We start from the raw sequence: 57,671 nt of genomic DNA, 5'->3' as shown, positions 1-57,671 counted from the left end.
TTAGAGCCATGGTTAGCCAGAGATAGCCTGCCACTGTGCTGCCGGCCACACCGTAGAAAAGTAGCGCCACACCCTGGGGAATAAACTGCAGTCCGGTGGTGTCACTAACAATCAAAAGATTTTTGCCAAAGTAGCTAGAAAGGCCGGCCAACAGGAAACCGACACCACCAATGGTAGAAATTCCAGCCCAGAAAAAGTTGCTGAAGCGGCGGGCTCCCAATACTTCTTGGCGCAAAACTTGGGAAGATTCTGCGAGCGTCTGTCCACCCATGTATTTCTCTAACAATAATTACAACGAAACTAACCATTGAATTTTACCCCATCAGGGCTAGGGGCTAGGATGATAGGGCGATCACCTTAGGGGAACTGGGGTCTAACCTCTACCAAATTTTGGGAGCTAGGGGACTTTTCAAACGGTCCCAGAAGGAGGAATACGAAGGCAATAACTTTTTTCATCTCCCCAACGCCCCTGGGTTAACCAAGGGGGATAACCATCTGTCATTACTTGCACCGGCCCTAACTGGGCCAATTGTCGAGCCCGACGATAATGAAAACTACGTTGGAGGCCGTTATCCAGTTGCTGGGCCAATGTTGATTCCTCTCCGGCGATCGCCATCATTGCCCCGGAGGATAGGTACAAAACGTAATGGGGCTGGGTTCCTGGGACTGGCACTAGGAAGCAAAGACCAATGTTACCAACTAAGCCAAGATTATTAAGGGTTTCAGCCACAAATTCTTCGGTTAGTTTTTCTCCCACCAAGTCACTCACCCGATCGCCCCTACCCACCAAAGCCAGGCAAGGGGTTTTGGCATACCAATGGGATACCTGCAGGCGATCGCCAAGGCGATAACGGTATAGTCCCCCCAAAGTGGAAATAATTAATTGATAAGTTTGCCCTGTTTGCACTTTGCACAAGTCAACAATGGTGCCATCAGCGGTCATAAATTCCAACACAATTTGGTTCACTAAGGGCACAAATCCCCCAGCTTTAATTAGAGGAATGGTAATGGGAGCTTCCGTGGCCAATAAGCCTTTTCCTTGGATAAATACTCCGGGAAAATAAGTCTGTAAAGCCCTAGCTTGTTCCCCGGCAAATAGTTGATCCCAACAGGAAATTAATTTTAATTTTGGCCAGATTTTTAGCCAATCAATCGGATCTATTTCTAATGCTTTTCGTCTTGTGTCATCCAGGCGATCACCAAGGGCCGTGATCAGGGCGTGACGGTGCTGGGCCATAAACGTTAATTGCACTGTCAAAAAAGTTGGACTCCAAAGGGAAATAATTTCTAAGTCTGGATTTTGCAATAAAGCTAAGGCCAAAGCCCAACGAAAAGCGTCTCCGTCAGGAAAATGATTACCTACCCGTACCAAAAAATGACCACTAAGCCAGCGCAGAGGCCCCGTCAAATAGTCCGTGTCATCAATGCCCCCAGGGCGATCGCCAAGGGTGGGAGAAACACAAGCATAGGTTTTACCTGTGCGAAAATCTGGGCCATGGTGGAGCAGGTCATAGGCCCAAACCGCAAACATGGAGGTAAATGCAGTCAGTAAACCATGGGTGTAGGGAATTTGTTTAATCGCGCCAGAACTGCCCGAAGTTTGTTGCCAATAATGAATTTTTTCGTTGGTAATTATTGATTGTTTAGGTGAGGTTTGCTGTTGTTCTAACCAGGAAAAAAAATCATCATAGCTAACTACGGGAATAGCCGACCAAGGAGAGTCTTTAGTGATCCCCAAAGATTGGCCATAACGGGTGTGAGTTAGGCGCTGAATAATTTTGGTTTTTAACCGCTCTTGTTCAACGTCAGGCTGATGTAATGCGTTATTAAAACTATTAAAGGCTGGTTGCAATAGATACTTGCTAGCCCTTAAAAGGAAATTATGCATTAGGAACTGCTTAATTTGATCATTCCTTCCAATGAAGGGCTGGGGCAAATTAATCCCCACTTTAAGCTTTGCTAATAATTGCTAATAGCTAACAATGGGAATCCACTCAAAACTATCCACAATGCCTTGGTAATAATCGTTGATCGTTTCCCGGGGATAGGGCGCAACGCCAGTTTCTTCATCAAACCAACGCTCGTAAATTTCCACCGCTGCGGTCTGATCGCTGATTACCCCTTCCATATATTTGACTAGACTGTAGTTGACCAAATTGCGCCAGTCAGAATCATCTTTGGGTAATAAACAGGCATAGGCTTCGTACTGATAGGGAAAATTAGGCACCACTTTCCACTGTTGGGGATTATCAGAGGTTTTTTTCAATCCTGCCAAAACAATGCCATCTCCAGCAAAAGCTTCGATTTCTCCAGCTTCAAGCTTGGCCATGCCATCGGCCTGGTCTTTAACTTCAACGATGGTTGCCCCCGGTTGAAAGTCGAGAATAGCTTTTGCATTGGTGGTGTCGGGAATAACCCCGATCGCCCGTCCCGCTAGGGAATCGGCAGATTCTAGATCACTATCCACCCCGGTGATAATTTTGGTACCATCGGCAAAGTAACTGACTGAAAAATCCACCACTGCCGTTCTATTCCAGGTGAAGGTGGAAGAAGCACATTCCAAGTCGATGGTCTGATTGGTAATCAAGTCAAAGCGATTATCGGCGGTGGCTTCCACCATGTTTAACTTGATTGGTTTACCCAGTCTGGCTTCCGCTTCCTGGCGAATCAATTCCAGCAGATCAATGGAAAAACCCACCCATTCCCCTTGGTCGTCAACGTAGGCGAAGGGCACCGCATCCTTTCTAGTGCCGGCATTAATCACCCCCGTTTGTTCAATGCGGTCCAATACCTCCCCTGCCCAACTGGGTAAGCTCGCGGCTCCACTGAGTAATACAGACAAGGCTAAACAGGCAAATTTTTTCATTGGTCAACTCCTAGCACCAATTTCCCAAGACTACGGAGGGGGCAATGAAGTTTCAATTAATTGGGGTCACAAACCACAGCGGCCTATGGCTCTAATCAATGGCACACTAGAAAAAGAGAGTTAGGGAGGGAGTTGCGGATTCCTGTCACAGGGAATCTGAGGAAAGTCCGGGCTTCCCAAAGGCCAAACTTGCTGGGTAACGCCCAGTGCGCGCGAGCGTGAGGACAGTGCCACAGAAAAATACCGCCCTTTTTAGAAAACAGCAACCAGTAAACAGTTAACAGGGTTTTTCTGCTGACTAACTGGTAACTGACCACTGAAAAGGGTAAGGGTGCAAAGGTGCGGTAAGAGCGCACCAGCAGTATCGAGAGGTACTGGCTCGGTAAACCCCGGTTGGAAGCAAGGTCGGAGGGGCAAAGGTTGGTCTTTTTCCTGCCCCATGATTGGTGGAACCGCTTGAGGAATTTGGTAACAAATTTCCCAGATAGATAACTCCCCAAGGGTGCCTCGCATCCTGGAACAGAACCCGGCTTACGACTAACTCTCTTTTTTTGTCCATGGGTCCAGTGGCATGCTGTCAAAAACTATTCATGAAGGGCCTGGTTGGCGCTGGGGCTTTGATCCCAATGCCGAGACTTTTCCTTTTTTGCTGGGGTCAGAGAATTGGGCTTTGGAGTTGACCCAAGATGAGTTTGCCGATTTCCATCGCTTGAGTAGGGAGTTGGCCCAGACCGTCACGGCGATCGCCGACGAGTTAATGGAGGAGGAAAAAATTTGTTGCGAACTGAGTAGTGAATTGGTGTGGTTAGAAATTGAGGGCTATGCCCACGCCTATGAATTGAGGTTTATTTTGTGCCAGGGGCGTAAAGCAGAGGGCGGCTGGCCAGCGGCGATCGTACCGGCATTGTTAAACAGTTTGCAGTCCTTTGACCCAGGGGAAACCTAAACCCACGGTGAACGTCCAAAACCCAGGGGTGGAGGATGGATTTCTGACCTTAGCGACCCAAACAGATTGCCCCAATTCGCTACACTAGCTTTATTGGGTTGACAATCTTCCCCTGCTTTCTTCCCTAAGCTTGCCTGTTAGCGATTATGGTTCGTTTGCTCATGGTATTCCCTCAACGTTTTTCCCCCTCCCATTTGCTATCTCGTCACTGGGGTTGGTTGGCGGTCGCCATGGCCTCCCTAGGGAGCTTGTCTTCCCTGCCCGTCAACGTCAATTCCTCGGTGGTGGCCCAAACGGCCCCTTCTAGTCCCATGACTGTCCGCTCTGATATCCAAGAAGCTAATTCCCAAACCGGGGTGGTGACCGCTAGGGGGAATGTTCAAGTTTACTATCCTGCGCGGAATTTGCAAGCAACGGCGGCCCAGGCCCAATATTTTTCCCAGGAGAGACGTTTAGTCCTTAGTGGCAACGTCTATGTGCTCCAGGACGGCAACAGTATGCGGGCGGAAACCATGACCTATTTAGTGGACGAAGGGCGTTTTGTCGCTAACCCCCAAGCAAATCAACAGGTGGAATCCATTTATCTAGTGGAAGAGTCCCAAAGTCCAGCCGGCCCCGCCCCCACTGGTCCCAATCCTCTCCCCGGTGATACCCTGCCAGATTTGCCGCCCCTGGGTTCTTAGCTGTGGGATACTAACGGCATTCGGTGACAGGCTTTTTAGCGAGAACGGAGATCGTGACCTTAGTTTTAGAAAATATCCATAAACTCTACGGCAAGCGTTGTGTGGTCAATCGGGTCAACGCCCAGGTCGCTCCCGGGGAAATTGTCGGCTTACTCGGGCCCAACGGAGCGGGAAAAACCACCACTTTTTACATTGCCACGGGATTAGTAAAGCCGAATACAGGGCGGGTGTGGCTCCACCAGCGGGACATAACTAATTTACCCCTGAACCAACGGGCCCATCTTGGTTTAGGTTACCTAACTCAACAGGCCAGCGTCTTTCGGCAGTTGAGTGTGCGGGACAACATTCTCTTAGCTTTGGAGCAAACAGGGGTTTCGCCTCCCCTACGGAAACATCGCCTTGAGCAGCTATTGGCCGAGTTTCGCTTAGAAAAAGTGGCCCATACCCAAGGTTCGCAAATTTCTGGGGGAGAACGGCGGCGCACTGAGTTAGCCCGGGCCCTGGCGATCGGGGTGGAAGGACCACAATTTTTGCTTTTAGATGAACCCTTTGCGGGGGTTGACCCCATTGCCGTGGCGGAAATTCAAACTATCATTGCCCAGTTGCGGGAACGAAATATGGGCATTTTAATCACCGACCATAATGTGCGGGAAACCCTAGCCATTACCAACCGGGGTTACATTATGCGGGACGGGCAAATTTTGGCTTCCGGTAGTGCCGGGGAGTTATCGGAAAATCCTTTGGTGCGGCAATATTACTTGGGTGAAAAATTCCAGTTGTAAGCACTTAAATCATGGTGGATAGCCTGGCAACCGTTTGGTTAATTGGTGGAACGGTGGATAGTCGTGCCGTAGCCGAAGGGTTAATTGCCCAGGGAATAAATTGTCTGGTGACAGTCACCACATCGGAGGCCAAGCATTTATATCCGATTCATCAATGTTTGACGGTTCACGTTGGAGCTTTAACCCCACAGGAAATACCGAAATTTCTAAAACGCCATAGCATTGCAGTCATTGTCGATGCGTCCCATCCCTTTGCCGCCCAAATTACTACCACGGTCACGGCGATCGCCAAAGAACAACAAATTCCCTATATCCGATTTGAGCGGCCGCCCCTGGCTTTGGGAAAAAATACCTTAGAAGTACCTGATATTCAGAGTTTAACCAGAGGGAAATATCAGCCTTACTTGAGGGGAAAACGGGTGCTGTTGACCGTTGGAGCCCGCTGGTTAAGCCATTTCAGCCTCCTACAGGATGAAGCAGTTCTATTTGCCCGTATTCTGCCCTATCCCCAAGCCCTAGCCCAGGCGATCGCCGCTGGGTTTACTTCCGACCGTATCATTGCTTTGCGCCCCCCCGTAGCCGAACCATTGGAAAAAGCCCTGTGGCAACAATGGCAAATTCAAGGGGTGGTAACTAAAGCCTCCGGTGCCCAGGGGGGAGAATTGGTTAAGCAAAAAGTGGCGGAAGCGTTGGGGGTAAATCTGATCAGAATTGCCCGTCCCCAGACTATTCCAGGGCAAATAACTGACGATTTAAGCCAGATCAACCAATTTTGCCAAAGACATTTGCCAAGCTAAAAACGAAAATTTGTTAAGTATTGCAACGGTGGTTTCCCAGGGGCAGAGCGTCCCCGTAAGATGAGATTTTTAAAGACCCCCATTAGCGTGGGGCTATCCCTTTAAAAACCGTCTTTATTCTGGAGAATCTCAATGCATAGCTTTTTGTTGGCCACCGCCGTTCCCGCCACCCTGTCCTGGAGCCCTAAAGTTGCTGGGGTGATGATTGCTTGCAACATTTTGGCGATCGCCTTTGGTAAATTGACCATCAAACAACAAAATGTGGGCACCCCCATGCCTTCCTCTAACTTCTTTGGCGGCTTTGGTTTAGGGGCTGTGCTGGGCACCGCTAGCTTTGGCCACATCCTCGGCGCTGGAGTAATTCTGGGGCTAGCCAATATGGGAGTACTTTAAGGCTCGATTCTGAATGGACTAGCTTTTATCCTTTGGGAAAATATCAAAGGCGATCGGGCAATTGAAAGAAAAGCCTGGTCGCTTTTTTGTTAGGGATTAGGGAAAATGCCAAAACGCACCAAGGTGGTAATTATGGCTCCGATGACGGCAAGAATCAACGCCCAAATTTGAGCATTAGCCCGCCCTTTGACATCTTTAACATCATCCTTGACTGTACCTATCTCCATCCTGACCGCAGATAACTCGGTTTTCACCGTTGCCATATCGATCTTAAGAGAAGTTACATCTTTTTGGAGGTCATCGAGTTTGGTCTTAATTTCCCCCAAGATCTCCTTTAAATCGGTTTCTATAGTTACACTCATTGGCTTTTGCCTGCAAAGCAATATTTCCTGATACCCCTAGGGTAAATCATGGGAAATGGCGATCGCCGGAGTTTCTCCTGTTTGCTGGAGGGCTGTCTGCAACATCTTGGTGCTGACCACGGAATCGGTGGCGAGGTTAAAGAGGGGATTAGCCAGAATACCTGCCAGCGAGGTAGCAACCAAAGTAGCGACAATGCCCACCTGTAGGGGACGCATGCCGGGTAAATTCCATTTGATGGCCGGGTAATTTTTGATTACTTCGGACATTTCCTGGGGCTCCTTCACCACCATCATTTTCACCACCCGGATGTAGTAGTAGATGGAAACTACACTGGTAACCAGACCAAGTAGGACTAGGCCATACAATCCCGATTGCCAACCGGCCCAGAAGATGTAAATTTTGCCGAAAAAGCCCGCCAGAGGAGGAATGCCCCCCAAGGATAATAAACAAATGCTCAAGCCCAAGGTTAACAAGGGGTCTTTGTGGTACAGACCAGCGTAATCACTAATTTGGTCACTGCCAGTGCGGAGGGTGAAGAGAATAATGCAACTAAACGCCCCCAGGTTCATAAACAGATAGATGAGCATGTAGAAAACCATGCTGGCGTAACCATCTTCACTGCCGGCCACTAGGCCAATCATCACAAAGCCTGCTTGACCGATGGAAGAGTAGGCCAACATCCGTTTCATGCTGGTTTGGGCTAAAGCCACCACGTTGCCCAGCACCATGCTCAACACGGCCAGAGCGGTGAAAATAACGTGCCACTCATCGGTAATACCACCAAAGGCAGTCACTAGTAATCGGATAGCTACGGCAAAACCGGCCGCCTTAGAGCCCACCGAAAGAAAAGCCACCACCGGGGTGGGAGAACCTTCATAAACGTCGGGGGTCCATTGGTGGAAGGGTACAGCGGAAATTTTAAAGGCAATACCAGCAATGACAAACACCAAGGCGATCGCCAAACCGAGGGATTGACCCACAGTGTCAGCGTTAACTAATTTCTCGGCAATTAATACCAACTGGGTTTCGCCACCGGACAAACCATAGAGGAGGGAAAGACCGTAAAGGAAAATGGCGGAGCTAGAAGCACCAATGAGCAAATATTTCAACGCCGCTTCATTGGAACGGGGGTCCCGCTTCATGTAGCCCGTCATGAGGTAGGAGGAAATACTGAGCATTTCCAGGGAGATGAAAACCATCACCAACTCGTTGGCCGCTGAGAGGAACATGCCCCCCAAGGTAGCCGTGAGCAAAATGGCAATGAATTCCGCCAAGGAAGTCCCCGTTTGTTGCACATAACGCACCGACATTAAAATGGTGACAACGGTGGACAGGGCAATGATAGCCCGGAAAATAATGCTGAGATTATCTCCATTGAAAGCGCCGATGAAACCGATGGGATCCGCCATGGACCAGGAAGTAACTAGCAAACCCACCGATACCAATAAACCGGCGATCGCCAGGTAGGGCAGGGCCAAGGCTACCTTGCGTCCCCCAATCAAATCAACAATTAGCACAAGGAGGAGAGTGACAATAACAATGCCCTCTGGCAAAATTGTCCCCGCATTGAGTTGCGCTGCAACGTTACTAGAAAAGTCCATAGGTACAACCGAGAAATGCTCACGAATAAGCTTAGCGCAGGTTTGCCGCAAAGGAGAATTAGAATGGGTGATGGAATTTATTAGTATTTTCCTGGTTTTGGGCCATGGCAAAGGGCCCCAGTAATGGCATGATTGCCCCCTTTAATGACATAAATCCTTCCCCTGTTCATTGAATTCGTCGGTGTTGGCGGTTAGGAATTGCCAGCGGTAGCTGTTGGATTGGAGTTCCATTTTCAGCACTCCATAAACTCCCATTGCCTGAACTTCACTGTTGGGGCGCACGGTTTTGAAAGGATAAAGACTTTTGCCGCCGGTGCCAATGACAAATTGCCTCAGCCCCTTTTCCCTATCCAATTCACCCTGGGCATTTTGGGGGGCAAATCTTTCGTACAGGTGGTCGTGCCCCGATAGCACCAATTCCGCACCGCCATCGTAGAGGGTCTGCCATAGGTCCGCCATTTGCTTTTGGTTACCGTGCACACCAGAGGAATAAAGGGGGTGGTGCCAATAGGCTAGGGTACAGACTTTGTTGTTTTCGGCTAAATCTTGCCTGAGCCATTCCTGTTGGGCCGATCCCATTTCGCAACCGCCAATGTATTGGCAGTTGGAATTGAGGGCAATAAAATGCCAGTCCCCCTGGTCGTAGCTGTAATAGCCCTTTTGGCGATCGCCGGCTAGTTGGCCAAAATAATCAAAGTAGTCCGCCGCATCTTTGCCGGGGCCGTAATATTCATGGTTACCTGGCACAGGGCGGCTGATGGCATCGAATTTTCCCCAGGTGGGTTGATAGGAAGCTTGGTAATTAGCCAATTCTCCCCGTTCGTACTGGTTATCCCCTAGCGGTAAAACTAGATCAGGATTAGCGCTAGCAACCAAATTAGCTGTGGCGGCCATCTGGCAACGGTCTGCTGTACCTAAACTGTTATTAAAGCCGGGATCTTCGGGGGCACAGGCAATATCTCCCGCCGCCACAATAACCAACCCAGGAGAGGAGCTTTGGGTGGGGGCATCCTTGGCCAGATTAACCGGGACTGGATTTTGGTCAAAGTTGGCAACCAGCAAAAAAGCTATGGTGACCAGGGTAATAAATAACCCAATCACCGGTAAACGGGAAAGACCCATAAGTTATCACAGGGGTGGTGGCACAAGAGGGCAAAATTCCCCCGCGTCCGTAAACTTTTCAACTACTCAAAAAACTAGCGACCCATTTTTTTATCCCGATCCTGCCGACGGCGATCGCGCCATTCCAGGGTGGTGAGGTAGAGAATGCCACCACTAACAAGCACTAGCATCACCAGGGCCGCTAAAAAAAGGGTGTTGAGGACAGGAGTAGGAGTTGCTTCCACGGTATCAAAGACTCTTAAACAACGGGAAATCCAGGTTTAATCCTAGAAGCCGTTCCGACCCCATACCACCATGCTGATGGACCAGGTGAACAGAACTAACACGCTTACCCAACCTAATGTCAAAATGTCCATAGTCTTTTGTTAAATACGCCAATAAAAACAAGCTTTGCCAGCCTTTATCTTACGGCGATCGGGCAAAATTTTAAAGCTTGCCTCAGGGACAAAACGCCCGAGCTAATCTCCCCTGGAACCATCATTGTCTCTATCCCCTTTTTTCTCCCCCAAAGCTAGAAACCATGGCCCTGTTTAACCATTATCAGGTGGAAACCCCCGAAAGCGTAGAATTGGAATTTACTTTGGCGGGCATCGGCAATCGTCTCTATGCGGTGCTGATCGACTATGTCTGTCTGGGAAGCGTTGTTTTAATTTTGCTAATTATTTGGGCGGTGTTGGCCTATAACCTTTCCCTCTACGCCTCCGGGGAATGGCAACTCTGGCTCACCGCTATCCAAATTTTCCTCATTTTTGCGGTTTATGTGGGTTATTTTGTCTTTTTTGAAACCCTCTGGCAGGGTCAAACCCCCGGTAAACGCAGGGCTAAAATTCGGGTAATTCGGGGAGATGGCCGCCCCGTTGGCTTACAGGAAGCTAGTTTAAGAGCTCTGTTCCGCCCCATTGATGATTTTCTTTACATCGGCGCTTTATTAATCATTTTTGGCCGGCGGGAAAAACGCATTGGAGATTTACTGGCGGGGACTTTAGTGATTCGGGAAAGTCGGGATCAAAGAGGCGATCGCCTAAAACTGCAACAACCGGAGCAAGCGAAGATTCTCGCCGCTGAGTTAGCACAATGCCCTGGTTTAGAAAGAATTACAGCAGACCATTGGTTAGTGATCCGGGATTATTTACTCCGACGGGGAGATTTACTACCCAAGGCCAGGCAACAGGCGGAGAAAAGGTTAGCCAAACAGGTACAAGAACGTCTGCGTCTCACCGCTCCCTCGGCCGATAATCCCCCCGAAGTTTTGCTAGAAGCAGTTTATCTTGCCTGCCAAGACCGCCAAACAACCCTGACTAAGCCCAAGTTTGAATTGTAAAGTTTTTGAAAATGCCGTAACACTGGCAATTAGGCTTGTAATTCTGCCAACCGGGCCAAAACTTCTTCACTGTGGGTGGCGGGTCTCACTCCCAGAAATCTTTCCCGCAAAATACCCTCGGGATCGATGACGTAGGTGTGTCGTAGGGCCATGCCACTGAGCCAAGAGCCATAGGTCTTGATTACTGCCCCGTCGGAGTCCGCCAGCAGGGGAAACTTAAGCCCTTCCGCATCACAAAAAGCTTCATGGGAGTCTAAGTCGTCCACACTTACCCCAATTACCTGGGCATTGAGAGCTTGATATTTGGTCAAATCCCGCTGGAAACGCTGGGCCTCCAAGGTACAACCGGGGGTAAAGTCCTGGGGATAGAAATATAAAACCACCCATTGACCCCGGTAATCTGTCAAATTAACTTCCCCTTCTCCGGTGGTGCTGGGCAGGGTGAACAGGGGCGCAGGTTGATCCAACTCTGGTTGGATACCCCCCAGGGCATAGGTGGGTAAGTCTGCCAATCCTAGCCATAAACCTAGGGTTAAAAGTAGGGCAATGATAGTTTTTGGCCAGGAGAATTTTTTGCTTGTCATAGGGGATGTTTTAAACTTGCTACACCGAGTTACCGGCGAGAATAAATTGCTTTACCTGTTATTGTTCCACAGCTTTTTGGGGACAGCAGGCTGCTGTTATTGACCTGCAACAACCCAGGGGCCAACTACTCCACGGTGACGGACTTAGCCAAATTACGGGGTTGATCCACGTCTAACCCCCGGCGGGCGGCAATATGGTAGGACAAAAGTTGCAGGGGAATCACTGCCACAATAGGGGAAAGCATTTCCTCCACGTGGGGCACTAACAATAAATCATCGAACACAGAACGGGCCTGGCTGTCGTCCATGGGAGTAACCCCGATGAGCCTGGCATCCCTGGCTTTGGCTTCCTGGGCATTAGAAATTACCTTGTCATGCACTGAACCCGGCATGGCGATCGCCACCACTGGGACTTTGGCATCCAGGAGGGCAATGGGGCCGTGTTTCATTTCCCCGGCGGGGTAACCTTCTGCATGGATATAACTAATTTCCTTGAGTTTTAAAGCTCCCTCCAGCGCAATGGGAAAATTGATGCCCCGACCAAGGAAAATAAAGTCTTGGGTTTCGGCAAATTCATGGGCTAGGGCTTCAATAGCACTACCCTGTTGTTCCAAAATGGTTTCAATTTGGGCGGGTAATTGTCGCAGACCAACCATGATGTGTTCTATGGCTTCCAAGCTCAGGCTGTGTCGCTGAAAGGCAATGTCCAGGGCGAGAAAATAAAAGGCCAACACTTGGGCCACAAAGGTTTTGGTGGCGGCCACCCCAATTTCAATGCCAGCGTGGGTATTAATAATCTCATTAACCATGGTAGCCAAGGTACTTTCCGGACGGTTGGTAATGCCCAAAATCAGGGGTTTATAGTCGTCTTCCAAAGTTAAGCGCCGTTGTTTTTCCATTTCCAGGGCGGCCAAAGTATCCGCCGTTTCCCCCGACTGAGTCACGCCAATGGTGAGGGTGTGGGGCGTCAGGGGAGGGGCCGCATAGCGAAATTCCGAAGCGTAATGCACTGTGGTGGGAATGCCGGCCAATTGCTCTAGTAAATATTTCCCCACCAGACCCGCATGCCAACTAGTACCACAGGCCAGAACTTGAATATGTTGGAGATTTTTGGTCAACTGGGGGTCTAAACCCAGGAATACGGGACTATGGCTAGGATGGTCGGCGGCCCGCCATTGTTCATTGAGATAAGTTGCTAAACAAGTGCGGACAACGGCTGGTTGCTCGTAGATTTCCTTGAGCATAAAGTGCCGAAAGCCCTGTTTTTCAACGGTGGTGGCGCTCCAATCGAGGGTGCGGGGTAATTTTCTCACCCTTTTCAGGTTAAAGTCGTAAACTTCTACCCCCAGGGGCGTTAACCTGGCAATTTCTCCATTCTCCAAAGAAAGTACTGTGGTGGTGTGGTGCACTAAGGCTGTCACATCGGACGCACAAAAGAATTCCCCCTGGCCAAAGCCCAGAATTAAGGGTGCTTGCTGTCGGGCCACAATTAGTTGCTCTGGACAATGGGCATCTAAAACGGCGATCGCAAAGGCTCCCTCTAGCTGATGTACGGCCTTGCCAATGGCTTCCAGTAGAGCTTCGTCTGGATCATCACTGGGCAAATCCTTAAGGATGTCGGCAATCAAAATCGGAATGACCTCGGTATCCGTCTCCGAATAAAACTGGTAACCCTTTTCCTTTAACTGATCCCTCAGGGTTTGATAATTTTCGATGATGCCATTCTGCACAACGGCGATGCGTTGCTGGTTATCCAAGTGGGGGTGGGCGTTATGCTCCTCCGGTTTACCGTGGGTGGCCCAACGGGTATGTCCAATGCCCAGGCGGGAAAAGTTGCTGTGGTTTTCTAGCTTTTCCTTGAGGTTAAATAGTTTGCCCTTAGCCCGCACCGACTCAATTTTTCCTTCGGTGACCGTAGCAATGCCGGCGGAGTCATAACCTCTGTATTCTAAGCGTTCTAGCCCTTCAATGAGGATATTTACTGCCGTTTGGGTGCCGATGTAACCAACGATGCCACACATGGAGATTCCCCAATGATAGTGAAGATGATCAAATTGCCCTCCAGTTTAGCTTTTTCCTTCTGCCCAATGACAAATCTATCGCCCCCCATGGCAATTAGCTGGGTATGGTAATGGGCTTTCGGGAGGAACTTGGCACAGGGGCGGACTATATCCCCAAAACTGACGTCAGCATGGCATTGGGGGATTTAGGAATTGCTAACCTATGACCATAAACAGAAACACCGTTTTGCTCAGTTTAAAGCTGTTCTCACTTCCCACCCTGATGTCTGCCATAGCCAAGACGGCGATCGCCATCATTAGAAGCGTAAAGAAGTCCGAGATGGAAACTCAAGGTTAGAAACTGCTAGCGAGTTGATCACAACCATGACAGCGCCTAATATTGTCCCCCCGATTTGCGGTGTCGTATGGCAGTGATGCCGTTGGGTTGTAACACTTGTCCGGCCTGAACTGTTGCATAAACCAGGACATGATCGCCTATATTCGACCAAGATTGGACGAGGCATTCAAGATAAGCCAGCGCCTCCGCTAGAATCAGACAGCCATTCTGGGTTGAATAATGTTCCAATCTGCTGAAGGGATTATCCCCATCTTTCGGCAGGGGCTGGTGATCAAAATGACGCCGTACACTCCTACCTTCCTGCAGAAGATTGAGCACAAAAGCCTTATTTTGTCCGGCCAAACCGTAGGCATCAAATTCGCCCGGAATTGCGAGCATAATGCCAGGGGGAGTGAAGCTGGCTTGGGAAACCCAGGAGGTCAAAATCCCTTGATGGCGGCCAGTTGTTTGGGTTGTAACCACACCAATGGAGCCGATAATACGTCCCACTGCCTGCTGAGTGCGGTCAGCCTGGGTTTCGGTAGTGGCTTGACGGGCAATCCTCTGACGCTTGTGGGTACGGAGTTGCCGCGCGAAATTTGCGCCAGAGGTTGTGCAAACATCTAGGGCATCGAGATTGGGACTGAATTGGATGCGGATGGCCTCAAAGCCGAAGCGATAGCCGCCATCTTTTAGCTTATTTTCAATCAAATCAATAGCTTCACCGCTCCAGCCATAGGAACCAAAGACTCCGGCCAATTTAGTTTTGGTTGCGGAAGATAAAACAATCCCTAATGCCGTTTGGATTTGAACGGGGGCATGGCTCCCCAGGGTAGGAGAACCGACAATAAAACCATCACAGGCCTGAATTGCTTCGACAATTTCGTTTGGTTCTGCGATTTCACAGTTAATTGTTTCGACGGCAACACCGGCCTTGACTAATCCTTGGGCGATCGCCCGGGCCATGGTTGCTGTATTGCCATAGGCGGAAGCATAGATCAATGCTACTTTGAGGGTCTGGCTAGGTTGTTGTTGACACCATTGGCGATAATCACTGTACAGACGACTAAGGCTAAAACGAACCAAGGGGCCATGGCCAGGGGCAATCATTTTCAGCGTTAACGGATCAAACTGATCCAGTGCTGTTTCGACCTGTCTAGTTTGGGGAGCATGCAAACAATCAAAGTAAAAACGGCGATCGCCGCCTAATTGTCGCCAGTCCTCATCAAAAATGGCATCGCCACAAACATGCGTGCCAAACAACTTGTCACTAAAAAGAATCTGGCTACCTGCATCGTAGGCACATAAACCGTCAGGCCAGCGGGGGGTAGGCAAGGTCATCAACTGGAGCTTATGGCCCCGGCCCAAATCCAGCATGTCCTGGGACCGCACGGTCTGGAATCTTTCTTCCCAATGGGGAAAGGTGGCTTTAAGCACCTTCGCCGCAGGACGAGAACAAATAAGCTTGGCCTTGGTTGCCCGACGCAGTAATTGCTCCAGGGTAACCATGCGATTGGGATTAACATGGCTTGCAACAATGTAGTCAAGCTGGGCTAAATCCAAATATTTGGGTAATTCCGCTAGATACAAATCACAAAATGACTCTCCCGGAGGATCAATCAATGCCGTATGGTCGGCCTGAATCAGATAGGAATTAGAAGTAGTGCCCCGACGGCGACCATATTCCACCTCAAATTTAAGTCGATCCCAGAGGCGAGACCGTAACACTTTGGTTTGAGGGGCAATTTCCGCAACCTGAATATCCCGAGGCAGGGAAGCAACGAAAATTGAATCTGACGGACTATGCAAAGCTTGGGAAAGACCACCAATTGGAGAAATCATGGATTTAACCTCGAATAAAGACAAGAGGGAGCGGGGATGGTCAAGATAATCAAATTGATGGGGACTCCTTACCAGACTGACGAATTTGATGGCGGCGGGAGATTTCCCGTTCAGGATCGACCCCTTCAAACGTGGGGGGTAACCAAACCCGCACTACGAGCAAAACACCCAGAATGAGCAGAAATGAACAAGCTGCCAGCACTTGCTCCCAAGGCACTTCCAGAACGCCCCGGACAATAATTTCTCTTAGAACCGAAACAATTGAGACTTCCACTGCAACTCCGATGGAAACCCGGTGTTCCTGCAGATAAATAATCAGCAATCGAAACAGTTCCACTAAAATCAGCAGAAATAAAATGTCGGCGGTGACCCGGGGAAAATCCAGGGGAGGAAAAAGGGAGACAAACATTTCCCGCAACTGCATCACCATAAAACTGAACAGGCCGACGCAAAGGGAAATCACAATAAAGTCCTGCACCGTTTCCAGTAGACGCACCACCACGGCACGACTGAAATATAGGAGAGTAGGCTTTGCGTCCGAATCCACATTGGTTGAGAGGAGTTGCATGAGAAAATCCCAGGTAGAAGGTGAACTTAGTAGTGGTTGCCCAGTTTGCGGTGGTGAGTGGCGGTTAGGGCATTCAATTTGGCGACTCGTCCAGTTTGTATGGTGCTGTAGACCAACCAATGGTCATTGCCATCAAGACGGGAGGTAACCTCACATTCCAGATAAGCTAGGGTTTCCAACAGGATCGGAGAACCGTTCTGGGCAGGATAGGTGTTAACTCCGGCAAAGCGGTCTGCCCCTGGGGGAAAACGGAGGAGGAAATGGCGCATGAGGCTTTGATAGTTGTCCTCTTCCAGCACATTGAGCACGAAAGTATCGCCGGGATGGAGTAATGATTCGATCGCCCGGTCTTTGGCCACTGCAATGACAATGCCCAGGGGTTCAAAGCTGCCTTGAATCACCCAGGAAGCTAACATGGCACTCCGCACATCTCCCTTTTGAGCGGTTAAAATATACAGTCCAGTGCTGAGGCGACCGATCGCCTGATTGAGTTCTGGATCAAGGTCTGTATTTGCCTGCTGGGATTGTTTCTGGGTGAGGTACTGGCCCAGATCGGTACCCGCTTCACGGCAAAGCTGATCCGTGGCGGCCGTTGGTTCGGTCTTGAGCAAAATTGGCTCAAAGGCTTCTTGCAAACCCAATTCCTGGAAGCGATTGCGGAGGGGGTAAATGGGCTCATCCTGTCCTCCCCCGCTTTCAAACAGGCCGATAACTTGTTTGGGATGTACCGCCGCTAAAATGGTGCCCAACAAAGGGTCTAGGGTGGTTGAAGTGGAAGATTGGGGAGGCATACCAACCACCAGGCCTGCCGCACATTGGGCCAGGGTACGAACCTCGTGGGTATCCGCCACACTTAGATCGACTAGTTCAATGGCCACACCGGTTTTACTGATGCCATCGGCAATGGTCTGCACCAGGCGATCGCTCACCCCATACCCATCTACATAAAATAGGGCCACAAAGGTTTCAGCTTTGACCTGGTTTTGACTCCAGGCATCGTACTGTCCAAGCCAATGGGAAATGTGATGTTGCAATAGCGGCCCATGGCCCGTTGCCACTAGAACAACCTGCAGCGGTGCAATGCGTTTTAATGCCATCAACACCGAGCGGGCATTGGAGCCCATCAAGCAATTGTAATAGTATTGGAAATCAGGTTCGAGTCGTTCTGGCGTTTCATCGAAAAGGGAATCATCGCAATAGTGCATGCCAAAAACATCGCAGGTATAGAGTACCTGGGTACCCGAGTCATAGGTCAAAATTGTGTCGGGCCAATGCAAATTGGGCGCTGAAATAAATTGCAACTCATGGCCCTGGCCCAAATCCAGGCTGTGGCCACTTTTGACAATCTGTGACTCAAAAGGTCGGTGTACGAGCTTTTCCAAGAATTGGATGGCCACCTTGGAGCCCACCACCGTCACCTGGGGGGCCAGTTCTAAGAGGTCTGGAATCAGTCCACTGTGGTCTGGTTCTGTATGATTGACGATCAAATAGTCGAGACTTCTGAGATCAACTAGATCCTGCAACAGTTGCAAGTAGACGGCCTCAAACTTGCGATGGGACGTGTCGATGAGGGCCGTTTTTTCCCCTCGGATTAAAAATGAGTTGTAGGTTGTGCCATGGCGTAACTCAAACTCAATATCAAAGCGATCCCGATCCCAGTCAAGGCAACGAATCGCTGTGGTGTGGGCTGCAATGTCCGCGGTTTGGAGTGTTAAGCGGGGCTGGACAGCAGCAGAGGTTGGAGAATCAATTAGGGTAACCATAGAAAACTTTGTGGTTTTTCAAGCAAGTTCGCTGCTGACTTCTATGGTGCTGTGGATACTGGATTCTGTAAAATGTCAATATCTAAATAAAAAAATTAGTTTTTCTTATAACTAAAGTTTTAATTAATCAGTCAACTTAATCTATCGAGAGGGCTCTATGGCTTGGGTTAATATCGGCGGAGCCCATTGAGGCCAGTGAATGGAAGATGCCTTTTTTGGTGGCTCCATCTTGCCCACGAACTAGATTTTTCTTGCTAGGATTGGGCTTAAATGGTTTAGTCCCCCGTTTTTGGGAAGGAATTTTGCCCTCCGCCATGCCAGTGGCCCATTGCATCGGACTTGACTATTTGTCTGCCTCCCTTTGACCTACCCTGCCTTCCATGAGTCCCCATTTGCTTTGTCTTCGTCCTTTGGTTGCCGCTTTAGTCTTCGGTTTGGGTTTGGGCACTGCCCTCAGGCCCGCCCTCAGCGCTCCCAACGTGATCAACCCCGATAGTCCTACGTTGGCGACTCCCAAGGACAAAGATAGTGGTGTATCCGATAACGTTACCCTCCTGGAAAATAGTCCCAAGGCAGTGGTGGATGAGGTATGGCAGTTAGTCAATCAGCAATTTGTTGATAAGGACTTTAACCATTCCAACTGGTTGTCCAAACGCCAGGAATTATTAGGGCGCAATTACCAGGATAATGCTGAGGCTTACCGACAAATTGGGCGCATATTGAAGGATTTGAATGACCCCTATACCCGTTTTCTGTCTCCGGAGGAATTTGCCATCCTCAGCAGTCAAACATCAGGGGAAGCTTCCGGGGTAGGAATCCGGGTGTTGATGGATAAACGTAGTAGTGATTTGGTGGTGGTGGATGTGATGCGGGGCACCCCGGCTTTGAAAGCAGGCATTCGCCCTGGCGATCGCATTGTGCGCATCAATGGCCAACCGGCGGCTTTGATGTCCTTGGAGCAAGCCACAGAGGCAATTCAAGGGGAGATTGGCACCGAATTGAGCCTGCAACTTTCCCGCCCCAAAAGCGGTGTTTTCAGTGTCACCCTCAAACGAGAAAATATCGAAATTGATTCTGTGACCTATAACGTCAAGGAAGAAGGGGAATTACGGGTGGGCTACATCCGCCTGGATGAATTTAGCTCCCATTCCGCTGAGCAGATGGAAAAGGCCATTACGGAACTCAATAAAAGTCGCATTAGCGGCTATGTGCTAGACCTACGGGGTAACCCAGGGGGCTTGTTACTTTCCAGCATTGACATTGCCCGTCTGTGGCTCAACCGGGGGGAAATCGTCAGTACTATTGACCGGCGGGGAGGCGATCGCCATTTTTCAGCCAACGGCAGAAGTCTCACGGATTTACCCTTAGTGGTGTTGGTTAATGAGCGGTCCGCCAGTGCCAGTGAAATTTTGGCCGGGGCATTGAAAGAACAGGGAAGGGCCACGGTGGTGGGTACTGCTACCTATGGGAAAGGTACGGTGCAATCGGTTAACACTTTGTCCGACGGCTCCGGTTTGGCGGTTACCATTGCTCGTTACTATCCCCCCAGTGGCACCGACATTAATCGAAAAGGCATCAGTCCCGACATTCATTTGGATATTTCCAACGATACCAAGCTACAGTTTCGTAACGACCCAGAATTAATGGCCACGGAGATTGATCCGCAGTATCAGCGGGCTATTAGTGTGTTGCGCCAACATCGCCATAGCCTGGGGCTGCCGCCGGCCAAAGACCTGGGCATAGGGTTATTGGAGCCCAGTCAACTTTAATCAAATTCCGCACTAAAACAAATCTCGCAGGGTTTCCCAACCCAGCCCTTCCCGCACCACTTTGGGTTCTTTGTCGGTGAAATCAATAATGCTGGAAGTTTGATAGCCCGGCTCCCGGTCATCGTCAATGATGATGTCCACCAATTTGTCAAATAGGTCAAACAGTTTCGCCTTTTCCGCCATAACAAACTCATCTTGATCCGGCAAATGGGCAGAGGTGGAGATGATCGGATTGCCCAGGCTTTGCAGAATTTCTTGGCAAATAGGGCGATCGGGCACCCTTATGCCGGTGGTTTTTCGCTTCGGCTCCACCACTAGCTTGGGCACTTGCTTGGTGGCCGGAAGAAGAAAAGTATAGGGTCCAGGTATTAACTTACGCATGAGTCGATAGGCATCGTCCGCCACCACTGCATATTCCGCAATGTTAGACAGGGACGAACACAAAAACGTTAACGGTTTATTATTGGAGAGTTGCTTCAGTTGTCTAACCCGTTGAACGGCATTTTTATCGTTGAGGTCACAACCGATGGCATAGACCGTGTCGGTGGGGTAAAGCATAATTGCCCCCTGGCGGAGACTTTTGCAAATCATTTCCACAGTGCGTTGTTGGGGGGTTTCGGGGTGAAGATTATAAAAGGTGGCCATTTTTTATGGGTTTGATTGCCTATTTTGACTGTCCCACAGGGATTTCTGGTGATATGTGCCTGGGGGCTTTGGTGTCGGCGGGGGTTCCCCTAGAATACCTGATGGAGAAACTGGCTCCGTTGGGTTTAACAGATGAATATCGCTTGACGGCGGGTCTGGTGCAAAAACAAGGTCAGGCCGCCACCAAGGTAGAAGTAAAACTCCTTAATGACCACCACTCCCACGGCCCTGGTCACCATGGAATGCGTCATCTACCAGAAATAGAACAGTTAATCAAACAGGCTAATTTACCTGCTCGGGTCAGTCGCTGGAGTTTGGCCATTTTCCATCAACTGGCGATCGCCGAAGGGGAAGTCCACGGCATTGAGCCAGAGGCAGTACATTTCCATGAAGTAGGGGCCACCGATGCCATTGTGGACATTGTGGGTACCTGTTTGGGGCTGGATTATCTAGGGATCGATCAATGTTACTGGTCTGCTTTGCCCACGGGCAGTGGTACGGTGCGGGCCGCCCATGGGGATTTACCGGTTCCAGTCCCGGCGGTATTAAAACTTTGGCAAACTCGCCAAGTACCAGTTTACGACAATGGTTTGACGGGGGAATTGGTTACTCCCACCGGAGCGGCGATCGCCGTTACCCTAGCTAGCCAATTTGGCCCTAAACCCCCATTGAATCTGCACAAAGTCGGGCTGGGCGCAGGGAGTAAAGACTTCCCATTGGCCAATATTCTCCGGCTCTGGATCGGAACAGAAATTACGCCCCACAATCACCCCCTATCTTCGGAAGCTCCCTTTGGTCAACTGGAAACCATCACTGTACTAGAAACCCAATTGGATGACATCCAACCCCAGGCAGTGGGTTATCTGCTGGAAAGTTTGCTACACCAAGGGGCGATCGATGTTTTTACCCAGGCGATCGCCATGAAAAAATCCCGCCCTGGCATTTTACTCACTGTCCTCTGTGCGCCAGAAAATCAAAATCACTGCCTCAATTTACTGTTCCGGGAAACCACTAGCCTTGGTGTGCGGGTGCGCCAACAACAACGCTACGCCCTAGAGCGGGAATGGCAAACCGTAGTTATTCCCCATGGTCCCATCCGCATAAAAGTAGCCTACGGTTATCAAGCCGGTAAAAAAATTATTCTCAATGCCCACCCAGAATTTGCCGACTGTGCCGCCCTTGCTAAAGCCACCGGCCAACCCTGGCAGTTGATTCACCAACAGGCGATCGGCGCTTGGTCAAATCTCAACAAAGAATTGTCACCTGAATCTTAATATCAGTATGTCCGAAGCGTTAGAGAGGCATGAAGGCCCTGAAGTAAAAAACTCCCGCTAGTTCAAGCAGGAGTGCAACGAAAAGATCACTAAATGGGTTAGAGGGAATTAGCCCCTGCTACCACTTCCAACAATTCTTGGGTAATGGCCGCCTGCCGGGCTTTGTTATAGGACAGGGTCAAAGTCCCGATCAACTGTCCAGCGTTGTCACTGGCATTACTCATGGCTGTCATTCGAGCCGCCAACTCACTGGCGGCGGATTCCTGCAAAGCCCGCAATAACTGGTTGGTGTTGTACAGGGGCAACAGCGCTTCCAGAATTTGCACTGGATCCTGTTCAAAAATCATATCTTGAGGAAAACTTTCCACCGGAGCTTCCACTTTTTCCCGTTCCACTTGGAATTTGCCACCCCTGGTAATCAGGCGAAAAATCTCGTCATCAGGGGCTTCCAATCCTTGGGGAGAGAGGGGGAACAGGGTTTGTACAACAGGTTGGGAGCTAATTAGGGAGACAAACCGAGTGTAAATTAATTCCACCCGATCCACCGTTTCAGATACGAATAGAGCCACTAGGGAATCGGCAATCTGAGCCGCTTCGGATGCATTGGGAATTTGCTCCAAATTGGCATAGCTGGCGGCTACATCATAGTCCCGCCGGCCAAAATATTGCTTGGCTTTACTGCCCACCAGTACCAGCTTGACGGCAATGCCTTGGTTTTTTAATTCCTTGGCCCGTTGCTCAGCCCGCTTAATTGCGTTGACGTTATAACCACCGCACAAACCCCGATCGCCGGTGACCACCAGAAGGGCTACCGCTTTAGGTTCCCGCTGTTCAAACAAAGGTAATTCGGTTTCCGCAAAGGAAAGACGATTTTGTAGGTTATAAAGGACCTGGGCTAAAGCATCGGCAAACGGACGGGTAGAAAGCACCTGTTCCTGGGCACGGCGCACCTTAGCGGCCGCCACCAGACGCATCGCTTCAGTAATTTTTTTTGTATTTTTGACCGACTGAATCCGGTCACGAATCGCTTTAAGGTTAGGCATAGGACGTTACACCCGTTAAATTTATCTTTTTTAATGTTCTGGAGCCTAAATATGAGTCCCTAAAACCAGGGGCGGGGAAAAGTAGAGCTTAGCCCTAGCCCTTTCCCCAACTCACCGACTTGGGCATTGATTAGGCGGCAAAACCTTGGGTGAATTCTTTGATCCCTTCTTTCAACAAAGTTTCTGCTTCGTCGGTCAAAGCTTTGGAGCTATTGATAATTTCTACGTACTTGGCTTTGTTGGCCTTGAGGTAATCCCGCAGACCCTGGGCAAATTCAGTCACTTTGTCCACAGGAATGGTGTCGATGTAACCATTTAAACCGGCATAGCTAATGGCCACCTGTTCCCACACGGACAAGGGGGAATTTTCTGGTTGCTTCAACAATTGACGCAACCGTTGACCCCGGGCCAATTGGGCTTGGGTGGCGGCATCCAAATCAGAGGCAAACTGGGAGAAGGCTTCCAACTCAGCAAACTGAGCTAGTTCCAGTTTCAATTTACCAGCCACTTTTTTCATGGCTTTGGTTTGGGCGGCGGAACCAACCCGGCTCACTGAAATACCAGCGTTAATAGCAGGACGGAAGCCAGCGTTGAAAAGGTCAGTGGAAAGGAAAATTTGACCATCGGTAATGGAAATTACGTTGGTGGGAATGTAGGCAGATACGTCTCCAGCCTGGGTTTCAATCACCGGTAGGGCGGTCATGCTACCACCGCCGAGGGCATCACTCAATTTGGCGGCCCGCTCCAACAAACGGGAGTGGATGTAGAACACATCACCGGGGTAAGCTTCCCGACCGGGGGGACGACGCATCAACAGGGACATCTGACGGTAAGCCTGGGCTTGCTTGGACAAATCGTCATAGATTACCAAGGTGCTCTTGCCTTGATACATAAAGTGTTCCGCCAAGGTGGCACCGGTGTAGGGGGCCAAATATTGCAGAGTGGCGGGGTCGTTGGCGTTGGCGGCCACCACAATGGTATAGGCCATGGCACCTTTTTCCGTCAGGGTGTCAATGATTTGAGCGACGGTGGAAGCTTTTTGACCGATCGCCACGTAAACACAAATTACGTCTTCGGACTTCTGGTTAATGATGGTGTCAATGGCGATTGCCGTTTTACCGGTCTTACGGTCCCCAATGATCAACTCCCGCTGACCCCGACCAATGGGAATCATGGCATCAATGGCGGTGATGCCGGTTTGCATAGGTTCACAAACGGACTTCCGTTCAATAATTCCAGGGGCCGGGGATTCCAACAAACGGGTAGCGGTGGAACTGATGGGGCCTTTACCGTCGATGGGACGACCGAGGGAATCCACCACCCGGCCCACCATGGCATCCCCAATGGGAATTTGGGCAATCTGACCAGTGGTTTTAACGGTACTGCCCTCTTGGATACCAAAACCATCCCCCATCAATACCGCCCCAACATTGTCCTCCTCTAGGTTTAGGGCAATGCCGATGGTGCCATCTTCAAATTCCAGTAACTCCTGGGACATTACCTGTTCCAGCCCATAGATCCGAGCCGTACCGTCCCCCACCTGGAGCACCGTTCCCACATTGGAAACCTGGACGCTTTGGTCGTAGGACTCAATCTGTTGGCGGATAATACTGCTAATTTCGTCGGGTCTAATGCTTACCATAGTCTTAATTTTCCGTTGAAAAAGTGAATATAAAGGGTCGCTAGGCGACTAAATTAACTGCTAGAGGGCGGTCCCAAGACTTAAACCCACCCGGCGGAGTTGACCCCGTAAACTGGAATCAAACACCTGGGAACCCACTTTGATGACAATGCCACCGAGGATGTCGCCGTCTACTTTGGTTTCTAGTTCCACCGCCTGGGCCCCGGTGAGTTGCTTAACTCTTTCCTTCACCTGATCCTTTTGGGCATCGGTGAGTTTGAGGGCGGAGGTGACCTCTGCCAAGACCGTATTGGTGAACTGCCGCAACAGGGCGAGGTACTGCTCACAAATGGCTTCGAGGAAAACAATCCGGCGTTTATCCACCAACAACATTAAGAAGTTGAGAAGATAGCCATTGCCCCCGTCCCCCAGCACGGAGCGGAGCACGGATTTTTTATCTTCGTCCTTGACTACGGGGCTAGAAAGCACCGCCGACAGATCGGGAGAATCTTGGAGCAGGGTCAACAGAGAGCGCAAGTTGTCCCCGAAAACTTCAGTTAAATTCTGCTGTTGGGCCAATCCTATCAACGCCTGGGCGTAGGGTTCAGCAATCTTACTACTGTATAAGGAACCTTTCATTAGCGACCTCCCAATTGGGCAATACTGCGTTCGATTAACCGATCCTGGGTGTCTTCATTCAGGCGATCGCGCAGGTCAGCTTCAGCCTTGGCCACAGCCTGTTCGGCAATACGACGCTTGAGTTCAGCAATCACCCGTTCCTGCTCAGCTCCCAAATCCTGGGCCGCTGCTTCCTGCATCCGCCGCAGATCCGCTTCCGTCTGGGTCGCAATTTCTTGTTTAGCCACCTCTGCCCGTTGCCCAGCTTCTTGGACAATGCGGGCCGCTTCGGCTTTGGCTTGGGCTAGCTTTTTCTCTTCCTCCGCTAAAATCTGAGCAGATTTACGTTGGCGAGTTTCCGCTTCTTCAATGGCATCAGCAATTTTTTGGCGGCGATCGCCAAGGATTTTACCCAAGGTTTTCGGCGCATAGTAAATAATAATTCCCAGCAAAATGGCCAGGTTAAAGAGGTTGGCTTCCAGAAAATCTAAATTGATTCCAAACCCCCCTTCCCCCGCCTCATGGGCTTCGGCCGCTAGGATGAACAAGGTATTAAGCATAATGGCAACTAGATCTATAGGGCACTTATTTAATCAATTCAGGGCCTAACAATTTGTGCAAAATCTGATTACTCAGGGCCGCCACCTCCTGTTCTAAAGAACTCAGAGCCGACTGCCGTTGGGCCTCAATTTCTTGCGCCGCCGTTTCCTTTTGCCGTTGGGATTCCCGTTGGGCCTCCGCAATCTTTTCCGCCGCCAAGCGCCTAGCTTCAGCTTGGGCATCAGCGATCACAGCTTGGGACTGCCGACGGGCATCGGTAATCTGTTGCTCATACTCCTGGGTAATCGCCTTGGCCTTGGCTAACCGCTCCCGGGCATCCTCTTCATTGGTGCGAATGTAATCAGCCCGCTCATCCAAAACCTTATTCATTGGCTTGTAGAAAATAGCATTGAGCAGGAACGCGAGAACCACGAACTGCAATGCCATCAGGGGCAGGGTGGCATCAAAATCAAACATTGTTTTACAAAAACTAGGTCAGGGATTAGCGGAATAATCCCCACAAACCCAACGCATAGCGGATTGGCGGGGGGAGGAGACGCGATCAACTCACGTCTCGGGCTACGAATCCTTCCTTACGCAAAGGGGTTGGCGAACAACAATACGAGGGCAATAACCAGACCGTAAATTGTTAAGGATTCCATAAAAGCCAGGGTCAACAGCAAGGTACCCCGAATTTTTCCTTCAGCTTCAGGCTGGCGAGCAATACCAGAAACGGCTTGACCAGAGGCGTTACCTTGACCAATACCAGGGCCGATCGCCCCTAAACCAACAGCAAGGGCAGCGGCAATGACAGAAGCAGCAGCAACGGTAGAATCCATAATTTTTTCCTTTTAGCTAACAAAACGACAGTAAAGTTTAGGATTTTTGGAGTGAACTTTCGCCAGATTCAAAACATCTCTGGGAAAAGGGCAACTCCTGGGGTGAGCATTGGCCAAGGTAAGCATCGGTTAGGAGAGATCAACCGCAAGGGGTCAAACCACCATGGCCGCAGATATCTTACACCGGAGGGCTAATGCTCTTCACCTTCAGACTCGATCGCCTCATGGATATAGGCTCCGGCTAAAGTGGCAAACACCAAGGCCTGGATTGCACTGGTGAACAATCCCAATGCCATCAGGGGTAAAGGTACAAGTAAAGGGACCAGCAGTACAAGCACTGCCACCACCAACTCGTCCGCAAGGATGTTACCAAATAAACGGAAGCTCAGGGAAAGGGGCTTCGTGAAGTCTTCTAAAATCTTGATGGGTAAGAGAACGGGAATGGGTTGCACGTAGTTGGCGAAATAGCCCAACCCCTTCTTACGGAGACCTGCATAGAAGTAGGCCAAGGAGGTAAGCAACGCCAGGGCAACAGTTGTATTGATATCATTGGTGGGGGCTGCCAATTCAGCTCCGTCGGGGATGTGAATTAGCTTCCAAGGCAAGAGGGCCCCGGACCAGTTAGATACAAAAATAAACAGAAACAATGTGCCGATAAACGGTAGCCAAGGACGGTATTCCTTTTCCCCCAATTGGTTCCGTGCCAGATCCCGGAGGAACTCCAGCACGTATTCCATGAGGTTTTGGATGCCGCTGGGAACCCGTTGCACATTTCGCGTAGCCGCGAGGGAAGCAATTACCAGCAATAAAATGACAAACCAAGAGGTTGCAAATGTTTGCCCGTGTAATTTGAGGTTCCCAATTTCCCAATACCACTGCTGACCCACTTCCAGGGCAGCTAGAGGAAACAAATTTAAAACACTCAAACCAGCTAACATTGTTATTCGGTGAGATTGACGGGGTAAAGAGGAAAGCTGTTGGCCCTCAACAAACCTGAGCAACCAGGAGAGGCTCCCTTGCATAAACTAGGAGGTACTGTCCTGGGGCCAAGCCAGTCCATAGCCCAGACCTTTCTTCAACCTCTCATCGTCTAATCCGCTGCGGGCGTAAACACGCTTTGCAGCATATAGAAAATGATCGCAGCTTTATAGGTTAGGAATCCCAGAAAAATAGGCAAAACCTCGAGGTTTTCCCTTTGGGTGGCAATGATGATGAGCCCAACAAAAACTGCTAAGCCTTTCACCCCAGCCCGCCCAGACTGGGCTCCGATCCTTTCCACATCTTTTGCCAATAGCTTGAGATATACCAGCCCCACCAGTGCTCCGAGCAAATAATTTAAAGCTATATTGAGGGAATAGACCCAGACAACACAGACAAAAATTATCGCCGTAGCTACCAGGGTCCAGGTCAACAACTGCCGTTGCAACCGGTAAAAGTCAGCCATTCCGTTATCCACTACCGTTTCCGCTTCCATAAGCTTCGGGGCAGGAGCACTAGGAAAATTTTGACCCTCGGACGATGGAGTTGGCGGTGTCACACTCTGACTACTAGCAAGGTGAGAAATGGAGTTTGGGCAACGGTCTTCCTTGGTAATCAAGGACCACCTACCCTAAGCCAGAAGCGATCATATCACGCTGTCGCAACGGATTCTTAGTTTTTTGTTTTTTGCCTAGACCCCCAACAAGGACGGCAATCCCCCTGGCGATCGCCAAAGAAAATTGCCAAGATCACCTAGGTGGCTGATTCTGATCATTATCCAAGGCCTACCAGTTGCCCCTATCCCGTCCAGCGTTTTTTCCCAGCGGCTATGGTTCTTCCCCCCAATTCTCCCCAGCCCGAGGTCAACGAAGCCAAAAATCCAGACGAAATTGACCAGGAAATTATTACCCATCCCAATCCCTCCCTAGCCCCGTCCGAACAATCAGAGCAAACTTGGCCAATCCATACCTGGTGGCAAAGTACTCGTCAGCATTTCCAAAATCTCCTTCCCCTGAAATATTGGAAAAAAAAGCTTCTGGACCGCCTCTGGGTGGATGAAGCCGAAATTGCCGACATCTTGACCCAATTGCGCCGGGAATTACCCACCACGGAAGCCCTACTGATCGGTAAACCCCAATCCGGGAAAAGCTCCCTGGTGCGGGGATTAACTGGGGCCTCCGCCGCCATTGTCGGCCAGGGTTTCCAGCCCCATACCCAAAATACGGCCCGCTATGCCTATCCTTCCCCCGAACTTCCCCTATTAGTTTTCACCGACACCGTTGGCTTAGGAGATTTGGGCCACGACACCCAATCCCTAATCGAGGAGCTCAAGGTGGAGTTGGCGGCCCCGGGGGAAGTTAATCCAGCGACGAAAATTTTACTGCTCACGGTCAAAATTACCGATTTTGCCACCGACACTCTCCAGCAAATTATTCAGGATTTAAAAACTGCCTATCCGCAAATTCCCTGCCTGTTGGTGGTGACCTGTCTCCATGAAATTTATCCCCACCCAAGGGATGACCATCCGCCTTATCCCCCCGACCAACCAGAAATAGAACGGGCTTTTGCGGCCATTACCAGCAATTTTGCTCCCTGGGTTGACGGAGCCGTGATGGTGGATTTTACCAGGGAAGAAGATGGCTATAACCCTGAGTTCTATGGTCTAACGACCCTGCGCGATCGCCTGGCGGAGAGATTACCTAAAGCAGAAGCTCAAACCCTCCATCAACTTTTGGATGGGGAAACGGGTAAACGACTGGGGAACATTTACCGGGATGTGGCCCGCCGGTATATTTTGGCCTTTTCTATCATGGCGGCAACCCTGGCCGCAGTGCCTCTCCCCTTTGCAACGATGCCAGTGTTGACGGCGCTCCAAGTTTCCTTGGTGGGACTGCTGGGCAAACTGTACGGCCAAGTGTTAACCCCTTCCCAGGCAGGGGGAGTGGTCAGTGCCATTGCGGGGGGATTTTTGGCACAAGCAGTGGGGCGAGAACTGATCAAATTTGTGCCGGGATTTGGTTCCGTGGTGGCGGCATCCTGGGCGGCAGCCTATACCTGGTCTTTGGGGGAGGGAGCCTGCGTCTATTTTGGCGATTTGATGGGGGGGAAAAAACCAGATCCCCAAAAGATCCAAGCGGTGATGCGAAATGCTTTCCAAGAAGCCCAAAACCGATTTAAAAATCCCCCCAGTGGCCATAATTAGGTTAGGTTCTCCCAAGGCCATGGCCACAAAAAATTGGAGCGATCACCATCCATGTTCAGATTTGTTCAGGGGCAGGCCCCCCATGCCCTGCACACGTTGGGAACGGGGGCGGCACTTAGTTGGTTTAAAAGTATTTGTCTGATTTTGGCGGATAACCAGATTCAGTGCCGTGTTTGGGCTAAGTTTAATGGGCAATCCCCCTGGCAAAAGGCGATCGCCGACTATAGTCAAACGGGGTTATTGAGCCATTTATATTGGTGTCGTTCCGGGGGGGAACCGGGGCCGGTGGCGGGATTGGGACTGAACCTAAAAACAACTATCAGTCCATTGCTTTTAGAAGTTGATACCCATTGGCACGGGGAAAGTTTTTTTTGTTTTCTCAGTTCGGACATCAGCCTGTTAATTTTGCTGAATGAATCCCCAGAAAACCCCAAAGTGGTAAATATTTTGCAAAGCTTTTCCCCCCGGTTGATTGGACATTTTTTGAGTCAACTAAAGCAATTATTGGTGGTGGCGGACGATTTACCAGTGGATTTGTTCGCAACGGAAGAACTCCCCCCCAGCGCTGATTTAGATCTGGTTAACCAATTGGTGCAAGGGATGGGACCACCCCTTAGAAAAAGTACGGCCGATGATCCTAAGCCGTCAAATTACACGGCGATCGCCAACTCCTTTGGAATTAGTTTAATTAGAGAATTGGGTATTCCCCTGACCAATGCGAAAACAGCTTTACAATTGCTGGAATCTTTTCAACAAAAAAAGGAACTCCGCCAGCGATATTTAGACTTAATTAGGCAAAACTGCGATCGCCAAACGGATTTGATCACTGGCTTGCAGGACTTGTTGGAAATTGATGCCACTGCCCCCTCCCCGGAATCGGTGCCCATTGCCGATTGCATTAGGAGTGTAATCGGTATTTACCAACCCATTGCCGCTGAAAAATCAATCACCTTAAATTCCACTGTGGTAGAAAACTGTCCTCCAGTGGCCTGTTCTCGGGCGGATTTGCAAGCCATACTGCAAAGATTGCTGGAAAATGCCCTGCAATTCACTGACCCTGGGGGGCAGGTACAAATTAAAGCCTATCACCAGGGATTTCAGGTGGAAATTGTGGTGAATGATAATGGTTGTGGCATTGCCATGGCGGACATTCCCCATTTATTTGATTGTTTTTTCCGGGGTCAAAATACGTCCTCGGCAACCCAGGGAGCGGGGCTTGGTTTGACCATTGTCCATCGCCTAGTGGAACGTTGGAGCGGCAAAATTACTGTCCACAGTCGCCCCAAACAAGGTAGTAATTTCCACATTTTTTTGCCAGCTATGGTGGATAATTCCCTCGGCCACCGTTTTGTCCTCAGTAACTAGGTTTTACGCTCTGATGTCGTGATTTGTGGGTCTTGATCCGCCGTTGCCAATGTTGTTTAAATCCCGCCGTAATCTGGTTATTCTTCTGGCGATCGCCGTGGTGGCGGTGGCGGCGCTGCTGTGGACTGGGCCGGGCCAGGCCGACCATCTGCAAGGGTCCACCTATAGTACTACTCCAGGGGGCTATGGGGCTTGGTGGCAATGGATGGAAAAAGCTGGAACTCCGGTGCAACGATGGCGCAAACCCGGAGACAAGTTAACGACCCTCTCTAGTCCGGCAACTTTGCTGAAAATTAACCCTAGGTCCATCCTCAACTTTTCTCCCTATGATGACGGTGGCAGTATTAACCCCAGCGAATCTGAATGGGTAGCCCAGGGTAATCGTTTGGTTTACCTGGGACGATGGGCGGAATTAACCGATGCTCCCTTTACCCAAACCGTAGTAACAGACCAGGGCCCCATAAGTATTCAGGGAAGACGGAGATCGCCACAGCAGGAAGGCAAAATATTAGCGGACAAATACGGCACCTTAATTTGGCGGCAACGGCAAGGCAAAGGAGAAATTATCTGGGTAGTACCTCCCTTTTTGGCGGCTAATGCTTTTCAGGATGAACCGGCTAACTTTGCCCTGCTCCAATCTTTGCTAACTGAAGGCCATAATCCCCTGTGGGTGGATGAATATTTACACGGCTATAAGGACGCAGAAACTCTCCAGCAGGAAGGGGTGGAATCGGTGTGGGCCTATCTGCAAAACACTCCCCTACTACTCATTTTTCTGCAATCCTTAGTGGTGGTGACACTCCTAGCTATTTTTGGGAATCGGCGTTTTGGCCAACCCCAAACTCCCCCTAGCCTGGCCAGTAACAATAACCAAGCCTATATCAATGCCCTCGCCCAGGTCTTGGAAAAAGGCGATCGCCCCCAATTTGTGGTGCAACAGTTGCTCCAGGCAGAAAGTCCTTCCCTAGAGAGACGATTGGGTAACTTGCCCACAGCCCAGGCCAGGGAAGCAATGGCGGCCTTGCTGACCAACCTTAGCCAGCCAGACAAATTGCCCAAACAGGAAGCTGACTTAAGGGTATGGTTAAAACAATGGCAACAACTACAAGCCCAACTGCCCCCCTCCAGCTCAAATCCATCGGGTAAGGTCCTCAAATCCAGTGCGGCAGAGTAACCGATTAAGTTTAAGTTAATATTTTGTGCTCGGTTCGGTGTTTTTAGGTGTTAATTTATGGCCTTTGCCAATAAATTTTGCTAGAAGTACCATTGCCATCAATTTCTTGATTTTTTCCCTTGACCAAACCCTATGACCCGTCCCCTGTTTAACGAACTCCGTGGCCATTTGGAAGCATTTTTGGTGGGTCAACCCCATCTCATCCAAGAATTATTGGTGGCCCTGTTGGCAGGGGGCCATGTGATCATTGAGGGGGTGCCGGGGACAGGCAAAACCCTGTTGGTGAAACTTCTAGCCCAATCAATTCAATCCCAATTTAGGCGGGTACAACTGACTCCAGATATGTTGCCCTCCGATATGGTGGGGGTAAACGTGTTTGACTTCAACCAGCAAGCCTTTAGCCTCAAACAGGGCCCTGTATTTACGGAAATTTTGCTGGCAGATGAAATTAACCGCACTCCCCCCAAAACCCAGTCCGCCCTGCTTGAAGCGATGGAAGAGCAACAGGTGACCCTCGATGGTCATACCTATGCCCTGCCGCCTTTATTCTGGGTGGTGGCCACCCAAAACCCCTTGGAATTTGAAGGTACCTATCCCTTGCCAGAAGCCCAACTAGACCGCTTTTTATTTAAGCTAGTGGTGGACTATCCTCCCCCGGCCGCGGCCAAACAAATGTTGGTCAATTTTCAGCAGGGTTTCCACGCCCAACGACAAGACCTGGAACAGTTAACCGCCATTGCCACCGTAGAAGAAATTTTGGCTAGTCGGCGATCAGTAGAAGATATTGCGGTGGATGAAAAACTATTGGATTATCTCTTGGCCCTGGTGGAAAAAACCCGCTATCATCCCGATATTCTGATTGGAGCTTCCCCTAGGGCCTCCCTCCGTTGGTTGCAAGCCGCAAAGGCCGATGCTTGGCTTAATGGCCAGGAATATTTACTGCCGGATAATCTCAAAACCGTTGCTCCGCCGTTATTGCGCCACCGTTTAATTCTAAGGCCGGAAGCCCAGCTTGATGGCATTGGCATTGATGAAGTGATCACCGCCATTCTGGAGCAGACCCCGGTGCCCCGTTGACAAAGACAATGGCAAAGTTCCATGGCTAATCCCTCATTCGTTGACGACAAAAGAAGAAGTTTAGCCAAGACCCAATTGTTGCCATAGGGAATTTCCGCCCACAGCCTCCCCCGTTGTCGCTAAGATGGAAACTAAAGCTGTTGAATTTACTTTTAATTTTCCTCTAACTTTTGCATAGGAGTTCAAGCCTAACCATGAGCCAAGCCACCGCTACCCAAGCCAAAGGCATCCAACTTTCCGATGCGGCCCTCAAACACCTCCTGGCCCTGAAAGAACAACAGGGCAAAGATCTTTGTTTACGGGTGGGGGTACGTCAAGGGGGCTGTTCTGGCATGTCCTACATGATGGACTTTGAAGAACCGAACCGGGCAACGGAACATGATGAAGTGTTTGATTATGAAGGTTTTCAGATTATCTGCGACCGGAAAAGTTTGCTATATCTCTATGGTTTAATGCTGGACTACAGCAATGCCCTCATTGGTGGAGGGTTCCAGTTTACCAATCCTAATGCTAATCAAACCTGTGGTTGTGGTAAATCCTTTGGGGTTTAAATTTTCATTCTAGTTTTGGCGATCGAACGGTAAAAACACCAGAAAAAATTAGGGTAGGAGTGGTGGCTCCTGCTCTTTTTTTTTGCTATTTTAGGGAATTTTTTCCCGTACTGGGACTAACTTTTTCGTAGTTGAGCAAGGCAATGCTAAACGTAACTAGGCATACCCCGAAAATTTGGATATTGGTGAGGCTTTCTTGAATAGCTAATCCTGCTAGCACCACCGTCAAAGCGGGATTGGTTGCCCCAATAATAGCCGCTCGACTAGCACCGATTAAATGGATACCCCAGTTATTGAGCACATGGCCCGCCAAAGTAAATAAAGCGGACAACAGGGAACCAATGGTGATGGCAAGCCAGGGTAAATTACCTTCATGGGGTTGCCAAATGATTAAACAAAGAATGGACAGAATTAACGTGGTGGCAAAACTGATCCAGGTGAAGGGAACGGGATGGAGTCTTTGAAAGCTCCTTTGGGCAAATACCGTATAGCCCGCATAGACAATGCCCGAAGCAATGCCTGTGCTAACGCCCAAAACTAAAGTTTGTTGCTCGCCACCGTAGGCATAGGGAATGGTTAAAAATGTGCCGATTAAAGTTAAACCAATCACTAACCAACGCAATAAACTGGGAACATCGTTAAATAACCGCCATGCTAATAATGCAGTAAAGATTGGGTAAGTAAAAAATAGAGTGATGGCGATACCAGTGGGAATAAAGCTAATGGAAATGTAGAGTAAGACTAGGTAGAGAAACATTAAAAATCCACAACCCATGGCCTCCCAAATTACCGGACGATTAACTGGTTGTTTTAGTTGATTAATTTCCCGCCAAGTATTGCCATAAAGGCGTTGGGAAATTAAGGCCATGAGAGGCACAACCCAAAGCATTCTCAATAGTAGAAGAAGAAAGGAGTGGCTCAGGGTAGGGGTCACGAAACCGCCAACTTGCCAAATGCCCAAAATATTTTGCTGGGAATATAAAATCCGGACAATGACGTTATGAAAACAAAAGAAGATAGCGGCCAGGAGGACTATCAATAGTCCCATCAGATTAACATTAGATAAAATTCGCATAATTCTTTGGTGCCGCTACTCCGAAATGGGACCATCGTCGTCCCTAAAAATGAACTTGACCAAGGATATGGCGTAGGCGATCGTAGTCATCTTTGAGGAGCAAACTAAGGTGACGGCCGACGGTTACTAGCCAGGCCCGATCGCCTTGGCGGAGAAGATAAATTTCCCTGAGGGCGGCGGCAATCAGGGCATCCACAGGGGCATCGCTAATTTGCAAAAGAATCCGCAAAAAATCAGGGGAATTAGTAAATTCCATTACTTCTTGGCGATCGCACTGAAACACAGCTTGGTGAATTTGGGGTGGACGAGGCGGTAAATAGTGAAACACCCTACCGGAGATGGGACCGCGACCATTAATACCCGACTCTCGGCTCTGGAAACCCACGATCGCCGCTTGAAATTCCGTGGTTAACATGGCAAAAATTTGAGGCTGCTGTTCCCGCAGTTCCCCCAGGGAAAGACCTAGGGCCCTGGCCCGATGAATGGAATCGATGGGCATGGTGGTGGCATAACTAACCACCGCAAAAATGGTATTACCAGAATCTTCATCTGTGGCCTTCACCCAACTACCAAAGGCAGGCATGGTGGGAAAATTCAATTCTTCCGGTTCCAGACATTGGGCTAAAAAGCCAGTGGTGCTGGTTTCAATTACCTCTGCAATATGGTGGGGATGGCGTTCATCAAGGCTAAATTGAACTGGTGACGAGGGCATAAAACTAGCAAAATCAAAGAATAATTATGAGATTTAAGAATTAATTTAGAGTTATCGAGATTTTACTAAAGCTGATTTAAAATTAATTAGATTGAGATTAAATTAAAACTTCATTAAAACAAGTTAAAGCAATAATTAACTAATCGGGCCATCAATGCTACCGGAGAAAAATTGCTTCAATAAAGGGTGCTCAGATTTGTAGGCATCCGCTGTGGAACCATCCCACTGAATTTTGCCATCGTAAAGAAAAATAATCCGGTCGGTGGTGTTATCAATAGTACTGAATTGGTGGGTAACAATTAGGTAACAACAACAAACATGATCTTGGCTGAGCAGGTGACGAATTAAACTCTCAATTCTAGTGGATGCCACCGGGTCTAACCCAGCGGTGGGTTCATCGTAAAGCAAAATATTTTTATATTGCTGATGTTGTTCCGGATTGATGACGATCGCCCGGGCCAAACTGACCCGTTTACGCATGCCACCGGACAATTCCGCTGGGAATCGATCGCCAATGCCCGGCAAGCCCACCAACTCTAAATTTTCTTCCACAATGGCCCTAATTTCCCTCGGCCGTAGGTCTGAATCTCGGTAGAGGGTAAAGCCGACATTTTCCGCCACAGTGAGGGAATCAAACAGGGCCGATTGCTGAAACACTAAACCCACCCCTAAAGCTTTTTCCCCTTCTTCAATGGAACGTTGACGGCGATGGCCATGGACGATTACCTCGCCGCTGTCGGGGGTGAGTAAGCCCGCCACAATGCGCAAAATAGTTGATTTGCCCGTCCCCGATGGCCCAATTACCCCCACTGCTTCCCCTGGGTAAATTTTCAGGTCCACATCATCGAGGATCACTTTTCGGCCAAAGCTTTGGCTCACGCCGCGGAATTCAATAATGGGCTGGACTGGTTCACTCATGGGCTTTTGAACGAAAGGAGGTGGCCGGCATTAGTAGAGTTAGAGGCTAATTATATTCCTTGGGAAAATTTGGCCCCAAGGCGATCGCCCCGGGAGAGTGATCAGTTTTACCATTGCTATGACTACTTTTTTGACCGTGGTGATGGTACACAATCCTTTGCTGGGGGGCACCCAGGGCAATACCAGCCAGCTCAAATGCCTTTTTCATCCTGAGACGAAATTCTCGACCCACGGGCCAATGTTGCCCTGCTTGGGTTTTAATCCACACCTGGAGCCGAATGCCCTTAGAGGCAATGTCATCCACCCCCAAAATAGCGGCCGGTTCCAAAATTTTCTCTTGCCAAAGTGGATCCTCCCGCATTTGTTCAGAAACTACCCGAATTAAATTGAGGGCTTTATCCACATTGCTGGACTGGTCAATTTCCACAATAAATTCTGCCCTGGACCAGTCCTTGGTCAAATTTTGGACTACGGAAATTTTACCGTTGGGAATGGTGCTCAAACGGCCTTCGGGGCCCCGCAACTGAGTAATGTAAATATTCATATTTTCCACCAGACCAAACACATCCCCAATTTGCACCACGTCACCAATGGCATAGCGGTCTGTCCAAAGAATTAGCGTGCCATTGAGCATATCTTCTACCACGTTGCGCCCCAGAAAAGCTAGCACAAAGGCAACTCCGCCAAAACTAGCTAAGACCAAAGGATTAATGCCAAATAGCCAAATGGTGCCTAGAATACCGAGAATGGTCAATAGTACTGAAATTCCTCCCTTGATGGCCGGGGAATAGGTCATAACCCTAAGGGTGTAACGGTTAGAATGCTCATTATAAGATTGCTGTTCCTTCGCCCAATTATTGAGCAAACCATCGACGAAAATACCGCACACCTTATCAATTAAAGTTACCCCGATCCAAAGCAGGGGAAAATACATGGCTTGGCCAATAAATAGCAAAGTAAATGGCCTGGTGGAGGGAAAAACATAGACGATGAAGGCTCCCACAATAAAAATGCAGGAAATTTGGAGCCACAACAAAATCCAGCACATCAACACAGCCAAGTTGCGACGTTGTTTGAGCAGGGTTTGTCGCCGTAAATTTGAGCTAGCTAAATCACCGATGTTTTGCCAGGCATGGTTAACCCGGTCCCTGACTTGATCAGCTAGGGGCACATATAGGGGAAAATTCCGCTCCTTGGACGGCGATCCATGGCCATTTTGTCCTTCTTCTCCTTGGCGATCGGGGCCAAGTTCTGGAAACTCCGAAACTTCTTGGCTGGCTAGGCGTACTGATTCTGCACTTTCTGCCTCAATGTCTTTGGTGATGGACTGGGCTAAAACTTTTAACTCTTGACGTAGATAGCGGTCCCGACGGTAAAAGAAAGAGCGAATTAAACCCATAATCGTGACGATCGCCAGGGCCACCACCATAAAGGCGCCACTGATGTAATAGCGGTCCCAGGGATGTTGACGATCCAGTTCGTGTCCCCATAAAGCTTTATCAAAACTACTTTGTATTCTGTCACGCCATTCATGGGCTAGTAGATTGATGGGCTTGCCATTAATAATTTCGTCAGCCTGGTTGACCGTAACAATGGTTTGCTGAGCTAGGCCAAGGCTTGGCTGACTAGGCACAAAAATTACCGTCTCATTGTTCTGAATGCCCACTTCCACATTGGGAGTAAAGGGATGGATTTCGTCAGCGGCCACATTAGCCAAATTAGGGGCCGGAGAAGAAATAATCCGGATGGCACTCTGGGGAGCGTTACGAAAAGAAGTGGTAGGGGTTCGCCGCTCCACTGAACTGCTTTCCTGGTTGTTTTGGTTAATTTCGGGCGCGGTGGTGGTGGAGTCTCGGGAGTTAGGGGGAGCGGGGCTTGTTCCCGGCCAATTACTTGGGTTGGAGTGATAGCCAAGGCGAGATTCCCTCAGGTCAAACACCTTGGAGCGGAGAAACTGCACGTCCTTCTCGGGAATTTCCACCGTATTTAAGCTAATTAACCGAGAATAGATCGAATTAAAAATCGATTCCACTTGCTTAGCCCGATTTTCAATGGCCTGGGCGGCCGCTTGGGAACTTTCCTCTGGATTGGGAATTAAACCCACAGTGAAGGTGACCTGGGAACTGCCCTGCAAAAACACATCACTGCACCAGAGCCGGCCACAACGTCTTGCTTTATTGGTATCCCACCAAGGGGTGCTAGAAGTATTCTGACTGCCATTGTTTCCCCCCGAAGAAAGGGTTATTTGCGCTGTAGCAGGGGGGATGAGCACCGCTAGGGTGAAGGCCAAGAGACCCAGCAGAATCAGACGCTTGACGGTGGCAAATCGGCAACCCATAGGCATGTTGGGGTTTTTGTAACGTTTTCGTAAAAATTCACCGCCATCTTAACAGTGAGTACACTTCCGAAATAGTCAATATAAACTATTGTTGTTCTCTGGGTTGGCGATTGGGGTGAAAATCGGTTTAGACTCCGTGACAAGCCTGACAAATCCCTGGAGTGGCCAATGATGTCTGGGAGCTTGGGGTTAGAAGTTTTTGGTAGGATAGAATCGATTGTTTGTCCCTATTTCTATGGCTCCTGTCTCCCCCACAGATTTTCCGCAACAATGCCATGGGGCAGTGGTAGGCTTGGGGGGCAATATTGGCCCAGTGCTGGACAATCTCCAAGGGGCGATCGCCGAGTTGGCCTTGGTAGCGGGCATTGAAGTGGAGCGCTGTTCTAGTTGGTACCGTAGCCGAGCTTTTGGGCCGCCGCAGCCCGACTATATCAATGGCTGTGTGACGTTACGGGTCAGTTTATCCCCCCCAGAGTTGTTGCAAACTTTACTGGCGATCGAGCAAAAATTTGGCCGCATTCGTTTGGAAAAATGGGGACCCCGCACCTTAGATCTGGATTTAATTTTCTACGGCGATCGCCAATTGGAACAGGCTAGACTGACCATTCCCCACCCGCAAATGCAATACAGACCATTTGTGCTAGTTCCCCTGGCGGAAATTGCCCCGGACTGGGTTGATCCTCGGTCGGGGAAAACCATTATTCAACTAATTGAGCAGGTGGATTGCACTGCGGTTTGGCCAGTGGCTCCAGGGCTGGAACTAGGGGGGAGTCTGGAACCAGAGCAAGTTTTTGCGCCGGGTGCTGTGGCGGTTCACGGATAACATTGTGAAGAGTGCTCCACAAAAACATCCTTGACCGGACGGAAAACTTCAAAAAGCATTGAGTTACAACATTATTCAATAGTTCACTGCCAAGCCAATGGTCACCATGGGAAAAGCCTCCCCTGGAAGCTTATAATGCTTACAGAGAAGGCTTTTCAGCTGAATCGGAGCGGCGGGATTTGAACCCACGACCCCCACTACCCCAAAGTGGTGCGCTACCAAGCTGCGCTACGCCCCGAATTTCACAGACCCTAATCTTAGTCCTCCCCTGTGGCCCTTGGCAAGTTTTTTGGCAAATATTTTCGAGTGTTTATTTGATGAAATTTATTGGCATTGATTTGGGTTGGCGTTCTGGGGAGAGTGGACTATGTCGTTTGCAACTGCAATCAACCCCCACTGGCGATCGCCTAGGGATTGAAGACCTTACCTGTCGCTTGAGTTTGGAGGAAATTTTCGCCTGGCTGGACAAAGGTTTAGGTGAAGCGGAGGGAGTCATGGTGGCGGTGGATGCTCCGACCATTATTCCCAATCAGACTGGGACTCGTTTGCCCGATCGCCTGACCCATAAATATTTTGGCAAGTACCATGCGGGTTGTTATCCGGCCAATTTGGGCCGACCTTTTGCCGAAAGAACCACCGGAGTGGGCAAATTACTAGAAGAAAGGGGGTTTCTCCATGCCCCGGAGATTCAAGCCCAACGGCAAGGGCGTTACCAAATTGAAGTATTTCCCCACCCTGCCATGGTGCAACTTTTTCAGCTAGAGCGGATCATCAAATACAAGAAAGGGAGTCTAGCCAAAAAAAGACAGGGTTTGCTGGAATTACAGTCCTACATTGAAAATATTTTGCCCCAACTAACCCCGGCTCTGGACCTTACCCTCCCCCCTGGTATGGAACCTTGGCGATCGCCATTGACCTTGAACGGCAAGGAATTGAAACACCAGGAAGACCAATGGGATAGTTTAATTTGTGCTTATATTGGCGCTTATTGGTGGTACTGGGGTCGAGAACGGAACTGGGTTTTAGGCGATGAAAGTACGGGCTATATTGTGGTGCCCACCTTAGGTGCTGACCAACCCGTACCGGATGCAGAGAAAAACTAAAAACTAGCTAAGGATTGCTGTTGGGTCTGACCTTGACTTTGCACTGGCATGGGCGACAACACCGGCTCATTGACAAAGAACGTCTGGGCCATTTTAACCCCCACTTCGTTTACCCTAGCTTGAATCTCCTCCAGGAATTCGTGTAGCCCTTGGCTAATAACATCTTCGATGGTGATGTAGCCCATTTCTCCACAAAGTCGACCCAGGGCCCTCTCTGCCTCATTGCGCCAGGAACCGAGGGGCGTACCAGTAACTTCATGCAATGACCGTTGTACTTGGAGTAGACAAAAATGGATAGAACGTGGAAATTTGGGGTGCAAAATCAGAAAGCTGGCCACGTTGGCAGGGGTAATGCGCCGCTGGCTCTTGCGATACATTTCGTAAGCACTGGCGGATTTGAGTAGGGCAATCCATTCCACCTGATCCAGGGGAGTGCCGACCCATTCCACCGAAGGCAGCAGGTAGTAATATTTCACGTCCAAAATGCGGGCGGTTTTGTCAGCCCTTTCCTGCAAACGTCCCATCTGGCCAAAATGCCAAGCTTCGTTATGGGTCATGGTGGCGTCCATAATGCCGGCAAAGCGATGACTAGATAGTTTCACCCGCGCAAAAAAGTCGGCAATGTTGGCCGGAGGGCGATCGCCAGCTTCTTTGACCATAAGGTAAAAGCGATTAATTTCTTCCCACATCTCCGAAGAAATAATTTCTCGAATGGAGCGGGCATTTTCCCTGGCCATGTTCAGGCAGGAAAGGATGGAGTTGGAGTAATGCTGATCAAAGGTGAGGAATTGGATCACATTAGCCTTGGTGACTTCGCCGTAATGCTGTTTGAAAAAGCTCAAATCCCCAGTGGTCATAACCAAAGGCTCCCACTGCTGTTGGGCACCGTAGGGTAAATCCAACATTAGGTAAAGGTTCACATCCACAAAGCGAGCAATATTTTCCGCCCGTTCGATGTAGCGGTTCAGCCAGTAAACGGAGTCAGCAACACGGCTTAGCATAATTTTCGGTTTTTTCCAATTACGGATCCAGGGCCTATTGTACAAAGCCGTTGGTGGTTCAATATGTTGCCATTCTGACGAAATTGTCGAGGCTTTTCCCCTGTATAAAAACCTAGTCCGCCCTAAAGCTCCCACTTCCCCCCTGGCGATCGGGTCTTTGTGGAAACTGCCGGCTCGGCCAAGCTTGGGGAGCAATACTGCAGGTGAAGCAAAAATAACGGTTTAGACTACCAGGGAGAAGGAAAAACAGTGAAAATGCCAAACTTTGATGGGGTGTTAGAATCGGGCCACATTTGAGCGTTTGGAGCCCCAGGCCATGACCGCCGCCCTCGACCAAATCATTGTTTATCCCGATAGTGATGGACAACCAATGGCAGACAATACCCTACAGTTCCGTTGGATTGTACTGATTAAGGAAAATTTGGAATGTGTTTTTCGAGATAATCCAGATGTGTTTGTGGCGGGGGATTTGTTGTGGTATCCGGTGGAAAGACACCCAGAAATACGGGTTGCCCCTGATGTGATGGTGGTTTTTGGTCGGCCTAAGGGGGAGCGGGGTTCCTACCAACAGTGGCAAGAAGAAAATATTGGGCCCCAAGTCGTGTTTGAAATTTTATCGCCGGGTAATAGGTTAAAGGAAATGGCAAAAAAATTGGTCTTTTATGACCAGTACGGAGTAGAAGAATACTACATTTATGATCCTGAACGAGTTGATTTTACGGGATATGAGCGGCAAGGGGAAAATTTGGTTGTGATTGAAACTATTCATGATTGGGTCAGCCCCCGTTTAGGAATACGTTTTGTCCTAACCCAAGAACAGTTGGAAATTTATGATCCCCAAGGAAATCGTTTTTTGACAACAATAGAATTTTCGGAGCGGGCTAAGATTGCGGAGCAGGAAAATGAACGGTTAAGGGAGTTATTACGACAGGCCGGTATTTCTGATGGATTGGGGTCGAACTAATCGAAGACAATGGGCGATCGCCAGGACGGGGGTCAACTTTCCAGAGGTTGCCCTTAACCCCTAAACTAAAGTCTTGACAGATTGAGGTGCAAGCAACGATGAGTCAGGATTTTGATTACGATTTGGTGATTATTGGCGCTGGCGTTGGCGGCCATGGGGCTGCTCTCCACGCCGTTAAATGTGGTCTGAAAACCGCCATCATCGAAGCTAAAGATATGGGCGGCACCTGTGTGAATCGGGGTTGTATCCCTTCCAAAGCTCTCCTCGCCGCCTCCGGTCGGGTGCGGGAAATGTCCGACCAAGATCATTTGCAACAACTAGGTATCCAGATCAATGGCGTTACCTTCACCAGGGAGGCGATCGCTGCCCATGCCAACGACCTTGTGAGTAAAATCCAATCTGACCTGACCAATAGCCTCACCCGTCTCAAAGTCGATACCATCCGGGGTTGGGGTAAAGTATCCGGCCCCCAGGAAGTGACGGTGATCGGGGACAACGAAACCCGCATTCTCAAAGCAAAAGAGATCATGTTATGCCCAGGCTCGGTGCCCTTTGTGCCCCCCGGCATTGAAATTGACCATAAAACTGTCTTTACCAGTGATGAAGCAGTGAAGTTGGAAACGTTGCCCCAGTGGATTGCCATCATTGGTAGTGGTTACATTGGCTTGGAATTTTCCGACGTTTACACCGCCCTCGGTTGTGAAGTGACCATGATTGAAGCCCTGCCGGATCTGATGCCAGGGTTTGATCCGGAAATTGCCAAAATTGCCGAACGGGTGCTGATTAAATCCCGGGACATTGAAACCTATACCGGCGTATTTGCCACCAAAATCAAAGCAGGTTCCCCTGTGGAAATTGAACTCACCGACGCCAAAACAAAAGAAGTGATTGACACCCTGGAAGTGGATGCTTGTTTAGTCGCCACTGGCCGCATTCCTGCCACCAAAAATTTAGGGCTGGAAACGGTGGGAGTGGAAACCGATCGCCGGGGTTTCATTGAAGTTAACGACCAAATGCAAGTGATTAAGGATGGCAAACCGGTGCCCCATCTCTGGGCGGTGGGAGATGCCACGGGCAAAATGATGCTGGCCCATGCCGCTTCTGGCCAAGGAGTGGTGGCAGTGGAAAATATCTGCGGCCGCAAAACTGAGGTGGACTACCGAGCCATTCCGGCGGCGGCCTTCACCCATCCTGAAATTAGCTACGTGGGTTTAACGGAAGCTCAAGCCAAAGAGCTAGGGGAAAAGGAAGGATTTGTGGTTAGTACGGCCAAAACTTACTTTAAGGGGAACTCCAAAGCTCTAGCAGAAAAGGAAACCGACGGCATTGCCAAAGTGGTTTACCGCCAGGATACCGGGGAATTATTGGGTGCCCACATTATCGGTATTCATGCATCGGACCTAATCCAAGAGGCGGCCCAGGCGATCGCCGACCGCAAATCAGTGCGGGAATTGGCCTTCCATGTCCATGCCCACCCCACCCTGTCGGAAGTGTTGGACGAAGCGTATAAACGGGCGGTTTAAACCATGGTCACCATCACCGTTACCCCAGAGCAACTGAGTAGTTTGGACCTTTCCCCAGTGCAATCGTGGCTGGAGCGGGCCATTAGTCTTAACCTGAATCGCATTGACGAATCTGCCCTGGCCACCATCGAAAAACAGGTACAGTTCGACATTCAATTTGCCAGGGAAGAAGGCGATCCCAGGGAATTATCAGAGATTCCCGAAGTTCGTCTGTGGTTTATCCGTCTAGATAGCGTTTATCCCTGGTTTCCCCTGTGCTTGGATTGGCAGGCCGGGGAATTTACCAGGTATGCTGCCATGCTGGTGCCCCACGAATTCCATCGGGTGGATGGCATCCAGTTCAATCCTGAAGCTCTGGATCTGTTCATTATGGGTAGGGTATTTGTGTTAGCGGACTGGTTAAAAAAATATCAACTCCCAGCCCAGTTCCGCCTCAAGTCCTTGGCTCAACTGTTGGGCTACGATTTGGACGACAATTTTTTGGCCCAGTTGTAGAGGAGTTTGCAAATAGGACGGACTAACCCCGGCCCCTAGCCTAGGGGGGGAAATTTCGTGAGAAAATATGGAGCTATGCGTAACCAAGATGATCTGCTACTGGAGGATTCCTGGGTTGATCCCCTGGATCAATTAGATGACGACGTAGCCCCTCCACCTCCGGACCCTGATGAAATGTTGGTGCTTCTGACCAGTAGAGAAGCCCCACAGAGGATGCTGGCGGCCCGGGCTTTTTGTGAAATTGCCGATCGCCGGGCGGTGGAGCCGTTGATCAATTTATTAGGGGATAGCTGTCCCCTGGTGCGGGTGAGTGCGGCCTATGCGTTGGGGCGTAATACGGACCCGACCATAGTGGAACCGCTAATTCAAAGTTTGCAAACAGATTTCAATGGTTATGTCCGCAAGGGATTGGTCTGGGCCTTGGGAAATTGTGGCGATCGCCGGGCTCTAGCGCCCTTGATCCATGCCCTCAAAACCGACATTTCCGCCGTGCGCCTCTGGAGTGCCAGCAGTTTGCCTAACATTGCCAAATTGGCCTACGAAGATGTTATTGCCACCATTCCCCCGTTGATTGAGGGACTGAGGCGGGACAAGATGGCCGCTGTCCGCAGTAATTGTGCCTGGGCGGTGGGGCAACTATGCCGGGAATTGCCTTCCAATGTGGTCTATGCCACGGCGATCGATGCCTTGCTGGAAGCCCTAGTGGAAGATGAAGATTTTGGCGTCAAGGAAGATGCCAAATCCGCCCTACTGCGACTGGGGGACGCCCGGGGACTACAGATGATTGAAGACCTGGAAATGGACGGACTGATCTAATACGTCGATTGGTTTGTAAAGATATGTAAAGGGAAATAATTAAAAATTAACTAAAAATCAACACACCATGGCACAACCTTTGATTTTGGGGGTCAGCGGTGCCTCTGGGCTAATTTATGCCGTCAGAGCCATCAAGCATTTACTGGCGGCGGATTACACCATCGAACTGGTGGCTTCCCGAGCCAGCTACCAAGTTTGGCAAGCGGAACAAAATATTCAAATGCCAGGGGAACCCTCCGCCCAGGCAGAATTTTGGCGCTCTCAGGCTGGGGTAGAAAAGGGTGGCAAATTGATTTGTCACCGTTGGGGAGATGTGGGGGCCACCATTGCCAGTGGTTCCTACCGTTGCGCCGGCATGGTGGTGCTGCCCTGTAGCATGAGCACCGTGGCTAAATTGGCGGTGGGCATGAGTTCCGATCTATTGGAGCGGGCGGCGGATGTGCAAATCAAAGAAGGTAAACCCTTGGTGGTGGTGCCCAGGGAAACGCCCTTAAGTTTGATCCATCTGCGCAATCTCACTAGTTTGGCCGAGGCTGGAGTCCGCATTGTGCCCGCCATTCCCGCTTGGTATCATCAGCCCCAATCGGTGGAAGATTTAGTGGATTTTGTGGTGGCTAGGGCCTTGGATCAATTGGCGATCGACTGTGTGCCCCTCCAGCGTTGGCAAGGGGGTATGGAAGGGGAGTGACGGATTTACTTAGGCTCTGAGGGTAAGTCCTTCTGATGAGTCGATTATGAGGGAAGTGTAAGTCCAAATCCCCCAACCTTGCCGGAGCTTTAGTGAAAATAGTTGGGGGACAAAGGCTTTAGTGATCGCTCGGTGCGCCATGGTTGGGATTAGCCGTTAAGCTAGAGAAAAACCGCCCAGTGTCGGCGGCTGTGGGCAAAGTTTGGCATTGCCGCCAGAAAAGCTGACGGGAGGTGGTTAATTGATAAGCGGTTGTCAAGCGGTTTGTTCTACAGATTCTTACCCTCCACCCAACTGTAAACACCATGGCAAGACGTAAAAAAACTTTTCCCTGTGGCCATAAGGGTTATGGTCAAGAATGTCATCGCTGTGTGCAAAAACACATTGACCAAGAGGAAAGGAAACATTCCCGCGACGCTTGGAAAGCCACCTTTGCTGAAGATCCCATTGATCTGACCCATCTACCCAGAAATGTGGTGCTCAAAGCCAGACAAATTCTCGCAGGTTTGGCCAATCAACATGACTACCGTGAGTTTTACGGCAAACGTCTTAGGCATGATCGCCTAGTGATCAGTATTCCAGTTACTAGACATTACCGGCTTATTTGTCAGGACGATGGCGATCGCCTAGAACCAAAAGAAATCGTCTCCCACGAAGATTACAATGTATGTAAGCCAGGGCATTGAGCAAATCCCTTGGTCTGGCGGAGAAACTGCTTAAATTTGCCTCAATTATTGCCCATTGCCCCAAGCCTTGGAGGGTTACCTTGTTCAATAGAATTCTCGTTGCCTTGGATCTGTCCCCCGCAGGTCAAGAAGTTTTAGAAAAAGGTTTATCCCTCGCCAAGGTCTATGGCGCTTCCCTATTGTTGCTTCATGTCCTGTCGGCCGAAGAAGAAGGTAGTCCCCTACCCATCCCCGTCAATATGGATGAAATTTACCCCGCCGTGGGTAATGAGTTGACCATGGAGGTGTGGCAACAGCAATGGCAAACCTTTGAACAAGAAGGGTTAGATACCCTGGAAAAACGCCGTCAGCAAGCACTGGCTTTGGACATTGAATGCCAGGCGGAACAAATTTTGGGCAGTCCAGGTAAAATTATCTGCCAGCGGGCCAAACAGGATAATAGTGACATCATTGTGGTGGGGCACCGGGGCCGGTGGGGACTAAGCGAAATTCTCCTCGGTAGTGTGGGGAACTATGTCTTTCACCACGCCCACTGTTGCGTGTTTGTGGTGCCAACTCCGGACTGAGAGGCGATCGGACCCTGAAGTTAACCGGCGATCTTCCCAAAGTTAAATAAAACCATCCCCTGAGCCATGCCATCCATGAGTAACGATTCCATTGTCCGCCACGTCCTGGTCATTGAGGATCAGAAATCTCGTCGCATTGTTTCCCTAGAAGAAAACACCTACGACATCGGTCGGGACCCCAGCAGTGCCATCCCTATTTACGATCGCCAAGTTTCCCGTCACCACGCAACCCTGATCCGGGTTAACGACTATCAGAATCATCAATACACCTATAGATTAATTGACGGTAATCTCCAGGGAAAACGCAGCACCAATGGCGTGGTGGTCAACGGTCAATATTGTCTTTCCCATGAGTTGGAGCACGGGGACGTAATTCGCTTTGGCAATCAGTCCAAAGCCAGCTACCACATTATGAATCTGACCACAGAATCGGAGGAGCAACCCTACGGAGCCGAACCTGTGTCGGTGGTGGCCAACCCAATCATGGGGGAAACCTATGTGGACCCCCTAAACTTTGCCATGGCTGACCACGGCTATGGAGAAGGGGCTGGATTTGACCATGAAGCGGTAGAAGTAGAGGAAGACTCTTCCTTTTCCACAGCGGTGGTCTATAACGATGAAATACCAGATGTCAGCCGCAGTGCTCCATTACCAAGTCATCGTCCACCGGCTTCCCTCAGCGAAAATAGTACCCAGTTAATTGTTGAGTTAACCACTGCGGGGCAGGTGATTTACGCCAACGGGGCAACCAAAGCCTTATTTCCGGAACTAATGGCCATCCAGGCCCAACATCCTCTGATCCAAGGCCTCTCAAATTTATCCCTCACCAGGGAGGGCTTGCAGTTGGAACGGGATATTGCCATCGGCCAACAAATTTTTCATCAGCGGATTTTCCTTGGGCCAGACCGAAGCCGGTTACAGTGCTACAGCGAGGACGTGACCGAGTATCGCAAAATGGAGCAGGGGTTAAATGATCTCCACCATCGTTTGCAAGCCTATCGGGAATATAGCGCCACAGGTTTTCTGTTGGTGGATGCCCGCACCAAAACTGTGGTCGAAGCTAACAGTGCTTTTTGCCAGTTATTGGGCTATGAGGAATCGGAGGTTCTCGATTTCACCCTTTATCAGTTGATCGCCGCAGAACGGCCGGTGATTGAAGAACTATTAATTAACCTGGAAACCCAAAACTATCTATCGGTACCAGAACTAGAGTACCGCAATCGGGAAGGGCAAACGGTACAAGTCAAGGGGGAAGTGTATCGCCTACCGTGGGAGGACAGGGAGGTGTACTGTTTTGTCATGCGCACTCCCCGGGGTCGCCAGGGGTATTCAGAAACCTTGGCTAACCAAGCGTTGTATGACCCCATTAGTAAACTGCCCAACCGGGTAAATCTACAAAAGGAACTATCCCTCGCCATCGATGCGGCAGCCCACCACCAGCATCTCATGGGGGTGATGTTCATCCATTTAGAAATTCTCAATCGCATTAACCAGGCCTATGGCTTTGGCTTTGGGGATGAAGTATTTATGGCCTTCCACGGGGCGATCTCCGACTGTATGCGTTCCGGAGATACCGTAGGGCAATGGGATAGCAACACCCTAGTGATTATTCTGGCCAAGATAAAAAGCCCCCAGGATTCCATTCGTCTAGCGGAAAGAATTCTAGACCGCTTGAAAAATCCCATAACCGTGCGAGAAAGGGAATTTATTTTTAATATTAACATTGGCATTTCCGCCTACCCCAACGATGGTAACCGGGCCGAAGATTTACTCTCTCGAGCCAACGCCGCTCTGCAAAAATTGCGCCAAACTGGTTTTAATCATTATCAGTGCTACGATCCGAAATTTAGCACCGCCGCCCTCCATCAAGCCCGCCTAGAAAACCTTCTTCAACAGGCGATCGCCAAACGGCAACTTACCCTGCAATACCAACCCCAAATCCATCTCCAAAGTGGGGAAATCACCGCCATAGAAGCCCTACTCCGTTGGGAACATCCAGAAGTAGGGGAAATTGCCCCGGGAAAAATCATCCCCATTGCCGCCCGTAGCAATCTCATTTTTGAACTCAGCGATTGGATTTTTCGCACCGCCTGTCAACAAAATTTGGAGTGGCAAAAGGATGGTTCACCCCCTCGGGCGATCGCCATTAATCTATCAGCCCGGGAATTTTATCGCCAAGACCTAGTGATGATGGTAGGTAAAACCCTAGAGGAAACCGGCTTAGATCCCCAATGGTTGGAGCTAGAAATTACCGAAAATACTCTGAGGCAACAACCAGCCAAGGCCCTGGCCATTCTCCAAGACCTCAAAACCTTTGGGGTTAGAATTGCCCTAGACGACTTCGGCCTAGGCCAAATGGGCATTGGTTTTGTCACCCAGTTTCCCTTCACCACCATCAAAATTCATCAAGGATTCATGGCCCGCTTGCGGGGCACCCCCCAGGAAATGGCCATTCTCCAATCCATATTTGCATTAAGTCAGGGCTTCCAATATCGTCTGGTGGCCGAAGGGATAGAAACCGATGCCCAACTGAGCTTGATCAAGCAACTACAATGCCAGGAAGTACAAGGATTTTTGTTGAGTCGCCCCCTGCGGAAACGGGAAATGGGACAATTTTTACAGAAATAATTACACCAAAACTAAGTCCTATCCCCACTTTTAAAACTAACCGCAACTTGCCATCATTGATGACCCGCCCAAACCCTTAATAAAGTTTGTCTAAGAAGTACGATCCAACCGTTAGGGGTTATGTCACACTAGAGGTAGGGTCGCAATTTAGCCAGATTTTGTCTCCATCATCGGGTCAAGATACATATTTCCCTTGCCCATCCGCCCATCCTTGCTGTTATGACTAACCTGCCTGAATTTCGACATATATTTGTGATCGAAGATCAAAAAGCCCGTCGTATTATTTCCTTGGACGAACCCACCTATTCCATTGGACGGGAATCCAGCAATGATATTGTCATTTACGACCAGGTAGTATCCCGCCACCACGCCACCCTAATTCGCATCAAACCCACCTCCCAAAATGAAGGTTATTCCTACCGGATTTTAGACGGGGATTTGGAGGGCAATCGCAGTACCAATGGTCTGATTATCAATGGACAGGATAGTGAATCCCACGACCTGCAACACGGGGATGTGATTTTATTTGGTAGTCAGTCCAAGGCTAGTTACTACATCGTTTCCACTTCCTTGGAAATTGCCATGTTCAACCCCCTGGAGGCCATGTCCTTAGAAGACTTGTCTCGCCAAAGTTTGGGGGAGTACACCAGTAAGTCCACCATTATAAATGAGCAGGAACAGGAAGCATCCCGTTTGGCCCCTAGTTCTGCTGATTTGGTGCGTTTTTCTTCCTTTGCTGAGCTTAGTCCCCATCCCATTGTGGAAATTGATTTCAATGGCAAAATTGTTTATCTGAATCCGCCGGCAAGTATTAAGTTTCGGGATATCAATGACCTAGGCGTCAGCCATCCTATTTTAGAAGGTCTGCTCAACCAAGCCCAAAATGTACGGGGCAATTTGCTTTTGCGGGAAGTGAAAAGTGGCGATGAATGCTATGAGCAATACGTCCATTATCTGACTGAAAATCAAATTATTCGTAGCTACTTAATTGACATTACCCGACGGCAACAGGCAGAAGATAGCTTGGCCCAACATACTTTCTACGACCCCATGACCGGGCTACCCAACCATGCTTTTTTTGAGGAGCAATTGGCGATCGCCTTGGCAAAGGTACAGCGAGATCAAAGTCGGCTGGCTATCCTGTTCCTCAATTTTTATAATTACGAGCGGATGATCAATGCCTTTGGACTAGGGTGTGGAGAAATATTGCTGAAAACCGTAGCCAAACGCCTGAGTCAGTGGACAGAAAAAAGGGGCTTGGCCTGCCGCTGGCAGGGAAAACAGTTTGCCATTTTGCTCAAGGAACCGGGGGACAATCAAGCCTTGACGGAAATGGTGAAGGAAATGCTGGCCATGCTGGAAGAGAGCATTGACGTGGCCAAACAAAAAATTCACCTCAAGGGTAAGGTGGGCATCGCCGTTTACCCCGATGGGGGTACTGATGGGGCTACCCTATTGAAAAATTCCCACACTGCTCTAGAACAAATTAAGGAAAAACATTTTGACTCCTTCGCTTTCTTTAACGAAAAGGCCGCCTCTAAAGCTAACCTGTTTTTCCGACTGGAAAACCTACTCTACGAGGCCCTGGACAAGCATCAGTTCTACCTAACCTACCAGCCCATCCTCCAGATAACTACAGGGGAAATTACTGGCATGGAGGCCCTGTTGCGTTGGCACCATCCCGAAATTGGCGAAATTTCTCCGGTTAATCTGATTCCCTTGGCAGAAAAAACTGATTTAATTGTACCCATCGGCGAATGGATTCTAAGGACGGCCTGCCAACAGAATCGGCAATGGCAAGGGGCCGGGATTCCCCCCTTACCTGTATGTATTAACCTCTGCCTCAACCAATTCCAAAATCCTCACTTGATTGCCAATATCCAAAGTATCCTAGAGGAGAATCAGTTGGAGCCCCACTGGTTGACCATTGAGGTGACTGAAAGCATCATTATGGACAACATTGATTATTCTCGCCGGGCCATCGAACAGTTGGCCACCATTGGTGTTAATCTTTCCCTCGATGACTTTGGTATTGGCCTAGGCACTCTGTCCTGCTTGCAACAGTTTAAGATTCCCGCCGTCAAGATCCACGAGTCCTTTATCAAAGATTTGGAGCAGAGTCCCGTCAACGAGGCGATCATTACCAGCATTATGACCCTGGGAAGAAAATTGGGTGTTCGCATCATCAGTGAAGGCGTAGAAACTCAACAGCAGTTGGAAGTACTACAAAAACTGGAATGCCAGGAAATACAAGGTTTTTGGTTTAGTAGGCCCCTCAAAGTTGATGCCGCGACGGAACTTTTGAGTCAAAATAAGATTAAGGCTGATCCTCTGGCATAACTTAGAATTAATAGATCCCAGATTCTCTATGAAGCAACACATACTAGTTCTAGAAGATGCCAATCAAAGAAGAACAATAATCTTAGACGAGCAACAGTATTCCATTGGTCGCCATTCTGGTACTAGCATCCAGATTCACTCCCGGCAGGCTTCCCGGCACCATGCCACCCTGATGCGGAAGACTAATAGTAAAACTAACGAAGAGTGTTTTTGGATTATTGATGGGGATCTAGAGGGCAATAAAAGTCAAAACGGCGTCTTTGTGAATGGGGAAAAACGCCTCATTCACGAGCTAAAAAATGGTGACCTGATTAATTTTGGCTGTAGCATCAATGCCAGTTACCACGTTACTGGAGAGGGGTTTGGGGAGTCTTCCTCCCAGCCAGTGGAAATATTGCCCCAGACTTCTCCCTATAATGAGGCGGTTTCCGCTCAGATTGCCTCCAGCTATAACACCAGGGAAGGGGTTGATTTGTTGGCTGGCTCCAATGATGAAACGTTTCACGAGCAATCCTATCTTGATACGGCAACGGATTTGCCCAATCAGACTCTGTTTTTGGAGTACTTAAATATTGCCCTTTCCAATGCCCGTCGTCACCATGCCCAGGTGGGGGTTTTACTCTGCCAGATTAATAATTGGTCTGATCTCAAGCGCAAACGGGGAGACGCGGTGGCCAATGCTTTCCTACAGGAAGCGGGGCAAAAACTGAAGTCAAATTTGCGCAATGGAGATATTGTTTCCCGTTGGGATAAAGATGAGTTTATTTTTCTGGTGTCCAAGGTACAGGATACTAGCAGCCTGTTGGGAATTGCTCAACGCTTGATGAAACCGGTTTTAGCTCCGGTGACGGCGGGGGGAAGACCGTTCCAGCCAGAGATTACCTACGGGGTGGCCCTCTATCCGGTGGATGGGGAGCAGGTGAATGACTTGATCGGTCACATTAGAGAAAATTTACAGCAGTTGTTACCCCAACCCACCAACCCGGGGTCAGGAGAGGCGGATGACCATATAGAAACAGCGGTGGATGTGCGCATCGGTGCCCCCCAGCCGGTGCCAGGACTTTCTGACTCTGATCAAAAGCGTTTGGCGATCGTAGAAAAGCGTTTACTACGGGCGTTGGAACAACATGAGTTGGAATTGTACTATCAGCCCCAGATTAATTGGCGTAAAAAAACTATTGAGGCCATGGAGGCGTTTATCCGTTGGCAACATCCCCAAAAGGGCCTACTGCCCCCGGGACAGTTTTTGCCGTGGAGCGACCAAACGGAATTTATGGTGCCCCTCACTCGGTGGATTTTAGAAACTGCCTGTCAACAAAATGTCCTGTGGCAACAGCAATTGCAAACTCCTTTTTTAGTTTCCGTTAATATTTCTGAAAAGCAGTTTTATCATCCTTTACTTAAAAATATGGTCATGGAGGCGATCGCCATGGCCAAGATGGAGACCCATTACTTGGAGTTAGAAATTCAAGAATCCACTGTGATGAAGGATTTTGGTCTGGCACAGCAAATTATCACCAACTTACATAACTACGGCGTGGGTTTTTCCCTAGATGATTTTGGCACCGACTATATGTCCCTCCGTTGTCTCCAGGATTTACCTTTTCAAAAGCTAAAAATTGACAAATCCCTAACGGCACAGTTACTAGAACAAACCGATAACGTTCCTAATTTAACCATGATGGAAACCCTGATCAATCTTGGTAAAACCTTCAACCTGAAGGTGGTGGCCGAGGGGGTCGAACAGGAGGAACAGATTAACATTTTAGATAGCCTCAATTGCTTTTTCATGCAGGGCTATTGCTTCAGTGAACCGTTAAATATTCTGGCCGCCAATAGCTTTTTGCACAAATACATTGCGGGTAATTAGAACGTGTTTGGCAAGTTTTATTCCGCCCCCTAAATCTCCCAATAATGGGAGACTTTCACTCAGTTTCCCCCCAAAATTGGGGGCCAGGGGGCTTTTCAAACAGGCTCTTAGGTTCAGTTTTAGAAGCTTTTTGCTCCAGAGGAGGCAACGGTAGGATAGACTGAATATTACAAATTGTTAATGCGGACCTTGAAGCCGCTTGCCCGTTATGTCTCTTCCCATCCGCAATGTCGCCATCATTGCCCACGTTGATCACGGTAAAACCACCCTTGTTGATGCTTTGTTGAAGCAATCAGGCATTTTCCGGGAAGGGGAAGACGTACCGGTGTGTGTGATGGACTCCAACGATCTGGAACGGGAACGGGGCATTACTATCCTCTCGAAAAATACGGCGGTCCGCTACCAAGATACGTTAATTAATATTGTCGATACCCCTGGCCACGCTGATTTTGGTGGGGAAGTGGAACGGGTGCTGGGTATGGTGGACGGTTGTGTGTTAATCGTCGATGCCAATGAAGGCCCCATGCCCCAAACTCGGTTTGTGCTCAAAAAAGCGTTGGAAAAAGGTCTGCGCCCCCTGGTGGTGGTTAATAAGATTGATCGTCCCCGGGCCGACCCCAACACCGCCGTGGATAAGGTATTTGATCTATTTGTGGAACTGGGGGCAGACGATGACCAGTGTGATTTCACCACTCTGTTTGCTTCTGGTTTAGGGGGCTTTGCTAAAGAAAGTCTGGACGACGATTCCGAGGATATGAAGCCTTTGTTTGAGGCGATTTTGCACCATGTCCCGCCCCCGGCCGGCGATCCGAACAAACCCCTCCAGTTACAAGTGACTACCCTGGATTATTCCGATTATTTGGGACGGATTATTATTGGCCGCATCCACAACGGTACGGTTAAAGCCGGACAACAGGCCGCCTTGGTGAAAGAGGATGGTTCGATCGCCAAAGGAAAAGTTAGTAAACTCTTGGGTTTTGAAGGGTTGAATCGCATCGAACTGCCAGAAGCCAGTGCCGGCTACATTGTGGCGATCGCCGGTTTTGCCGATGCCAATATCGGTGAGACTTTGACCTGTCCCGATGAACCCCAGGCTTTGCCCCTGATCAAAGTGGACGAGCCGACTTTGCAAATGACCTTTTCGGTCAATGATTCTCCCTTTGCGGGCCAAGAAGGCAAATTTGTTACCTCCCGTCAGATTCGCGATCGCCTCAATCGGGAATTGGAAACCAACGTTGCTCTACGGGTGGAAGATGGGGAAAGTGCCGAGCAATTTTTGGTCTCTGGTCGGGGGGAATTGCACCTCGGTATTTTGATTGAAACCATGCGACGGGAAGGTTATGAATTTCAAGTGGCCCAGCCCCAAGTGATTTATCGCGAGGTCAACGGTCAACCCTGTGAACCAGTGGAATATCTGGTTTTAGATGTACCAGAAGCGGCGGTGGGAGCCTGTATTGAACGGCTGGGACAACGACGGGGAGAAATGCAAGATATGCAAACCAGCGTCAACGGCCGCACCCAATTGGAATTTGTCATTCCGGCCCGGGGTTTACTGGGTTTCCGGGGGGATTTTATCCGCATCACCCGGGGGGAAGGCATCATGAACCACAGCTTTTTGGAATACCGCCCCATGAGTGGTGATTTGGAAACCCGCTATAACGGTGTCATGGTGGCCTTCGAGGAAGGGGTGGCCACATTCTATGCCATGAAAAACGCTGAGGATCGGGGCGTATTTTTCATTACTCCCGGCACCAAGGTTTACAAGGGCATGATCATCGGTGAGCATAACCGGCCTCAAGATATTGAACTGAACGTTTGTAAAACCAAGCAGCTAACCAACCACCGTTCGGCCACCGGGGACGAATTGGTACAGCTCCAAGCGCCGGAAGATATGAACCTAGAAAGGGCTTTGGAATACATTGGACCGGATGAGTTAGTGGAAATTACGCCGGAATCCATCCGTTTACGGAAAGTAGCCCGGAAAAAGTTGGTCAAACGTTAACAGAACAATGGGGCTTTGCAAGGTTTTAAAGGGGCAGAAAGGAACACCAATCCAGGCATAGTAACTTTCTATCCCTTTGGTTCAGTTATAGCCAATTCAATTAAGAGCGTGTTTGGAAAGCCCCCCTGGCCCCCCAAGTTTGGGGGGAAAGTAAGTCAAAGTCCCCCAGCATTGCCGGAGCTTTAGTGAGGAGATTTAGGGGGCAGAATCAGACTTTATAAACAGGTTCTAAGAATAATTTAAACAGGCTAACTAAAGTGGTCTTGGTAAAAGCTTTACAGCAAACGCTGCCTTCTTAGTCTGATTTGAATTAGCCATAACTCTCTTGTTTAGGCAAAAGAATTCCGTACGAGGAACTTTGGGAAAACGGGGAATTTGATACGGGCGAATGGCGGCATTTTGTACCGCTCCGGTTTGGTCCAATTCCCAAACGTGCACTAAGAAATTGGCAGCCATGGGGAAAGGTCAAACTCTCTCCATCGTGGGCTGGGGCCGACTGATAAGAATATCCAACAACAGTTGCATTTGATAAAGATTAAGGTAGGTGGGAAAATCTAAATGTCCTTTGAGAAGCATTTCCCGATAAATTTCCTGGCATTGTTGCAGATGTTCCACCATCCAAGGGGCATTATTGCTGCGGTATTGCTGGACTTCTGTTAAACCGCCAATGATTTTGCTCAAATCCTGGTCCTGTTGGCGATTAATTTCCGTACGGCATTGTTCGATAAAAACCTCGTTCATGCCCTCAATTTGTTGATATAAATCCGGCGCTAAATTGCCTTCAATCAACATCAGGCGATAGCTTTGTTTTAAACTTTCAATTTCCCTTAACGCTTCCTGGGGATTTTCCTGGGCCGTTTCCCGCAAATCGGCGATCGCCTGACGGTGGCCCACTAGGAACTTTTCCGTTTTCCGTTTGCGCCAACCCTGGAGCAAAAAGCCAATGGTGGTAGTGCCCAACAGCATAATGGAGGCGGCCTGGAGGGGTTTGTTCTCCTGAAGATAACGTAACCAAGCAATGCGGGGGTCTCCCTCCCGATAGGTACGCATAGCGGCGGGATGAATATACAGCAAGCCCTCATAAAGATTAACCGAACCATTCTCCGTTGCCAATTTGGGGTAAAACGAAGCGAATTGCCTAGAATTAGCAAAAATTGCCCAGGTCATTAAAGCCACTTTTTCCCGATTCATATTGGGTCTGGTTAATAAGGCCCCTCCGGTGGAAATGGTCAGAATGTCTTCCGAAGGAAATGGGGGCAACGCACGGTAGGTACCCTGGGGAATATAGGCTTTGCGGTAGGATTCAGGAAATTGCAAAGTCAGGTAATTAATGAAGCTTTCGCTCAGGGGCACAAAATCAACATTTTCCACAATGGTCAATTGTTCCCGCACTTCATCGCTGGCTTTAAACGGCCCCACGTACACCATGGCATCCAAGGGACTGTTGGGCGCAACGAA

At 49.5% G+C, this 57,671-nt stretch carries 55 protein-coding genes, 1 tRNA gene and 1 other RNA gene (2 of these 57 running past the window's edge); 27 read left to right on the top strand and 30 right to left on the bottom strand.

The genetic code is table 11. From position 1 onward, the window contains the following. The 3 genes from H6G46_RS07425 to H6G46_RS07415 all read right to left on the bottom strand — a co-directional run. A protein-coding gene (locus H6G46_RS07425; RefSeq protein ID WP_010871342.1) for a photosystem I assembly protein Ycf4 crosses the window boundary here: on the bottom strand, window positions 1-271 show its beginning. Its footprint begins 296 nt before the window's first position; the window shows 271 of its 567 coding nt (coding positions 1-271); its start codon is at window positions 269-271; its stop codon lies beyond the left edge, outside the window. Between the two features lie 138 nt (window positions 272-409). Further along, complete coding sequence (locus H6G46_RS07420; protein WP_020861369.1) at window positions 410-1,888, bottom strand: GH3 auxin-responsive promoter family protein; 1,479 nt, start codon at window positions 1,886-1,888, stop codon at window positions 410-412. Between the two features lie 81 nt (window positions 1,889-1,969). Then, the gene (locus H6G46_RS07415; protein WP_010871344.1) at window positions 1,970-2,866 is read right to left on the bottom strand and encodes an amino acid ABC transporter substrate-binding protein; all 897 of its coding nucleotides are present in this window, start codon (window positions 2,864-2,866) and stop codon (window positions 1,970-1,972) included. Window positions 2,867-2,982: 116 nt separating this feature from the next. On the opposite strand from H6G46_RS07415, the gene rnpB reads away from it, so the two are divergent. The 6 genes from rnpB to psaK all read left to right on the top strand — a co-directional run bounded on the left by rnpB (window position 2,983) and on the right by psaK (window position 6,467). Further along, window positions 2,983-3,415, top strand: an RNA gene (rnpB, locus tag H6G46_RS07410) — RNase P RNA component class A. A gap of 22 nt (window positions 3,416-3,437) precedes the next feature. Then, a complete protein-coding gene (locus H6G46_RS07405) occupies window positions 3,438-3,812 on the top strand; it encodes a DUF1818 family protein (protein ID WP_010871345.1) in 375 nt (124 codons plus the stop codon). Between the two features lie 146 nt (window positions 3,813-3,958). Beyond that, window positions 3,959-4,495, top strand: a complete 537-nt coding sequence (locus H6G46_RS07400) for an LptA/OstA family protein (protein WP_010871346.1) — start codon at window positions 3,959-3,961, stop codon at window positions 4,493-4,495. Window positions 4,496-4,518: 23 nt separating this feature from the next. Next, on the top strand, window positions 4,519-5,277 hold the full coding sequence (gene lptB / locus H6G46_RS07395; RefSeq protein ID WP_010871347.1) for an LPS export ABC transporter ATP-binding protein: 759 nt from the start codon (window positions 4,519-4,521) through the stop codon (window positions 5,275-5,277). Between the two features lie 11 nt (window positions 5,278-5,288). After that, complete coding sequence (gene cobK / locus H6G46_RS07390) at window positions 5,289-6,074, top strand: precorrin-6A reductase (RefSeq protein WP_010871348.1); 786 nt, start codon at window positions 5,289-5,291, stop codon at window positions 6,072-6,074. Between the two features lie 132 nt (window positions 6,075-6,206). Further along, window positions 6,207-6,467 carry a photosystem I reaction center subunit PsaK gene (psaK, locus tag H6G46_RS07385; RefSeq protein WP_010871349.1) on the top strand — a complete coding sequence of 87 codons (261 nt, stop codon included), beginning with the start codon at window positions 6,207-6,209 and terminating at the stop codon, window positions 6,465-6,467. Between the two features lie 89 nt (window positions 6,468-6,556). On the opposite strand, the gene H6G46_RS07380 is transcribed toward psaK, so the two are convergent. The 5 genes from H6G46_RS07380 to petN all read right to left on the bottom strand — a co-directional run bounded on the left by H6G46_RS07380 (window position 6,557) and on the right by petN (window position 9,909). Beyond that, a complete protein-coding gene (locus H6G46_RS07380; RefSeq protein WP_010871350.1) occupies window positions 6,557-6,829 on the bottom strand; it encodes a hypothetical protein in 273 nt (90 codons plus the stop codon). Between the two features lie 36 nt (window positions 6,830-6,865). Then, window positions 6,866-8,431: an NAD(P)H-quinone oxidoreductase subunit N gene (locus H6G46_RS07375; RefSeq protein ID WP_010871351.1), complete on the bottom strand. Its 1,566-nt coding sequence runs from the start codon at window positions 8,429-8,431 to the stop codon at window positions 6,866-6,868. 141 nt (window positions 8,432-8,572) lie between these two features. Beyond that, window positions 8,573-9,553, bottom strand: coding sequence for a metallophosphoesterase (locus H6G46_RS07370; RefSeq protein ID WP_010871352.1), 981 nt, complete (start codon window positions 9,551-9,553; stop codon window positions 8,573-8,575). A gap of 74 nt (window positions 9,554-9,627) precedes the next feature. Continuing rightward, window positions 9,628-9,777 (bottom strand): hypothetical protein, encoded by a 150-nt coding sequence (locus H6G46_RS07365; protein ID WP_010871353.1) that lies wholly within the window; start codon window positions 9,775-9,777, stop codon window positions 9,628-9,630. Between the two features lie 42 nt (window positions 9,778-9,819). Next, complete coding sequence (petN, locus tag H6G46_RS07360; RefSeq protein WP_010871354.1) at window positions 9,820-9,909, bottom strand: cytochrome b6-f complex subunit PetN; 90 nt, start codon at window positions 9,907-9,909, stop codon at window positions 9,820-9,822. A gap of 164 nt (window positions 9,910-10,073) precedes the next feature. Between petN and H6G46_RS07355 the strand changes: the two genes are divergently transcribed. After that, entirely contained in the window at window positions 10,074-10,874 is an 801-nt protein-coding gene (locus H6G46_RS07355; RefSeq protein ID WP_010871355.1) for an RDD family protein, read from the top strand. Window positions 10,875-10,903: 29 nt separating this feature from the next. Here H6G46_RS07355 and H6G46_RS07350 read toward each other — a convergent pair whose 3' ends face one another. The 5 genes from H6G46_RS07350 to H6G46_RS07330 form a co-directional block, all read right to left on the bottom strand. After that, window positions 10,904-11,458, bottom strand: a complete 555-nt coding sequence (locus H6G46_RS07350; RefSeq protein WP_010871356.1) for a peroxiredoxin — start codon at window positions 11,456-11,458, stop codon at window positions 10,904-10,906. Between the two features lie 125 nt (window positions 11,459-11,583). Further along, the gene (glmS, locus tag H6G46_RS07345; RefSeq protein WP_010871357.1) at window positions 11,584-13,479 is read right to left on the bottom strand and encodes a glutamine--fructose-6-phosphate transaminase (isomerizing); all 1,896 of its coding nucleotides are present in this window, start codon (window positions 13,477-13,479) and stop codon (window positions 11,584-11,586) included. 373 nt (window positions 13,480-13,852) lie between these two features. Beyond that, window positions 13,853-15,637 carry a diflavin flavoprotein gene (locus H6G46_RS07340; RefSeq protein ID WP_010871358.1) on the bottom strand — a complete coding sequence of 595 codons (1,785 nt, stop codon included), beginning with the start codon at window positions 15,635-15,637 and terminating at the stop codon, window positions 13,853-13,855. A gap of 49 nt (window positions 15,638-15,686) precedes the next feature. Continuing rightward, a complete protein-coding gene (locus H6G46_RS07335) occupies window positions 15,687-16,205 on the bottom strand; it encodes a phosphate-starvation-inducible PsiE family protein (protein WP_010871359.1) in 519 nt (172 codons plus the stop codon). A gap of 26 nt (window positions 16,206-16,231) precedes the next feature. Continuing rightward, a complete protein-coding gene (locus H6G46_RS07330; protein ID WP_010871360.1) occupies window positions 16,232-17,968 on the bottom strand; it encodes a diflavin flavoprotein in 1,737 nt (578 codons plus the stop codon). A 380-nt stretch (window positions 17,969-18,348) separates the two neighbouring features. Here H6G46_RS07330 and ctpB point away from each other — a divergent pair, with 380 nt between their 5' ends. Further along, entirely contained in the window at window positions 18,349-19,737 is a 1,389-nt protein-coding gene (ctpB, locus tag H6G46_RS07325; protein ID WP_010871361.1) for a carboxyl-terminal processing protease CtpB, read from the top strand. A 12-nt stretch (window positions 19,738-19,749) separates the two neighbouring features. Here the strand turns inward: ctpB and H6G46_RS07320 are convergent, their stop codons facing one another. Then, the gene (locus H6G46_RS07320; RefSeq protein ID WP_010871362.1) at window positions 19,750-20,382 is read right to left on the bottom strand and encodes an L-threonylcarbamoyladenylate synthase; all 633 of its coding nucleotides are present in this window, start codon (window positions 20,380-20,382) and stop codon (window positions 19,750-19,752) included. 5 nt (window positions 20,383-20,387) lie between these two features. On the opposite strand from H6G46_RS07320, the gene larC reads away from it, so the two are divergent. After that, complete coding sequence (gene larC / locus H6G46_RS07315; protein WP_010871363.1) at window positions 20,388-21,656, top strand: nickel pincer cofactor biosynthesis protein LarC; 1,269 nt, start codon at window positions 20,388-20,390, stop codon at window positions 21,654-21,656. Between the two features lie 98 nt (window positions 21,657-21,754). Here larC and H6G46_RS07310 read toward each other — a convergent pair whose 3' ends face one another. From H6G46_RS07310 to H6G46_RS07275, 8 genes are all read right to left on the bottom strand, one after another. After that, entirely contained in the window at window positions 21,755-22,699 is a 945-nt protein-coding gene (locus H6G46_RS07310) for a F0F1 ATP synthase subunit gamma (RefSeq protein ID WP_010871364.1), read from the bottom strand. A 130-nt stretch (window positions 22,700-22,829) separates the two neighbouring features. After that, the gene (atpA, locus tag H6G46_RS07305) at window positions 22,830-24,341 is read right to left on the bottom strand and encodes a F0F1 ATP synthase subunit alpha (RefSeq protein WP_010871365.1); all 1,512 of its coding nucleotides are present in this window, start codon (window positions 24,339-24,341) and stop codon (window positions 22,830-22,832) included. Window positions 24,342-24,401: 60 nt separating this feature from the next. Beyond that, on the bottom strand, window positions 24,402-24,959 hold the full coding sequence (gene atpH / locus H6G46_RS07300) for an ATP synthase F1 subunit delta (RefSeq protein WP_010871366.1): 558 nt from the start codon (window positions 24,957-24,959) through the stop codon (window positions 24,402-24,404). Beyond that, on the bottom strand, window positions 24,959-25,498 hold the full coding sequence (locus tag H6G46_RS07295; RefSeq protein WP_010871367.1) for a F0F1 ATP synthase subunit B: 540 nt from the start codon (window positions 25,496-25,498) through the stop codon (window positions 24,959-24,961). Before H6G46_RS07295 ends, atpH begins: the two co-directional genes overlap by 1 nt. A 25-nt stretch (window positions 25,499-25,523) precedes the next feature. Continuing rightward, window positions 25,524-25,955, bottom strand: a complete 432-nt coding sequence (locus H6G46_RS07290; protein WP_010871368.1) for a F0F1 ATP synthase subunit B' — start codon at window positions 25,953-25,955, stop codon at window positions 25,524-25,526. Between the two features lie 116 nt (window positions 25,956-26,071). Beyond that, window positions 26,072-26,317 carry an ATP synthase F0 subunit C gene (gene atpE, locus H6G46_RS07285; RefSeq protein ID WP_010871369.1) on the bottom strand — a complete coding sequence of 82 codons (246 nt, stop codon included), beginning with the start codon at window positions 26,315-26,317 and terminating at the stop codon, window positions 26,072-26,074. Window positions 26,318-26,508: 191 nt separating this feature from the next. After that, complete coding sequence (gene atpB, locus H6G46_RS07280; protein ID WP_010871370.1) at window positions 26,509-27,339, bottom strand: F0F1 ATP synthase subunit A; 831 nt, start codon at window positions 27,337-27,339, stop codon at window positions 26,509-26,511. Window positions 27,340-27,407: 68 nt separating this feature from the next. Next, on the bottom strand, window positions 27,408-27,914 hold the full coding sequence (locus tag H6G46_RS07275) for an ATP synthase subunit I (RefSeq protein WP_199303437.1): 507 nt from the start codon (window positions 27,912-27,914) through the stop codon (window positions 27,408-27,410). A 210-nt stretch (window positions 27,915-28,124) separates the two neighbouring features. On the opposite strand from H6G46_RS07275, the gene H6G46_RS07270 reads away from it, so the two are divergent. From H6G46_RS07270 to H6G46_RS07250, 5 genes are all read left to right on the top strand, one after another. Next, a complete protein-coding gene (locus tag H6G46_RS07270; protein WP_020861376.1) occupies window positions 28,125-29,498 on the top strand; it encodes a GTPase in 1,374 nt (457 codons plus the stop codon). Window positions 29,499-29,549: 51 nt separating this feature from the next. Beyond that, complete coding sequence (locus H6G46_RS07265; protein ID WP_010871373.1) at window positions 29,550-30,863, top strand: HAMP domain-containing sensor histidine kinase; 1,314 nt, start codon at window positions 29,550-29,552, stop codon at window positions 30,861-30,863. Between the two features lie 49 nt (window positions 30,864-30,912). Then, window positions 30,913-32,037 carry a DUF4350 domain-containing protein gene (locus H6G46_RS07260; RefSeq protein ID WP_020861377.1) on the top strand — a complete coding sequence of 375 codons (1,125 nt, stop codon included), beginning with the start codon at window positions 30,913-30,915 and terminating at the stop codon, window positions 32,035-32,037. 132 nt (window positions 32,038-32,169) lie between these two features. After that, on the top strand, window positions 32,170-33,114 hold the full coding sequence (locus tag H6G46_RS07255; protein ID WP_010871375.1) for a MoxR family ATPase: 945 nt from the start codon (window positions 32,170-32,172) through the stop codon (window positions 33,112-33,114). Window positions 33,115-33,308: 194 nt separating this feature from the next. Further along, window positions 33,309-33,665, top strand: coding sequence for an iron-sulfur cluster assembly accessory protein (locus tag H6G46_RS07250; protein WP_010871376.1), 357 nt, complete (start codon window positions 33,309-33,311; stop codon window positions 33,663-33,665). 85 nt (window positions 33,666-33,750) lie between these two features. Here the strand turns inward: H6G46_RS07250 and H6G46_RS07245 are convergent, their stop codons facing one another. The 4 genes from H6G46_RS07245 to H6G46_RS07230 form a co-directional block, all read right to left on the bottom strand. Next, a complete protein-coding gene (locus H6G46_RS07245) occupies window positions 33,751-34,740 on the bottom strand; it encodes a DMT family transporter (protein ID WP_010871377.1) in 990 nt (329 codons plus the stop codon). Window positions 34,741-34,783: 43 nt separating this feature from the next. After that, window positions 34,784-35,452: an HAS-barrel domain-containing protein gene (locus tag H6G46_RS07240; RefSeq protein ID WP_010871378.1), complete on the bottom strand. Its 669-nt coding sequence runs from the start codon at window positions 35,450-35,452 to the stop codon at window positions 34,784-34,786. A 135-nt stretch (window positions 35,453-35,587) separates the two neighbouring features. Further along, a complete protein-coding gene (locus tag H6G46_RS07235; RefSeq protein ID WP_010871379.1) occupies window positions 35,588-36,370 on the bottom strand; it encodes an ABC transporter ATP-binding protein in 783 nt (260 codons plus the stop codon). A gap of 46 nt (window positions 36,371-36,416) precedes the next feature. Continuing rightward, window positions 36,417-38,708 carry a mechanosensitive ion channel family protein gene (locus H6G46_RS07230; RefSeq protein WP_223211321.1) on the bottom strand — a complete coding sequence of 764 codons (2,292 nt, stop codon included), beginning with the start codon at window positions 38,706-38,708 and terminating at the stop codon, window positions 36,417-36,419. Window positions 38,709-38,943: 235 nt separating this feature from the next. Here H6G46_RS07230 and folK point away from each other — a divergent pair, with 235 nt between their 5' ends. Further along, window positions 38,944-39,531 (top strand): 2-amino-4-hydroxy-6-hydroxymethyldihydropteridine diphosphokinase, encoded by a 588-nt coding sequence (gene folK, locus H6G46_RS07225; protein WP_010871381.1) that lies wholly within the window; start codon window positions 38,944-38,946, stop codon window positions 39,529-39,531. A 164-nt stretch (window positions 39,532-39,695) separates the two neighbouring features. Here folK and H6G46_RS07220 read toward each other — a convergent pair. Continuing rightward, window positions 39,696-39,769 (bottom strand) — tRNA-Pro (locus H6G46_RS07220). 79 nt (window positions 39,770-39,848) lie between these two features. On the opposite strand from H6G46_RS07220, the gene H6G46_RS07215 reads away from it, so the two are divergent. Beyond that, window positions 39,849-40,634: a DUF429 domain-containing protein gene (locus tag H6G46_RS07215; protein ID WP_010871382.1), complete on the top strand. Its 786-nt coding sequence runs from the start codon at window positions 39,849-39,851 to the stop codon at window positions 40,632-40,634. Here H6G46_RS07215 and H6G46_RS07210 read toward each other — a convergent pair. Next, entirely contained in the window at window positions 40,631-41,635 is a 1,005-nt protein-coding gene (locus tag H6G46_RS07210; RefSeq protein ID WP_020861379.1) for an alpha-E domain-containing protein, read from the bottom strand. The genes H6G46_RS07215 and H6G46_RS07210 overlap by 4 nt on opposite strands. 316 nt (window positions 41,636-41,951) lie before the next feature. Here H6G46_RS07210 and H6G46_RS07205 point away from each other — a divergent pair, with 316 nt between their 5' ends. The 5 genes from H6G46_RS07205 to H6G46_RS07185 all read left to right on the top strand — a co-directional run bounded on the left by H6G46_RS07205 (window position 41,952) and on the right by H6G46_RS07185 (window position 46,121). Continuing rightward, window positions 41,952-42,599, top strand: a complete 648-nt coding sequence (locus tag H6G46_RS07205; protein ID WP_010871384.1) for a Uma2 family endonuclease — start codon at window positions 41,952-41,954, stop codon at window positions 42,597-42,599. A gap of 98 nt (window positions 42,600-42,697) precedes the next feature. Then, window positions 42,698-44,122: a dihydrolipoyl dehydrogenase gene (gene lpdA, locus H6G46_RS07200; protein ID WP_020861380.1), complete on the top strand. Its 1,425-nt coding sequence runs from the start codon at window positions 42,698-42,700 to the stop codon at window positions 44,120-44,122. A gap of 3 nt (window positions 44,123-44,125) precedes the next feature. Further along, complete coding sequence (locus H6G46_RS07195) at window positions 44,126-44,617, top strand: CRR6 family NdhI maturation factor (RefSeq protein ID WP_010871386.1); 492 nt, start codon at window positions 44,126-44,128, stop codon at window positions 44,615-44,617. A gap of 57 nt (window positions 44,618-44,674) precedes the next feature. Continuing rightward, on the top strand, window positions 44,675-45,433 hold the full coding sequence (locus tag H6G46_RS07190; protein WP_010871387.1) for a HEAT repeat domain-containing protein: 759 nt from the start codon (window positions 44,675-44,677) through the stop codon (window positions 45,431-45,433). Between the two features lie 67 nt (window positions 45,434-45,500). After that, a complete protein-coding gene (locus H6G46_RS07185) occupies window positions 45,501-46,121 on the top strand; it encodes a flavin prenyltransferase UbiX (RefSeq protein WP_010871388.1) in 621 nt (206 codons plus the stop codon). A 118-nt stretch (window positions 46,122-46,239) separates the two neighbouring features. Here H6G46_RS07185 and H6G46_RS07180 read toward each other — a convergent pair whose 3' ends face one another. Continuing rightward, window positions 46,240-46,380, bottom strand: coding sequence for a hypothetical protein (locus H6G46_RS07180; protein ID WP_158299065.1), 141 nt, complete (start codon window positions 46,378-46,380; stop codon window positions 46,240-46,242). A 46-nt stretch (window positions 46,381-46,426) separates the two neighbouring features. Between H6G46_RS07180 and H6G46_RS07175 the strand changes: the two genes are divergently transcribed. The 6 genes from H6G46_RS07175 (at window position 46,427) to typA (ending at window position 56,213) form a co-directional block, all read left to right on the top strand. Next, window positions 46,427-46,807 (top strand): hypothetical protein, encoded by a 381-nt coding sequence (locus H6G46_RS07175; RefSeq protein ID WP_010871389.1) that lies wholly within the window; start codon window positions 46,427-46,429, stop codon window positions 46,805-46,807. Between the two features lie 80 nt (window positions 46,808-46,887). Continuing rightward, window positions 46,888-47,373, top strand: a complete 486-nt coding sequence (locus tag H6G46_RS07170) for a universal stress protein (RefSeq protein ID WP_010871390.1) — start codon at window positions 46,888-46,890, stop codon at window positions 47,371-47,373. A 75-nt stretch (window positions 47,374-47,448) separates the two neighbouring features. Further along, entirely contained in the window at window positions 47,449-50,001 is a 2,553-nt protein-coding gene (locus H6G46_RS07165; RefSeq protein ID WP_020861381.1) for an EAL domain-containing protein, read from the top strand. 219 nt (window positions 50,002-50,220) lie between these two features. Beyond that, complete coding sequence (locus H6G46_RS07160; RefSeq protein WP_010871392.1) at window positions 50,221-52,341, top strand: EAL domain-containing protein; 2,121 nt, start codon at window positions 50,221-50,223, stop codon at window positions 52,339-52,341. 28 nt (window positions 52,342-52,369) lie between these two features. Further along, entirely contained in the window at window positions 52,370-54,211 is a 1,842-nt protein-coding gene (locus H6G46_RS07155) for an EAL domain-containing protein (RefSeq protein ID WP_010871393.1), read from the top strand. Window positions 54,212-54,419: 208 nt separating this feature from the next. Next, a complete protein-coding gene (gene typA / locus H6G46_RS07150) occupies window positions 54,420-56,213 on the top strand; it encodes a translational GTPase TypA (protein ID WP_010871394.1) in 1,794 nt (597 codons plus the stop codon). Between the two features lie 465 nt (window positions 56,214-56,678). On the opposite strand, the gene H6G46_RS07145 is transcribed toward typA, so the two are convergent. Further along, window positions 56,679-57,671, bottom strand: the 3' portion of a protein-coding gene (locus H6G46_RS07145; RefSeq protein WP_231848043.1) for a TAXI family TRAP transporter solute-binding subunit. It continues 561 nt past the right edge of the window; only the last 993 of its 1,554 coding nucleotides appear in the window; its start codon lies off the right edge, out of view; the stop codon is at window positions 56,679-56,681.

The sequence above is a fragment of the Synechocystis sp. FACHB-908 genome (assembly GCF_014698595.1).
Classification (GTDB): Bacteria; Cyanobacteriota; Cyanobacteriia; order Cyanobacteriales; family Microcystaceae; genus Synechocystis.
The sequence above is the reverse complement of the archived record's forward strand: the minus strand, read 5'-3'. Positions and strand labels throughout refer to the sequence as shown.

Coding starts and splice junctions, on each gene's coding strand:
- H6G46_RS07270 (WP_020861376.1), top strand. CDS start 28,125: ATGGTTCTTCCCCCCAATTCTCCCCAGCCCGAGGTCAACGAAGCCAAA.
- H6G46_RS07415 (WP_010871344.1), bottom strand. CDS start 2,866: ATGAAAAAATTTGCCTGTTTAGCCTTGTCTGTATTACTCAGTGGAGCC.
- H6G46_RS07185 (WP_010871388.1), top strand. CDS start 45,501: ATGGCACAACCTTTGATTTTGGGGGTCAGCGGTGCCTCTGGGCTAATT.
- H6G46_RS07160 (WP_010871392.1), top strand. CDS start 50,221: ATGACTAACCTGCCTGAATTTCGACATATATTTGTGATCGAAGATCAA.
- H6G46_RS07165 (WP_020861381.1), top strand. CDS start 47,449: ATGAGTAACGATTCCATTGTCCGCCACGTCCTGGTCATTGAGGATCAG.
- H6G46_RS07240 (WP_010871378.1), bottom strand. CDS start 35,452: ATGCCCTCGTCACCAGTTCAATTTAGCCTTGATGAACGCCATCCCCAC.
- H6G46_RS07250 (WP_010871376.1), top strand. CDS start 33,309: ATGAGCCAAGCCACCGCTACCCAAGCCAAAGGCATCCAACTTTCCGAT.
- petN (WP_010871354.1), bottom strand. CDS start 9,909: ATGGACATTTTGACATTAGGTTGGGTAAGCGTGTTAGTTCTGTTCACC.
- H6G46_RS07400 (WP_010871346.1), top strand. CDS start 3,959: ATGGTTCGTTTGCTCATGGTATTCCCTCAACGTTTTTCCCCCTCCCAT.
- H6G46_RS07330 (WP_010871360.1), bottom strand. CDS start 17,968: ATGGTTACCCTAATTGATTCTCCAACCTCTGCTGCTGTCCAGCCCCGC.
- H6G46_RS07235 (WP_010871379.1), bottom strand. CDS start 36,370: ATGAGTGAACCAGTCCAGCCCATTATTGAATTCCGCGGCGTGAGCCAA.
- H6G46_RS07320 (WP_010871362.1), bottom strand. CDS start 20,382: ATGGCCACCTTTTATAATCTTCACCCCGAAACCCCCCAACAACGCACT.
- H6G46_RS07215 (WP_010871382.1), top strand. CDS start 39,849: ATGAAATTTATTGGCATTGATTTGGGTTGGCGTTCTGGGGAGAGTGGA.
- H6G46_RS07205 (WP_010871384.1), top strand. CDS start 41,952: ATGACCGCCGCCCTCGACCAAATCATTGTTTATCCCGATAGTGATGGA.
- H6G46_RS07155 (WP_010871393.1), top strand. CDS start 52,370: ATGAAGCAACACATACTAGTTCTAGAAGATGCCAATCAAAGAAGAACA.
- larC (WP_010871363.1), top strand. CDS start 20,388: ATGGGTTTGATTGCCTATTTTGACTGTCCCACAGGGATTTCTGGTGAT.
- H6G46_RS07260 (WP_020861377.1), top strand. CDS start 30,913: ATGTTGTTTAAATCCCGCCGTAATCTGGTTATTCTTCTGGCGATCGCC.
- H6G46_RS07295 (WP_010871367.1), bottom strand. CDS start 25,498: ATGCTTAATACCTTGTTCATCCTAGCGGCCGAAGCCCATGAGGCGGGG.
- H6G46_RS07335 (WP_010871359.1), bottom strand. CDS start 16,205: ATGCAACTCCTCTCAACCAATGTGGATTCGGACGCAAAGCCTACTCTC.
- typA (WP_010871394.1), top strand. CDS start 54,420: ATGTCTCTTCCCATCCGCAATGTCGCCATCATTGCCCACGTTGATCAC.
- H6G46_RS07310 (WP_010871364.1), bottom strand. CDS start 22,699: ATGCCTAACCTTAAAGCGATTCGTGACCGGATTCAGTCGGTCAAAAAT.
- atpE (WP_010871369.1), bottom strand. CDS start 26,317: ATGGATTCTACCGTTGCTGCTGCTTCTGTCATTGCCGCTGCCCTTGCT.
- lpdA (WP_020861380.1), top strand. CDS start 42,698: ATGAGTCAGGATTTTGATTACGATTTGGTGATTATTGGCGCTGGCGTT.
- H6G46_RS07175 (WP_010871389.1), top strand. CDS start 46,427: ATGGCAAGACGTAAAAAAACTTTTCCCTGTGGCCATAAGGGTTATGGT.
- psaK (WP_010871349.1), top strand. CDS start 6,207: ATGCATAGCTTTTTGTTGGCCACCGCCGTTCCCGCCACCCTGTCCTGG.
- H6G46_RS07290 (WP_010871368.1), bottom strand. CDS start 25,955: ATGTTTGATTTTGATGCCACCCTGCCCCTGATGGCATTGCAGTTCGTG.
- H6G46_RS07210 (WP_020861379.1), bottom strand. CDS start 41,635: ATGCTAAGCCGTGTTGCTGACTCCGTTTACTGGCTGAACCGCTACATC.
- H6G46_RS07375 (WP_010871351.1), bottom strand. CDS start 8,431: ATGGACTTTTCTAGTAACGTTGCAGCGCAACTCAATGCGGGGACAATT.
- atpB (WP_010871370.1), bottom strand. CDS start 27,339: ATGCAAGGGAGCCTCTCCTGGTTGCTCAGGTTTGTTGAGGGCCAACAG.
- H6G46_RS07195 (WP_010871386.1), top strand. CDS start 44,126: ATGGTCACCATCACCGTTACCCCAGAGCAACTGAGTAGTTTGGACCTT.
- H6G46_RS07230 (WP_223211321.1), bottom strand. CDS start 38,708: ATGGGTTGCCGATTTGCCACCGTCAAGCGTCTGATTCTGCTGGGTCTC.
- ctpB (WP_010871361.1), top strand. CDS start 18,349: ATGAGTCCCCATTTGCTTTGTCTTCGTCCTTTGGTTGCCGCTTTAGTC.
- H6G46_RS07265 (WP_010871373.1), top strand. CDS start 29,550: ATGTTCAGATTTGTTCAGGGGCAGGCCCCCCATGCCCTGCACACGTTG.
- H6G46_RS07245 (WP_010871377.1), bottom strand. CDS start 34,740: ATGCGAATTTTATCTAATGTTAATCTGATGGGACTATTGATAGTCCTC.
- cobK (WP_010871348.1), top strand. CDS start 5,289: ATGGTGGATAGCCTGGCAACCGTTTGGTTAATTGGTGGAACGGTGGAT.
- H6G46_RS07405 (WP_010871345.1), top strand. CDS start 3,438: ATGCTGTCAAAAACTATTCATGAAGGGCCTGGTTGGCGCTGGGGCTTT.
- glmS (WP_010871357.1), bottom strand. CDS start 13,479: ATGTGTGGCATCGTTGGTTACATCGGCACCCAAACGGCAGTAAATATC.
- H6G46_RS07370 (WP_010871352.1), bottom strand. CDS start 9,553: ATGGGTCTTTCCCGTTTACCGGTGATTGGGTTATTTATTACCCTGGTC.
- atpA (WP_010871365.1), bottom strand. CDS start 24,341: ATGGTAAGCATTAGACCCGACGAAATTAGCAGTATTATCCGCCAACAG.
- H6G46_RS07255 (WP_010871375.1), top strand. CDS start 32,170: ATGACCCGTCCCCTGTTTAACGAACTCCGTGGCCATTTGGAAGCATTT.
- H6G46_RS07355 (WP_010871355.1), top strand. CDS start 10,074: ATGGCCCTGTTTAACCATTATCAGGTGGAAACCCCCGAAAGCGTAGAA.
- H6G46_RS07340 (WP_010871358.1), bottom strand. CDS start 15,637: ATGATTTCTCCAATTGGTGGTCTTTCCCAAGCTTTGCATAGTCCGTCA.
- H6G46_RS07350 (WP_010871356.1), bottom strand. CDS start 11,458: ATGACAAGCAAAAAATTCTCCTGGCCAAAAACTATCATTGCCCTACTT.
- atpH (WP_010871366.1), bottom strand. CDS start 24,959: ATGAAAGGTTCCTTATACAGTAGTAAGATTGCTGAACCCTACGCCCAG.
- H6G46_RS07380 (WP_010871350.1), bottom strand. CDS start 6,829: ATGAGTGTAACTATAGAAACCGATTTAAAGGAGATCTTGGGGGAAATT.
- H6G46_RS07420 (WP_020861369.1), bottom strand. CDS start 1,888: ATGCATAATTTCCTTTTAAGGGCTAGCAAGTATCTATTGCAACCAGCC.
- folK (WP_010871381.1), top strand. CDS start 38,944: ATGGCTCCTGTCTCCCCCACAGATTTTCCGCAACAATGCCATGGGGCA.